58 protein-coding genes, 1 tRNA gene and 1 pseudogene (1 of these 60 only partly in view) are annotated in these 55,365 nt (G+C 73.3%); 32 read left to right on the top strand and 28 right to left on the bottom strand.

Annotation, left to right across the window (positions count from 1 at the left end):
* Window positions 1–12: 12 nt before the first annotated feature.
* Complete coding sequence (locus ACI79K_RS03190) at window positions 13–588, top strand: isochorismatase family protein (RefSeq protein WP_456598954.1); 576 nt, start codon at window positions 13–15, stop codon at window positions 586–588.
* 6 nt (window positions 589–594) lie between these two features.
* Here the strand turns inward: ACI79K_RS03190 and ACI79K_RS03185 are convergent, their stop codons facing one another.
* From ACI79K_RS03185 to ACI79K_RS03165, 5 genes are all read right to left on the bottom strand, one after another.
* Window positions 595–789: a hypothetical protein gene (locus ACI79K_RS03185; RefSeq protein WP_456587470.1), complete on the bottom strand. Its 195-nt coding sequence runs from the start codon at window positions 787–789 to the stop codon at window positions 595–597.
* Window positions 790–952: 163 nt separating this feature from the next.
* Window positions 953–2,218 (bottom strand): phosphoserine phosphatase SerB, encoded by a 1,266-nt coding sequence (serB, locus tag ACI79K_RS03180; RefSeq protein ID WP_456598953.1) that lies wholly within the window; start codon window positions 2,216–2,218, stop codon window positions 953–955.
* A gap of 216 nt (window positions 2,219–2,434) precedes the next feature.
* Complete coding sequence (ctaD, locus tag ACI79K_RS03175) at window positions 2,435–4,192, bottom strand: aa3-type cytochrome oxidase subunit I (RefSeq protein ID WP_456587468.1); 1,758 nt, start codon at window positions 4,190–4,192, stop codon at window positions 2,435–2,437.
* Between the two features lie 64 nt (window positions 4,193–4,256).
* Window positions 4,257–5,114: a putative RNA methyltransferase gene (locus ACI79K_RS03170; protein ID WP_456587467.1), complete on the bottom strand. Its 858-nt coding sequence runs from the start codon at window positions 5,112–5,114 to the stop codon at window positions 4,257–4,259.
* Window positions 5,111–5,620, bottom strand: a complete 510-nt coding sequence (locus tag ACI79K_RS03165) for a metallophosphoesterase family protein (protein WP_456598952.1) — start codon at window positions 5,618–5,620, stop codon at window positions 5,111–5,113. The genes ACI79K_RS03170 and ACI79K_RS03165 overlap by 4 nt, the downstream gene beginning before the upstream one ends.
* A 76-nt stretch (window positions 5,621–5,696) precedes the next feature.
* Here ACI79K_RS03165 and ACI79K_RS03160 point away from each other — a divergent pair, with 76 nt between their 5' ends.
* Window positions 5,697–7,295 (top strand): MFS transporter, encoded by a 1,599-nt coding sequence (locus ACI79K_RS03160; RefSeq protein WP_456596755.1) that lies wholly within the window; start codon window positions 5,697–5,699, stop codon window positions 7,293–7,295.
* A gap of 73 nt (window positions 7,296–7,368) precedes the next feature.
* On the opposite strand, the gene ACI79K_RS03155 is transcribed toward ACI79K_RS03160, so the two are convergent.
* Window positions 7,369–8,373: a cytochrome c oxidase assembly protein gene (locus tag ACI79K_RS03155; protein ID WP_456587464.1), complete on the bottom strand. Its 1,005-nt coding sequence runs from the start codon at window positions 8,371–8,373 to the stop codon at window positions 7,369–7,371.
* 101 nt (window positions 8,374–8,474) lie between these two features.
* A complete protein-coding gene (locus ACI79K_RS03150) occupies window positions 8,475–9,926 on the bottom strand; it encodes a M23 family metallopeptidase (RefSeq protein ID WP_456598951.1) in 1,452 nt (483 codons plus the stop codon).
* A gap of 277 nt (window positions 9,927–10,203) precedes the next feature.
* Here ACI79K_RS03150 and ACI79K_RS03145 point away from each other — a divergent pair, with 277 nt between their 5' ends.
* The 3 genes from ACI79K_RS03145 (at window position 10,204) to ACI79K_RS03135 (ending at window position 13,697) form a co-directional block, all read left to right on the top strand.
* Window positions 10,204–11,385, top strand: coding sequence for a zinc-dependent alcohol dehydrogenase (locus ACI79K_RS03145; RefSeq protein WP_456596758.1), 1,182 nt, complete (start codon window positions 10,204–10,206; stop codon window positions 11,383–11,385).
* Window positions 11,386–11,554: 169 nt separating this feature from the next.
* Entirely contained in the window at window positions 11,555–12,763 is a 1,209-nt protein-coding gene (locus ACI79K_RS03140; protein ID WP_456598950.1) for an MFS transporter, read from the top strand.
* Between the two features lie 40 nt (window positions 12,764–12,803).
* Window positions 12,804–13,697: an oxidoreductase gene (locus tag ACI79K_RS03135; protein ID WP_456587460.1), complete on the top strand. Its 894-nt coding sequence runs from the start codon at window positions 12,804–12,806 to the stop codon at window positions 13,695–13,697.
* Window positions 13,698–13,717: 20 nt separating this feature from the next.
* On the opposite strand, the gene ACI79K_RS03130 is transcribed toward ACI79K_RS03135, so the two are convergent.
* Window positions 13,718–15,055, bottom strand: coding sequence for a D-arabinono-1,4-lactone oxidase (locus ACI79K_RS03130; RefSeq protein ID WP_456598949.1), 1,338 nt, complete (start codon window positions 15,053–15,055; stop codon window positions 13,718–13,720).
* Window positions 15,056–15,160: 105 nt separating this feature from the next.
* Here ACI79K_RS03130 and ACI79K_RS03125 point away from each other — a divergent pair, with 105 nt between their 5' ends.
* Window positions 15,161–16,375 carry an alanine racemase gene (locus tag ACI79K_RS03125; protein WP_456598948.1) on the top strand — a complete coding sequence of 405 codons (1,215 nt, stop codon included), beginning with the start codon at window positions 15,161–15,163 and terminating at the stop codon, window positions 16,373–16,375.
* On the opposite strand, the gene ACI79K_RS03120 is transcribed toward ACI79K_RS03125, so the two are convergent.
* The 4 genes from ACI79K_RS03120 to ACI79K_RS03105 form a co-directional block, all read right to left on the bottom strand.
* Window positions 16,376–17,995: an ABC-F family ATP-binding cassette domain-containing protein gene (locus tag ACI79K_RS03120; protein ID WP_456598947.1), complete on the bottom strand. Its 1,620-nt coding sequence runs from the start codon at window positions 17,993–17,995 to the stop codon at window positions 16,376–16,378.
* A gap of 40 nt (window positions 17,996–18,035) precedes the next feature.
* The gene (locus tag ACI79K_RS03115; protein WP_456598946.1) at window positions 18,036–18,335 is read right to left on the bottom strand and encodes a three-helix bundle dimerization domain-containing protein; all 300 of its coding nucleotides are present in this window, start codon (window positions 18,333–18,335) and stop codon (window positions 18,036–18,038) included.
* Window positions 18,336–18,437: 102 nt separating this feature from the next.
* On the bottom strand, window positions 18,438–18,563 hold the full coding sequence (locus ACI79K_RS03110) for a hypothetical protein (RefSeq protein WP_456587455.1): 126 nt from the start codon (window positions 18,561–18,563) through the stop codon (window positions 18,438–18,440).
* 11 nt (window positions 18,564–18,574) lie between these two features.
* Window positions 18,575–19,171, bottom strand: coding sequence for a class I SAM-dependent methyltransferase (locus tag ACI79K_RS03105; RefSeq protein ID WP_456598945.1), 597 nt, complete (start codon window positions 19,169–19,171; stop codon window positions 18,575–18,577).
* 57 nt (window positions 19,172–19,228) lie between these two features.
* Here ACI79K_RS03105 and ACI79K_RS03100 point away from each other — a divergent pair, with 57 nt between their 5' ends.
* Together ACI79K_RS03100 and ACI79K_RS03095 are read left to right on the top strand one after the other, a co-directional pair.
* Entirely contained in the window at window positions 19,229–19,993 is a 765-nt protein-coding gene (locus ACI79K_RS03100) for a TrkA C-terminal domain-containing protein (protein WP_456587453.1), read from the top strand.
* A 38-nt stretch (window positions 19,994–20,031) separates the two neighbouring features.
* Complete coding sequence (locus ACI79K_RS03095) at window positions 20,032–21,093, top strand: winged helix DNA-binding domain-containing protein (protein WP_456598944.1); 1,062 nt, start codon at window positions 20,032–20,034, stop codon at window positions 21,091–21,093.
* Between the two features lie 21 nt (window positions 21,094–21,114).
* Here the strand turns inward: ACI79K_RS03095 and ACI79K_RS03090 are convergent, their stop codons facing one another.
* Entirely contained in the window at window positions 21,115–21,558 is a 444-nt protein-coding gene (locus tag ACI79K_RS03090) for a nitroreductase family deazaflavin-dependent oxidoreductase (protein ID WP_456587451.1), read from the bottom strand.
* A 53-nt stretch (window positions 21,559–21,611) separates the two neighbouring features.
* Here ACI79K_RS03090 and ACI79K_RS03085 point away from each other — a divergent pair, with 53 nt between their 5' ends.
* The 11 genes from ACI79K_RS03085 (at window position 21,612) to ACI79K_RS03035 (ending at window position 30,038) form a co-directional block, all read left to right on the top strand.
* Entirely contained in the window at window positions 21,612–21,728 is a 117-nt protein-coding gene (locus tag ACI79K_RS03085) for a neutral zinc metallopeptidase (RefSeq protein WP_456587450.1), read from the top strand.
* Window positions 21,729–21,731: 3 nt separating this feature from the next.
* Window positions 21,732–22,511 (top strand): enoyl-CoA hydratase/isomerase family protein, encoded by a 780-nt coding sequence (locus ACI79K_RS03080; RefSeq protein WP_456598943.1) that lies wholly within the window; start codon window positions 21,732–21,734, stop codon window positions 22,509–22,511.
* 293 nt (window positions 22,512–22,804) lie between these two features.
* A complete protein-coding gene (locus ACI79K_RS03075; protein ID WP_456598942.1) occupies window positions 22,805–23,656 on the top strand; it encodes a hypothetical protein in 852 nt (283 codons plus the stop codon).
* A gap of 1 nt (window position 23,657) precedes the next feature.
* Window positions 23,658–24,179, top strand: a complete 522-nt coding sequence (locus ACI79K_RS03070; protein WP_456598941.1) for a phage holin family protein — start codon at window positions 23,658–23,660, stop codon at window positions 24,177–24,179.
* 44 nt (window positions 24,180–24,223) lie between these two features.
* A complete protein-coding gene (locus ACI79K_RS03065) occupies window positions 24,224–24,988 on the top strand; it encodes a DUF3618 domain-containing protein (protein ID WP_456587446.1) in 765 nt (254 codons plus the stop codon).
* Window positions 24,989–25,196: 208 nt separating this feature from the next.
* Window positions 25,197–25,634: a response regulator transcription factor gene (locus tag ACI79K_RS03060; RefSeq protein WP_456587445.1), complete on the top strand. Its 438-nt coding sequence runs from the start codon at window positions 25,197–25,199 to the stop codon at window positions 25,632–25,634.
* Window positions 25,631–27,415, top strand: coding sequence for a sensor histidine kinase (locus ACI79K_RS03055; RefSeq protein ID WP_456598940.1), 1,785 nt, complete (start codon window positions 25,631–25,633; stop codon window positions 27,413–27,415). Before ACI79K_RS03060 ends, ACI79K_RS03055 begins: the two co-directional genes overlap by 4 nt.
* Window positions 27,416–27,632: 217 nt before the next feature.
* The gene (locus ACI79K_RS03050; protein ID WP_456596769.1) at window positions 27,633–28,250 is read left to right on the top strand and encodes a TasA family protein; all 618 of its coding nucleotides are present in this window, start codon (window positions 27,633–27,635) and stop codon (window positions 28,248–28,250) included.
* A 32-nt stretch (window positions 28,251–28,282) separates the two neighbouring features.
* Window positions 28,283–28,912 (top strand): signal peptidase I, encoded by a 630-nt coding sequence (locus tag ACI79K_RS03045; RefSeq protein WP_456598939.1) that lies wholly within the window; start codon window positions 28,283–28,285, stop codon window positions 28,910–28,912.
* Entirely contained in the window at window positions 28,909–29,385 is a 477-nt protein-coding gene (locus ACI79K_RS03040; RefSeq protein ID WP_456598938.1) for a hypothetical protein, read from the top strand. Before ACI79K_RS03045 ends, ACI79K_RS03040 begins: the two co-directional genes overlap by 4 nt.
* Entirely contained in the window at window positions 29,379–30,038 is a 660-nt protein-coding gene (locus ACI79K_RS03035; protein ID WP_456598937.1) for a response regulator, read from the top strand. Before ACI79K_RS03040 ends, ACI79K_RS03035 begins: the two co-directional genes overlap by 7 nt.
* An 85-nt stretch (window positions 30,039–30,123) precedes the next feature.
* Here ACI79K_RS03035 and ACI79K_RS03030 read toward each other — a convergent pair whose 3' ends face one another.
* A complete protein-coding gene (locus tag ACI79K_RS03030) occupies window positions 30,124–30,834 on the bottom strand; it encodes a response regulator (protein WP_456598936.1) in 711 nt (236 codons plus the stop codon).
* A gap of 246 nt (window positions 30,835–31,080) precedes the next feature.
* On the opposite strand from ACI79K_RS03030, the gene ACI79K_RS03025 reads away from it, so the two are divergent.
* Genes ACI79K_RS03025 through ACI79K_RS03005 form a run of 5 tightly spaced genes read left to right on the top strand, consistent with a single transcriptional unit; the run spans window position 31,081 to window position 35,611 of the window.
* Window positions 31,081–32,163, top strand: coding sequence for a response regulator (locus ACI79K_RS03025; protein WP_456587438.1), 1,083 nt, complete (start codon window positions 31,081–31,083; stop codon window positions 32,161–32,163).
* Window positions 32,156–33,145: an ATP-grasp domain-containing protein gene (locus tag ACI79K_RS03020; protein WP_456598935.1), complete on the top strand. Its 990-nt coding sequence runs from the start codon at window positions 32,156–32,158 to the stop codon at window positions 33,143–33,145. Before ACI79K_RS03025 ends, ACI79K_RS03020 begins: the two co-directional genes overlap by 8 nt.
* Window positions 33,142–33,891, top strand: coding sequence for a histidinol-phosphatase (locus ACI79K_RS03015; RefSeq protein WP_456587436.1), 750 nt, complete (start codon window positions 33,142–33,144; stop codon window positions 33,889–33,891). Before ACI79K_RS03020 ends, ACI79K_RS03015 begins: the two co-directional genes overlap by 4 nt.
* On the top strand, window positions 33,888–35,369 hold the full coding sequence (locus tag ACI79K_RS03010; protein WP_456587435.1) for a glycosyltransferase: 1,482 nt from the start codon (window positions 33,888–33,890) through the stop codon (window positions 35,367–35,369). The genes ACI79K_RS03015 and ACI79K_RS03010 overlap by 4 nt, the downstream gene beginning before the upstream one ends.
* A complete protein-coding gene (locus ACI79K_RS03005) occupies window positions 35,366–35,611 on the top strand; it encodes a hypothetical protein (RefSeq protein WP_456587434.1) in 246 nt (81 codons plus the stop codon). The genes ACI79K_RS03010 and ACI79K_RS03005 overlap by 4 nt, the downstream gene beginning before the upstream one ends.
* A 61-nt stretch (window positions 35,612–35,672) precedes the next feature.
* On the opposite strand, the gene ACI79K_RS03000 is transcribed toward ACI79K_RS03005, so the two are convergent.
* Genes ACI79K_RS03000 through ACI79K_RS02990 form a run of 3 tightly spaced genes read right to left on the bottom strand, consistent with a single transcriptional unit; the run spans window position 35,673 to window position 38,198 of the window.
* A complete protein-coding gene (locus ACI79K_RS03000) occupies window positions 35,673–36,851 on the bottom strand; it encodes an acyl-CoA dehydrogenase family protein (protein WP_456587433.1) in 1,179 nt (392 codons plus the stop codon).
* A 33-nt stretch (window positions 36,852–36,884) separates the two neighbouring features.
* The gene (locus ACI79K_RS02995; RefSeq protein WP_456598934.1) at window positions 36,885–37,409 is read right to left on the bottom strand and encodes an SAM-dependent methyltransferase; all 525 of its coding nucleotides are present in this window, start codon (window positions 37,407–37,409) and stop codon (window positions 36,885–36,887) included.
* A 6-nt stretch (window positions 37,410–37,415) separates the two neighbouring features.
* Window positions 37,416–38,198 (bottom strand): isocitrate lyase/PEP mutase family protein, encoded by a 783-nt coding sequence (locus ACI79K_RS02990; RefSeq protein WP_456598933.1) that lies wholly within the window; start codon window positions 38,196–38,198, stop codon window positions 37,416–37,418.
* Between the two features lie 139 nt (window positions 38,199–38,337).
* On the opposite strand from ACI79K_RS02990, the gene ACI79K_RS02985 reads away from it, so the two are divergent.
* Together ACI79K_RS02985 and bfr are read left to right on the top strand one after the other, a co-directional pair.
* Window positions 38,338–38,568 (top strand): (2Fe-2S)-binding protein, encoded by a 231-nt coding sequence (locus ACI79K_RS02985; RefSeq protein ID WP_442864507.1) that lies wholly within the window; start codon window positions 38,338–38,340, stop codon window positions 38,566–38,568.
* Between the two features lie 7 nt (window positions 38,569–38,575).
* Window positions 38,576–39,037: a bacterioferritin gene (gene bfr / locus ACI79K_RS02980; protein WP_456587430.1), complete on the top strand. Its 462-nt coding sequence runs from the start codon at window positions 38,576–38,578 to the stop codon at window positions 39,035–39,037.
* Between the two features lie 108 nt (window positions 39,038–39,145).
* Here the strand turns inward: bfr and ACI79K_RS02975 are convergent, their stop codons facing one another.
* Complete coding sequence (locus ACI79K_RS02975; protein ID WP_456598932.1) at window positions 39,146–40,105, bottom strand: ABC transporter substrate-binding protein; 960 nt, start codon at window positions 40,103–40,105, stop codon at window positions 39,146–39,148.
* 139 nt (window positions 40,106–40,244) lie between these two features.
* Here ACI79K_RS02975 and ACI79K_RS02970 point away from each other — a divergent pair, with 139 nt between their 5' ends.
* Window positions 40,245–41,183: a siderophore-interacting protein gene (locus ACI79K_RS02970; RefSeq protein ID WP_456598931.1), complete on the top strand. Its 939-nt coding sequence runs from the start codon at window positions 40,245–40,247 to the stop codon at window positions 41,181–41,183.
* A 247-nt stretch (window positions 41,184–41,430) separates the two neighbouring features.
* Window positions 41,431–41,724: a flagellar FlbD family protein gene (locus ACI79K_RS02965; protein WP_456598930.1), complete on the top strand. Its 294-nt coding sequence runs from the start codon at window positions 41,431–41,433 to the stop codon at window positions 41,722–41,724.
* 51 nt (window positions 41,725–41,775) lie between these two features.
* Here ACI79K_RS02965 and ACI79K_RS02960 read toward each other — a convergent pair whose 3' ends face one another.
* From ACI79K_RS02960 to ACI79K_RS02945, 4 genes are all read right to left on the bottom strand, one after another.
* On the bottom strand, window positions 41,776–42,639 hold the full coding sequence (locus ACI79K_RS02960) for an SGNH/GDSL hydrolase family protein (protein ID WP_456598929.1): 864 nt from the start codon (window positions 42,637–42,639) through the stop codon (window positions 41,776–41,778).
* Between the two features lie 531 nt (window positions 42,640–43,170).
* Window positions 43,171–43,917 (bottom strand): NADPH-dependent F420 reductase, encoded by a 747-nt coding sequence (locus ACI79K_RS02955; RefSeq protein ID WP_456598928.1) that lies wholly within the window; start codon window positions 43,915–43,917, stop codon window positions 43,171–43,173.
* Window positions 43,918–43,940: 23 nt separating this feature from the next.
* Window positions 43,941–45,437 (bottom strand): DHA2 family efflux MFS transporter permease subunit, encoded by a 1,497-nt coding sequence (locus tag ACI79K_RS02950; RefSeq protein WP_456598927.1) that lies wholly within the window; start codon window positions 45,435–45,437, stop codon window positions 43,941–43,943.
* A gap of 38 nt (window positions 45,438–45,475) precedes the next feature.
* Window positions 45,476–46,822: an NtaA/DmoA family FMN-dependent monooxygenase gene (locus ACI79K_RS02945; RefSeq protein WP_456598926.1), complete on the bottom strand. Its 1,347-nt coding sequence runs from the start codon at window positions 46,820–46,822 to the stop codon at window positions 45,476–45,478.
* A 95-nt stretch (window positions 46,823–46,917) separates the two neighbouring features.
* Here ACI79K_RS02945 and ACI79K_RS02940 point away from each other — a divergent pair, with 95 nt between their 5' ends.
* Window positions 46,918–47,517 carry a TetR/AcrR family transcriptional regulator gene (locus ACI79K_RS02940; protein WP_456598925.1) on the top strand — a complete coding sequence of 200 codons (600 nt, stop codon included), beginning with the start codon at window positions 46,918–46,920 and terminating at the stop codon, window positions 47,515–47,517.
* A 101-nt stretch (window positions 47,518–47,618) separates the two neighbouring features.
* Here the strand turns inward: ACI79K_RS02940 and ACI79K_RS02935 are convergent, their stop codons facing one another.
* Both ACI79K_RS02935 and ACI79K_RS02930 read right to left on the bottom strand, forming a co-directional pair.
* Window positions 47,619–48,551, bottom strand: coding sequence for an HIT family protein (locus tag ACI79K_RS02935; protein ID WP_456598924.1), 933 nt, complete (start codon window positions 48,549–48,551; stop codon window positions 47,619–47,621).
* An 8-nt stretch (window positions 48,552–48,559) separates the two neighbouring features.
* Window positions 48,560–49,048 carry a TIR domain-containing protein gene (locus tag ACI79K_RS02930; RefSeq protein ID WP_456598923.1) on the bottom strand — a complete coding sequence of 163 codons (489 nt, stop codon included), beginning with the start codon at window positions 49,046–49,048 and terminating at the stop codon, window positions 48,560–48,562.
* Between the two features lie 1,113 nt (window positions 49,049–50,161).
* On the opposite strand from ACI79K_RS02930, the gene ACI79K_RS02925 reads away from it, so the two are divergent.
* A complete protein-coding gene (locus tag ACI79K_RS02925; protein ID WP_456598922.1) occupies window positions 50,162–50,440 on the top strand; it encodes a helix-turn-helix domain-containing protein in 279 nt (92 codons plus the stop codon).
* A 35-nt stretch (window positions 50,441–50,475) separates the two neighbouring features.
* A pseudogene (locus tag ACI79K_RS02920) lies at window positions 50,476–51,501 on the top strand (tyrosine-type recombinase/integrase); the annotation flags it as partial.
* 199 nt (window positions 51,502–51,700) lie between these two features.
* Here ACI79K_RS02920 and ACI79K_RS02915 read toward each other — a convergent pair.
* The 4 genes from ACI79K_RS02915 to ACI79K_RS02900 form a co-directional block, all read right to left on the bottom strand.
* Window positions 51,701–51,773, bottom strand: a tRNA-Ala gene (locus ACI79K_RS02915).
* Between the two features lie 104 nt (window positions 51,774–51,877).
* The gene (locus tag ACI79K_RS02910) at window positions 51,878–52,291 is read right to left on the bottom strand and encodes a VOC family protein (RefSeq protein WP_456587419.1); all 414 of its coding nucleotides are present in this window, start codon (window positions 52,289–52,291) and stop codon (window positions 51,878–51,880) included.
* A gap of 10 nt (window positions 52,292–52,301) precedes the next feature.
* A complete protein-coding gene (locus ACI79K_RS02905; RefSeq protein ID WP_456598921.1) occupies window positions 52,302–52,736 on the bottom strand; it encodes a helix-turn-helix domain-containing protein in 435 nt (144 codons plus the stop codon).
* Window positions 52,737–52,765: 29 nt separating this feature from the next.
* Window positions 52,766–53,557: a M23 family metallopeptidase gene (locus tag ACI79K_RS02900; protein WP_456598920.1), complete on the bottom strand. Its 792-nt coding sequence runs from the start codon at window positions 53,555–53,557 to the stop codon at window positions 52,766–52,768.
* A 442-nt stretch (window positions 53,558–53,999) separates the two neighbouring features.
* Between ACI79K_RS02900 and ACI79K_RS02895 the strand changes: the two genes are divergently transcribed.
* Window positions 54,000–55,365, top strand: partial view of a mannitol dehydrogenase family protein gene (locus ACI79K_RS02895; protein ID WP_456598919.1) — the 5' portion only. The gene runs 236 nt beyond the window's last position; the window shows 1,366 of its 1,602 coding nt (coding positions 1–1,366); the start codon lies at window positions 54,000–54,002; its stop codon lies off the right edge, out of view.

Here is a 55,365-nt window from a genome sequence, read left to right as displayed (position 1 = left end):
GAGGAGCAGCCCATGACCCGCGCGCTGATCGTGGTCGACGTGCAGAACGACTTCTGCGAGGGCGGCAGCCTCGCGGTGGCCGGTGGCGCCGCCGTGGCGGCCGGCGTCACCGAGCACCTGCGGACGGCGGGCGCCGGGTACGCCCACGTCGTCGCCACCCGCGACCACCACATCGACCCCGGCGACCACTTCGCCGAGCACCCGGACTTCCTCGAGAGCTGGCCGCCGCACTGCGTGGTCGGTACCGACGGTGTCGAGCTGCACCCGGCGCTGGACCGCCAGCCGCTCGAAGCGGTCTTCGACAAGGGCGAGTACGCCGCCGCCTACTCCGGCTTCGAGGGCGCGGCCCACGGCGTCGGGCTGGCCGACTGGCTGCGCGAGCGAGGGGTCGACGCCGTCGACGTCGTCGGCATCGCCACCGACCACTGCGTCCGCGCCACCGCCCTCGACGCCGTGGCGGCCGGGTTCGCCACCCGCGTGCTGCTGCCGCTCACCGCCGGGGTCTCCGAGGCGACGACCGACGCTGCGCTGGACCAGCTGCGCACGGCCGGCGTCGAGCTGGCCGGAGAGCTCGGACCCAACGCGTGAGCGAGGTCAGGCGCCCTCACCGTCCGTGCTGACCGCGACCACCTCGTCGGGCGCGTAGACCTCCACGCCCACCCCGTCGCGCCGGACGTGCACCTGTCCCATCGCGTCCCGGGAGATCACCACAGTGCCGATCGGCTGGTCCGGCGCGTCCTCCGGTTCCCGGATGCGCACCAGGGACCCGACGGGAAGCTGCTCGTCCACCGGGTCATGATGCCGGGCGCCCCGACGCTCGGCCGGGCTGACGCCCGCGTCGTCCCGCAGTACGGCGTCCTGGCTCGCCGTACCGCGTCCTGGCTCACCGTATGGGGTCCTGGCTCACGACCGACGCTGAGCCAGGACCCCTGATGATCAGGTCACCTGATCATCAGGGCGCCGCGTCGAGGACCTCGTCGCGGGTGAAGCCGAGCACCTGCAGCACCGCGTCGAGGTAGGGCTGGTTGAGCGCCGTGTGCGCCTGCTCGCGCACGAAGGGCTTCGCGTTGAAGGCGATGCCCAGGCCCGCGGTGTTGAGCATGTCCAGGTCGTTCGCGCCGTCGCCGACCGCGACCGTCTGGTCCAGCGGGATGCCGTACTCCTCGGCGAAGCGCATCAGGGCCCGGGCCTTCCCCGGCCGGTCGACGATGTCCCCGACCAGCCCACCGGTGAGGCGGCCGTCGCGGACCTCCAGGGTGTTGGCGGCGGCGAAGTCGAGCCCGAGGCTCTCCGCCAACGGGTCGGTGATCTGCGTGAACCCGCCGCTGACGATGCCGCAGCGGAAGCCGAGACGCTGGAGCGTGCGGATGAGGGTGCGCGCGCCGGGTGTGAGCACCAGGTGCTCGCGCACCTCGTCGAGCACCTCCTCGGGCAGGCCGGCCAGCACGGCGACCCGCGCCCGCAGCGACTCGGCGAAGTCCAGCTCGCCGTTCATGGCCGCGGCGGTGATGCGGGCGACCTCCGCCGCCCGCCCGGCGCGCGCCGCCAGCTCGTCGATCACCTCGCCGCGCACCAGGGTCGAGTCGACGTCCAGCACGATCAGCCGCTTGCTGCGCCGGGCGATCCCGACCTGCTCGACGGCGATGTCGGCACCTGTCGACGCCGCCACCGAGGCGAGCGCGGTGCGCAGCGCCGTGGCCTCCGCCCCGGAGACGGTGAGCTCGAAGCTGGTGACCGGGTGGTCGGAGAGCCGGCGGATCGCGTCGATGTTCCCGCCGATGCCCGCGACGGCCCGCGCGGCGCCGGCCACGGCCTCGGGTGGCACCGGCCGCCCGAGCACGATGACGTGGTGCGGGCGCCCCTGCACGAGGGGCGCGTCGGGCCCGCTGGCCGACTCCACCGCCACGTGCACGCCCACGGCGGTCTCGACCTCACCCGCCACCCGCCGGAGGTGGCCGAGCAGCTCCGCCTCGCCCACCTCCGGTCGCCGATCGCCGGCGAGGGCACCGACCACGACGCCGAGCACCAGGTGGCCGTGCACGACGACCTGCTCGACGTCGAGGACCTCCACCTCCGGGCGCCCGTCCCCGTCCGAGGCCAGTGCGGCGAAGAGGTGGGCGGTCACCCCCGGCCGGTCCGCCCCGGTGACCGTGAGCAGCGCCCGCGCCGCGGTGGGGTCGGGCTCGGGCAGCTGGCGGGGCGTCGGGTCGAGCGGCACGCGGTCATCGTGCCGCACGTCCGCCCGGGGACCGCCCGGACCCCTGACCCGCCGGTCGCCGCGATGCGGGGCGGCCCGCCGCCCGGGTCTTCCACCCGTGGACGACGGACGCCCCGCCGGCCAGTGGCCGGCGGGGCGTCCGTGACGTTCTGGAACGGCCACCCTTCAGGGACCCGCGCCGAGCCTGCGAGGCGCGGGGGGAAGGGTGGTCCTTCATCAGGTCGGGTCGGGGTCCTTCGGGCCCTGGCGCGCACCGCCGGTACCACCCAGCTCGCTGACACCGGCGTAGGGCTCGTGCCGCTTGCCGACGTGGGCCTCGGCCTGCAGCCGCTCGACGAGGTGCGGGTAGTGGGCCTCGAACGCGGGCCGCTCCGAGCGGATCCGGGGGATCTCGACGAAGTTGTGCCGCGGCGGCGGGGAGGAGGTGGCCCACTCCAGGCTGTTGCCATGGCCCCACGGGTCGTCGCGCAGCGCGAGCTCGCCGTACTTCCAGGACTTGACCACGTTGTAGATGAACGGGAGCACCGAGGCGCCGAGGATGAAGGAGCCGATCGTCGAGACCGTGTTGAGCACGGTGAACGCGTCGGTCTCCAGGTAGTCCACGTACCGGCGCGGCATGCCCTCGTTGCCCAGCCAGTGCTGCACCAGGAACGTGGCGTGGAAGCCGATGAAGGTCAGCCAGAACTGCAGCTTGCCCAGCCGCTCGTCCATCATCCGGCCGCACATCTTCGGGAACCAGAAGTAGATGCCGGCGTAGGCCGCGAACACCACGGTGCCGAAGACCACGTAGTGGAAGTGGGCGACGACGAAGTAGCTGTCGTTGACGTGCCAGTCCAGCGGCGGGCTGGCCAGCAGCACACCGGTCAGACCACCGAGGAGGAAGGTGATCATGAAGCCGATCGAGAACAGCATCGGCGTCTCGAAGGTCATCTGACCCCGCCACATGGTGCCGATCCAGTTGAAGAACTTGATGCCGGTCGGCACGGCGATGAGGTAGGTCAGGAACGCGAAGAACGGCAGGAGCACCGCACCGGTCGCGTACATGTGGTGCGCCCACACCGCCAGCGACAGCGCGCCGATCGCGATGGTCGCGAAGACCATGCCCTTGTAGCCGAACAACGGCTTGCGGGCGAACACCGGGATGACCTCGGTGACGATGCCGAAGAACGGCAGCGCGATGATGTAGACCTCGGGGTGGCCGAAGAACCAGAACAGGTGCTGCCACAGCATCGGGCCACCGTTCTCGTCCGAGTAGATCAGCGCACCGAGGTTGCGGTCGGCCAGCATGCCCATGATCGCGGCGGTGAGGATCGGGAACGCCAGCAGGATGAGCAGGCTGGTGACCAGCGTGTTCCAGGTGAAGATCGGCATCCGGAACAGCGTCATGCCCGGGGCCCGCAGGCAGACGATCGTGGCGATGAAGTTGACGCCACCGAGGATCGTGCCCAGGCCGCTGACCGCCAAGCCGGCGAACCACATGTTCGCGCCCGCGCCCGGGGAGTTCACGACGTTCGACAGCGGTGCGTAGGCGTACCAGCCGAAGTCCGCCGCCCCACCGGGGGTGAGGAAGCCCCCCACCACGATCAGGCTGCCGAACAGGAACAGCCAGTAGGAGAAGGCGTTCATGCGCGGGAACGCGACGTCCGGCGCACCGATCTGCAGCGGCATGATCAGGTTCGCGAACGCGAAGAACAGCGGCGTCGCGAACATCAGCAGCATGATTGTGCCGTGCATCGTGACCAGCTGGTTGTACTGCTCGGGGGACAGGAACTGCAGCCCCGGCCGCCCCAGCTCACCACGCATCAGCAGCGCCATCAGGCCACCCAGCACGAAGAACGTGAACGAGGTGGCCATGTACATCAGGCCGATGGTCTTGTGGTCGGTGGTCCGCAGCAGGTTCGAGAGCCGCGAGCCCTTTTCGACCACGTGAGCCGGGCTGGGCCGGCTCACGATGGGCGCCGGTGCAATCGTCACGGCTGGCAGCTTAGACCGTGCGATACGGCGCCTCAGGTCGGGCGGGCAGGGCGCGCCGCGAGGATCATCCGGGCCGCCGGTAGGTGGCGACGTCGACCGAGATCGTGACCGGCACGGCGGCCGGCAAGCGCGCCAGCGAGGCCGCGAGAGCGGCGGCCGTGAGGTGCCGGGCGTGCGGCCCCATGCCCACCAGCGTCGCCACCGCGGGATGGTCCAGCACCAAGGTCTGGCGGTGGCGGTGCGCGTCCTCGCGCGCCAGGTGCGGCTCCAGCGTCGCGCTGAGCCGCTCGGCCTTTCCGGGGTCGACCCGGAGCAGGCCCAGCGGCCCGACGAGCTCGGCGAGGTGGTCGCGGCCGGGCGTCACCACGACCAGCCGCCCCTCCGCGCGCAGCACCCGGGCGATCTCGGGCCCGTTGCGCGGGGCGAAGACGACCAGCACCCGGTCCACCGCCGCGTCGCGCACCGGCAGCCGGGCCCAGGTGTCCCCGACCACGGCGACCGCGCGCGGATGGGCCTTCGCGGCACGGCGGGCGGCGTAGCGCGAGGCGTCGAGCACCACGCCGGTGGCGGACGGGAGGGCGTCGAGCAGGCGGGCCAGGTGGTGCCCGGTGCCACCGCCCAGGTCGAGCAGCGTCGCGGGCTCCCCCGGCCGGCGGACGGCTGCGGCCAGGGCCGCGGTCACGCCGTCGTAGTGGCCGGCGGAGAGGAACGCCACCCGGTCGGCCACCATCTCGGCCGAGTCGCCGGTCGGGGGACGGCGCCCCGGCGGCAGCAGCGTGAGGTGCCCCTGGCGCGCGCGGTCCACGCGGTGCCCTTCGGCGCAGCGCAGGCCCGAGCCGTCCGGCTCCGCGGTGAACGGCGCGGCGCACACGGGGCAGGCGAGCAGGGCGACCGCGCGGGGGTCGAGCGGTGCGGCGCTCACCGCCGCGGGGGCACCGCGTGGAAGATCACGTCCCGCAGCCGCCCGGCGTCGGCCACCGCGGTGACGAACGTCCCGTGCGGCTGGCGACGCCGGTCCGTGGGCGACCCCGGGTTCACCAGCCGCAGCCCGGTGGGCGCCGTGGTGTCCCAGGGGATGTGGCTGTGCCCGAACACCAGGACGTCGACGTCGGGGAAGCGCGCCGCGCACCGCGCCTCGCGCCCGGTGGCCTGCCCCGTCTCGTGCACGACGGCGAACCGGATGCCCTCGATCTCGGCGCGGGCGACCTCCGGCAGCCGCTCGCGCAGCGCCCCGTGGTCGTTGTTGCCGTGGACGGCGACCAAGCGGTGCGCCCGCCGATCCAGCTCGTCGAGGAGGGCGACGTCCACCCAGTCACCGGCGTGCACCACCACGTCGGCGGAGTCGATCGCCGACCACAGGCCGAGAGGTAGCTCACGCGCGCGCTTGGGGACGTGCGTATCTGCGGTGAACACCAGCGAAACAGGCACGACGACATCGTTGCAGGCCGCTACCTTCTCTCCCGGCCGGCGATCCGGCCCGTTCCGCACGACCCGAGGACTTCCCGTGACCGAACCCCTGCCCTCCCCTGCCGCGACCGGCGCGACGACCTCCGCCGATGAGCCCTACGAGAAGCGGTGGCTGGCGCTCGGCGTCATCGCCATGACCGTCCTGCTGGTCATCCTCGACGCCACGATCGTCAACATCGCGCTGCCCGCGGTCACCGCCGACCTGGGCATCAGCGCGGCCAGCCAGCAGTGGATCGTGACCGCCTACACCCTGACCTTCGGCGGCTTCCTCCTGCTCGGCGGCCGCATCGCCGACTTCTGGGGCCGCAAGCGCACCTACCTGGTGGGCGCGGCGGGCTTCGCCGTCGCCTCGGCGCTCGGCGGCGTCGCGCAGAACGAGACGATGCTCTTCGGCGCCCGCGCCCTGCAGGGCGTCTTCGGCGCACTGCTGGCCCCGGCGTCCCTCGCGCTGCTCACCGTCCTGTTCACCGACCCGAAGGAGCGCGCCAAGGCCTTCGGCGTCTACGGCGCGATCGCCGGCGGCGGCTCGGCCATCGGCCTGCTGCTCGGCGGTGTCCTCACCGAGTACGCCGACTGGCGCTGGTGCTTCTGGGTGAACCTGCCGGTGGCGATCCTCGCCATCGTGCTGGCCATCCCGATCGTCCCGGAGAGCAAGGCTCCCGGCGACACCAGCTACGACATCCCCGGCGCCGTCCTGGTCACCCTCGGCCTGGCGTCGATCGTCTACGGCTTCACCCGCGTGGCCGAGGCCTCGCAGGCCTTCGCGGCCCAGGCTGCCGCCGCCAACGCCGAGGCTGCGGCGCAGGGCATCCCGACGCTGGTGACGCCGGAGAGCGGCTGGACCGACGGTCTCGCGTGGCTGTTCATCGCCGGCGGCCTGGTGCTGATCGCCCTGTTCGTCCTGCTGGAGCTGCGGACGCGCAACCCGCTGCTGCCGATGCGCATCGTGCTCGACCGCAACCGGGGCGGCGCCTACCTGACCTCGACGCTCGTGGGAGCCGGGCTGCTGGGGGCGTTCTTCTTCCTGAGCCTCTACTTCCAGCAGGTGCTCGGGTACGAGCCGGTCATGGCGGGCCTGGCGTCGCTGCCGACCACCCTCGGCGTCTTCATCTCGGCGGGGCTGGCCAGCGTGCTGGTCCCCCGGGTGGGGCCGAAGCCGCTCATGGTCCTCGGTGGCGTGCTCGCCGCAGGCGGTCTCGCCACCCTGTCCTTCGTCGGTCTGGACACCGGGTTCTGGCAGCTGCCGTTCCCCGGCCAGCTGCTGCTCGGGCTCGGCCTGGGCTTCACGTTCGTGCCGCTGTCGAACCTGGCGCTGGTGGGCGCCGGCGTCCACGACGCCGGGGCGGCCAGCGCGATGCTGAACGCCACGCAGCAGGTGGGCGCCTCCATCGGCACCGCCGTGCTCGCCTCGCTGTCCGTGGCCGCCATCAGCACCTACACCGCCGACGTGCTCGCCTCGGGTGCGGACCCGCGAGACCCGTCGGTGGGCCTCTCGGCGCAGGTGGAGGGCTACACCACGGCCTTCGCGTGGGCCGCCGGGCTGCTGCTGCTGGGCGCCGTCGTCTCGGCGTTGCTCATCAAGGCGACCAAGGAGGACCTGCCGGCCGAGGGCGATGCCGTCGTCCACGTCGGCTGAGAAGGAACTCGTCCCGGCCCCTCGCAGCGGCCCGCGCCCCTCCGGGCGCGGGCCGCTGCGCGCCGGGGACCGGTCAGGCCCGGTGCTCGGCGAGCGCCTTGAGCCGGGCGTTGTACGCCGCGAGCTCCGCGTCGCCGTCACGGTCGGCCGCGCGGTCGAGCGTGCGGGCCCGGCGGTCGTCCGAGCGGGCCCAGGAGAAGAAGACGACGGCGAGCACCAGGACGGTGGGCAGCTCCCCGAAGGCCCAGACGATGCCGCCGGCCACCGCCTGGTCGGTGAGCGGGTCCACGCCCCACCCCGCCGGCGGGTCGGCGAACGTGTCGACGACGAGCGAGCCGGCCATCATGATCGCCACGCCGAAGAAGGCGTGGAACGGCACGGGCAGGAACAGCTCGAGCATCCGCCCCGGGTGGCTGAGCGTCCGCGGCCACGGGTCCTGCGCGACGATCGGGCCGAAGAAGAGCAGCCCCGTGACGACGAAGTGGGCGAGCATGAACTGGTGGCCCACCGGGCTCGACATCAGCCAGTCGAACAGCGGGGTGAAGTAGACGCCGTAGAGGCTGGCGATGAACAGCGGCACGCTGAACAGCGGGTGGGCCACGACGCGGGCGAACCGGCTGTGCAGCGCCTCCAGGAGCAGTGCCCGCGGGGCGCCGGCCGGCCCGCGGCCGCGCGGGAGGGTGCGCAGCGCCAGCGTCACGGGGGCGGCGAGCAGCAGGAGCAGCGGCGTGATGAGCGACAGCACCATGTGCTGGGTCATGTGGACGCTGAAGATCACCATGCTGTAGCCGTTGAGCCAGGTGCCGGTGACGGCGAACAGCGACGCGGTGCCGGCGATCCAGGCGAGGGTCCGCCACCACGGCCAGCTGACCCCGGACCGGCGCAGGCGGACGACAGCGGCCAGGTAGACGACCAGCCCGATGACGCTGAGCACCGGGAGCACCGACCAGGCGTCCAGGTGCGGGAGGAACATCCGCCCCCAGGTCGGCGGGTCCTCCGGGACCCACATGCCCGAGTGGTGCCCGTGCTCCACCGCGATCTCCTCCTGCCGGCCGGTCGTGCGACCCCACTGTCCCACCGCGCGCCGCGCTCCCCCGAGGGGAGCACGGAGATCCTCCCCACGCGACGACGCCCCCCGCCGGGAGTTCCGGCAGGGGGCGTCGTCGGGAGTGACGCGGGTCAGATCTGGACGCCGCGCTCCCGGAGCCAGGGCAGCGGGTCGATCGGCTCGCCGCCGATGCCGCCGACGTGCACCTCGAAGTGCAGGTGCGGGCCGGTGGACTGACCGCGGTTGCCGAGCAGCGCGATGGTGTCGCCGGCGCGGACCACCTGGCCGGGGGTCACCAGGATCTCGTCCATGTGGCCGTAGACGGTGACGTCACCGTTGCCGTGCTGGATGTACACCACCAGCCCGTAGCCGCCGGCCGGGCCGGCCTCGAGCACGACGCCGTCCATCACGGCGTACTCGGGCGTGCGCATGGGTGCGGCCAGGTCGATGCCCGCGTGCAGCGTGCCCCAGCGCGCGCCGAACCCGCTGGTCAACCGGCCACCCTCGACCGGGAGCACCGCCGCGGGGCGGGCGGCCTCGGCGGCGGCGCGGTCGGCCTCCTCCTGGGCGATCCGGTCGGCCTCCGCCTGGGCGTTCGCGGCGGCGGTGCGCTCGGTCTCGCGGGCGCTGCGGCTGGCGACCACCTCGCGCAGCCGGGAGGTGTCGTCCTCGTCGACGCGCGGCGCCGCGGCGGAACCGTCGATGCCCAGCTGCTCGGCCACGCTCACCGACTGGCTGACCGTCTCCGTCGCGACCTCCGTCGGGCCGGCGACCGAGGCGCCACTGAGGCCGAGGGCGCCGACGAGGACCGCGGCGAGGTAGAGCGCCGGGCGGCGCCGCACCGCGGGCGGGCGGCGGTCCAGCCAGCGACGCCCGCCGGTGGCGACGGCCGCGAGGACCTCGGCCGCGTCGGCACCCGGGGTGCCGACGACCCGGACGACCGGCTCCGCGGGCACCGGTGCCAGGGCGGACCGCTCCGGCTGCGCCGGGGCGTCCTTCACGACGACGACGGCGTCGGGTGCGACCACCGGGGCGTCGGTGAGCGCGGCGACGTCGGTGACCGGCGCCAGTGCCGCGAGGTCGACGGCGGACCGCTTGTAGGGGGTCGGGCGGCGCCGCACCGGCGTCTCGGCGGCCGCCGTCGCGGCGATCGCCTGCACGCCCTGGGCCTCCGCCGTGGTGGACCCGTCCGCGACCGGCGTCGAGGCCCGGTCGACCGTTCCCGCCTGCGGCCCGGACGCACCCGGGGCCGGGGTCTCCGGGCCGCGCGCCTTCGCGGTCTTGCGGGCGGCGGCAGCAGCGCGCGCCGCCGTGGTCGCCTTCCGGGTCGCCGCTGCGGCGGTGGCCGCGGTCGCGCCGGCGACCTTGACGGTGGCGGCTCTGGCCCGCCGGCGGGCGGTGGGATCGGTCGTCCGGCCGGCCCCCGCCTTGCGCGCCTTCCCCTGGCGCTGCGGCGGAACCGTGGACGCGGCCTTCTCCTCGATCGTCCCGCTGGTGGAGCGGGCCGGGGCGAGCGTGGCGTCGACCGTTCCGGCCGGCACCGCACCCCCCTCGGGGAGGCGGTCGTGGTGGAGCGAACTCATGCACCTGACTTCCGTCGGCGGACATTGCACAGCGACTCCCGGGGAGAGGAGCGGGGCCCATGTAAACACGGCGTGATGGGTTCGTGATCTGACGACCGGGGTACTGACCTGCAGTTCTGTGAACCGGATCACCGCGATGCGGCGCGCCTTCTCGCCGTTGCGTGAGGGCATCTTTACGGAACGTAAGGGGCGCGCCGTGGATGGTTGAGAGTGGCGCGATCCGGCTCACGTACGGGCAGGAGCCCGTTTTCCGCAGCCCGATCGAGGGAGAAGTCGTATGCGCGCAGTGACCTGGCACGGCCGAGGAGACGTCCGGGTGGAGACCGTCCCCGACCCCACGATCCAGGAGCAGACCGACGTCATCGTCGAGATCACCTCCAGCGGTATCTGCGGGTCCGATCTGCACCTCATCGAGGTCATGGCGCCGTTCATGTCGGTGGGTGACGTGATGGGCCACGAGCCCATGGGGGTCGTCCGCGAGGTCGGACGCGAGGTGACCGCGGTGAAGCCCGGCGACCGCGTCGTGGTGCCGTTCAACATCTCGTGCGGCACCTGCTGGATGTGCTCCGAAGGCCTCCACTCCCAGTGCGAGACCACGCAGAACCGCGAGCAGGGCATGGGTGCCTCCCTGTTCGGCTACACCAAGCTCTACGGGCAGGTCCCCGGCGGGCAGGCCGAGTACCTGCGGGTGCCCTTCGGCAACACGCTGCCGATCAAGGTGCCCGATGCCCCGCTGGACGACCGGTTCGTCTACCTCTCCGACGTCCTGCCCACCGCCTGGCAGGCCGTGCAGTACGCCGGCATCCCACAGGGCGGCAGCGTGCTGGTGCTGGGCCTCGGCCCGATCGGCGACATGGCCACGCGCATCGCCAAGCACCTCGGCGCGGGACAGGTCATCGCCTCCGACGTCGTGCCCGAGCGCCTGGCCCGGGCCCGGCGCAACGGCATCACCGTCATCGACTCCACGGAGCAGGCCGAGGTCGTCGCCCGCGTCCGCGACCTGACCGACGGCCGCGGACCGGACTCGGTGATCGACGCCGTCGGCATGGAGGCGCACGGCTCGCCGCTGGCGACGATGGCGCAGAAGGCCAGCGCCCTGGTCCCCGACGCGATCATGGAGAAGGTCATGACCGTGGCCGGCATCGACCGGCTGGCGGCCCTGAACACCGCGATCGAGGCGGTCCGCCGTGGCGGCACCATCTCGCTGTCGGGTGTCTACGGCGGCGCCACCGACCCGCTCCCGCTCATGCGCATGTTCGACAAGCAGATCCAGCTGCGCATGGGGCAGGCCAACGTGTGGCGCTGGGTGCCCGACATCCTGCCGCTGCTCCTGGAGGGCGACCCGCTGGGCGTGGACGAGTTCGCCACCCACCGGGTGCCGCTCGAGCAGGCGCCGGAGGCCTACGCGAACTTCCGGCAGAAGAAGGACGGCGCCGTGAAGGTGCTGCTCCAGCCCTGACCGCAGTCGGGCGGGCGCACTCGCGCCCGCCCGCTGTGAGCAGTCCCACCGCCCCGGTCCGGCATCAACCTCAGCGATCCCGCGCTGCACCACGCAAGCACCCCGCTGATCGGCAGACCGGGATCACCCGGCCCGCCGGCTCCCCACCGTGTCCCCCGGAGTTCTTCGCGTGCCTCGTGGACTGCTCGCCCTCGCCATCGGCGCCTTCGGCATCGGCACCACCGAGTTCGTCGTGATGGGCATGCTGCCCGAGATCGCCGCCGGCCTCGACGTCTCGGTGTCCGCGGTCGGCCTGCTCATCTCGGCCTACGCGGTCGGCGTCGTCGTCGGCGCACCGACGCTCACCGCGCTCGGGCTGCGGTTCACCCCGCGGCAGACCCTCGTCGCGCTGATGGTCGTGTTCGTGGTCGGCAACACCCTGTCCGCGGTGGCACCGAGCTACGGACTGCTCGTCGCCGCCCGGGTGTTCACCGCGCTGGCGCACGGCTCCTTCTTCGGGGTCGGGGCGGTCGCCGCCCGCCGGCTGGTCCCGCCCGACCGCGCCACCCGGGCCATCTCGCTGATGATCACCGGCCTCACGCTGGCCAACGTGGTCGGCGTCCCCCTGGGCACGTTCGTCGCCCAGCACGCCGGCTGGCGGATCGTCCTGGCGGCGATCGCGCTGATCGGCGTCGCGACGATCGCCGGCCTGCTGGCGTGGATGCCCGCCGACGCCGGCGAGCCCACCGATCTGCGCGCGGAGCTGCACGCGTTCCGGCGTCGACAGGTCTGGCTCGTCCTCGCGCTCACCATGATCGGCTTCTCGGCGCTGTTCGCCGTCTACAGCTACGTCAGCCCGATCCTCACCGAGCTCGGCGGCATCCCGACGCAGTGGGTGACGCCGGTTCTCGCGCTCTTCGGCGTCGGGACGACGGTCGGCACGCTCGCCGGCGGACGGCTGGGCGACCGCTACGGCTTCTCCTTCGTCGCGGTCGGGCTGGTGGCGATGGCCGGCATCCTGGTCGCGTTCTCCTTCCTCGCCCGGTCCACCGTGGCCGCCGTCGCGCTGCTGGTGCTGTTCGGAACCCTGTCCTTCGCACTGGGGCCGGTCGTCCAGAACGCCGTCATCGACGCCGCGCAGGTGCCCGGTGGCAGCCTGGTGTCGGCGGCCAACCAGGGCGCGTTCAACATCGCCAACGCGATCGGCGCCGCCCTCGGCGCGCTCGTCATCGCGCAGGGGCTCGGGCTCACCGCGCCGATGTGGGTGGGGGCAGGGCTGGCCCTGGTCGGCGCGGGGATCGCGCTGGCCATCCGCGCCGACGCCCGGCGCCACCCGGCCACGGTGCTCCCCGCGACGCCCGTCGGCGCGGAGGCCGCCGAACCGGCCGTCGCGACGTGAGCGGCGCGCATACCCCCGCCGCGACGGGTAGGGAGCCCGCATGACCATCGGCACCGCAGAGCAGTCCGGCACCTACCGCCTCGGCGACCGGGAGGTGCGCCGCCTCGGCTACGGCGCCATGCAGCTGACCGGCCCCCACGTCATGGGCCCACCGGCCGACCGGGACGCCGCCATCGCCGTCCTGCGGCGCGCCGTCGAGCTCGGCGTCGACCACATCGACACGAGCGACTACTACGGCCCCACCGTCGTCAACGAGCTCATCCGCGAGGCGCTGCACCCCTACCCCGACGAGCTGGTCATCGTCACCAAGGTCGGCGCCCGCCGCGACGCCGACGGCGGCTGGCCGGAGGCCCTGGACCCCGACGACCTCCGCCGGGCGGTGCAGGAGAACATCGACCACCTCGGCGTCGAGGCGCTCGACGTGGTGAACCTCCGCATGCCCGGCTTCGCCGAGCCGGTGCAGCGCTCCCTCGCCGAGCCCTTCGAGGCGCTGGCGGCCATGCAGCAGGAGGGCCTGATCCGGCACCTCGGCGTGAGCAACGTGACGCCGCAGATGTTCGCCGAGGCCCGGGCCATCGCCCCCGTCGTGTGCGTGCAGAACCACTACAACCTGGTGCACCGCGCCGACGACCCGCTGATCGATGCCCTCGCCCGCGAGGGCATCGCCTACACGCCCTTCTTCCCCCTGGGCGGGTTCAGCCCGCTGCAGTCCGCAGCCCTCGAGACGGTCGCCCGCAGGCTGGAGACGACGCCCATGCAGGTGGCGCTCGCCTGGCTGCTCGCCCGCTCCCCCAACCTGCTGCTCATCCCCGGCACCTCGTCGGTGGCCCACCTCGAGGAGAACCTGCAGGCGGCCGCCCGGGTGCTCGGCCCGGAGGAGCTCGCCGAGCTCGACCGGATCGGCGGCACCGGCGACCCCGACCCGGCCGACTGACCGGTGGCCGGTGGTGCGCCTCAGCCGCGAGCCACCGGCCCCAGCACCCGGTCCAGGTACCCGTTCGACAGCACGCCCGCCGGGTCCACCCGGTCGCGCACCGCGACGAACTCGGCGAACCGGGGGTAGCGCCGGCTCAGCGTCGCCGCGTCCAGGCCGTGCAGCTTGCCCCAGTGCGGCCGGCCGCCCACCTCACCGGCGATCCGCTCGAGCGCGGCGAACCAGCAGCCCGGCTCGCTGCCCGCGGGGACGTGCGCGGCGATGTAGGCCGTGTCGCGGCCGGACGCCGTCGACAGGGGGACGTCGTCGGCCGCGGCCAGCCGCACCTCGACGGGGAAGGCCGCGCGCCAGTCGCCGGCCTCGTGCACCCGCCGCAGCTCGGCCAGCACCGCCGGTGCGTCGGCCCGGGGGACGGCGTACTCCATCTCCAGGAAACGCACCCGCCGGCGGCTGACGAAGACGCGGTGGGAGTGGTCGGTCCACGCGCGCGGGCCCAGGGCCCGCGCCGACACCCGCGCCAGCGAGGGCACCAGCGACGGCACCCGGCGACCCGCCGCCACCACCCCGGCGAACGCCGCGTTGGCGATCACCTCGTCGTCCCAGACCGCCCGCCAGCGCGGGAGCGGCGCCAGGCCGTCGGCCAGCGGGACGCGGGTGTGGCGCTTCACCAGTGTCGCGTCGGTGTGCGGGAACCAGTAGAACTCGACGTGGTCGGTGGCGGTCATCAGCTCGTCGAAGCCCTCCAGGGCAGCGGTGAGGGTGCCCGGTCCCTCCACCGCCCGGAGCGCGAACGCCGGCTCCGCCTGCAGCGTCACCGCCGTCACCACCCCCAGCGCGCCCAGGCCCACGCGGGCAGCGGAGAACACCTCCGGGTTCTGCTGCGCGTCGCAGACGAGCACCTCGCCGGAGGGCAGCACGAGCTCGAGCGCGCGGACCTGCGTGGCGAGCCCGCCGAACCGGGCCCCGGTGCCGTGCGTCCCGGTGGCCAGGGCGCCCGCGACCGTCTGCCGGTCGATGTCGCCGAGGTTGGTGAGCGCCCACCCCCGGCGCAGCAGCTCGACGCCCAGCCGGTGCAGCGTCGTCCCGGCGCCCACGGTGACCAGGCCGTCCGCGGTGACGGCGCGGACGCCGGTCAGCCGGTCGCACACGAGCTGGACGTCCTCGGGCAGCCCGATGCCGGAGAAGGAGTGGCCGCTGCCGATCGGACGGACACGTCGGCCGGCGGCGGCCGCCGTCGTCAGCAGCTGCGCGACCTCGTCCGCGGAGCCCGGGTGCACCGCGGTCACCTGGGCACGCTGGTTGCCCGCCCAGTTGCGCCAGCGGGTGCGGTCATGCGGCCGGTCCAGCGGCTCGCTCACCTGGTCTCCCTCCGTCGAGCGGGGACTCTGGCGGGTGCGGCACCGGCCGGTCAACCGCTCCGGGGCTCTTGCCCCGGCCGACCGCGCGGGGCACGCTGCGGCGTCATGACCGCGGACCCACCCGCCGCACGGCACGCGGCCCTCGACCGCGCCACCGCGGGGCTCGACCCGCCGTTCGCCGTGCTGGACCTCGCCGCGCTGGACGCGAACGCGGCGGACCTGGTCGCCCGCGCCGCCGGCAAGCCGATCCGCGTGGCCAGCAAGTCCGTGCGCTGCCGCGGCGTGCTGCGCCGGGTGCTGGCCCGGCCGGGATTCTCCGGCGTTCTCGCCTACACGCTGCGCGAGGCGCTCTGGCTGGCCGGTGGCGAGGAGCCGGTCAGCACCGACGTCGTCGTCGGCTACCCGTCGGTCGACGCCGTCGCGCTCCGGCAGCTCGCCGGGGACGAGCAGGCGGCCGGCCGGGTGACGCTGATGGTCGACTCCGTCGAGCACCTGGAGCTCATCGACGCGGTGGCCCCGCCAGGAGGGCCGGTGCTGCGGGTCTGCCTCGACGTCGACGCCTCGCTGCGCGCCGCCGGTGGCCGGGTGCACGTGGGCGTCCGGCGGTCACCGGTGCACACCCCCCAGGACGCCGTCGCCCTGGCGCGGGCGGTGCTCGCCCGGCGCGGCGTCGAGCTGGTGGGCCTCATGGCGTACGAGGCGCAGATCGCCGGCCTGCAGGACGCGCCCGCCGGCCGGCCCCTGCGTGGGCTCGCGGTACGCGGGCTGCAGGCGCTCTCCGCCCGGGAGCTCGCCGCCCGGCGCGCCGCGGTCGTGGCCGCCGTCTCCCCGGTCGCGCCCCTGCGGTTCGTCAACGGCGGCGGCACCGGGAGCCTGGAGCGGACCGCCGCCGAACCGGCCGTGACCGAGGTGGCTGCGGGCTCGGGCCTCTACTCCCCCACCCTGTTCGACGGCTACCGCGCATTCACGGGGCACCCGGCCGCCTTCTTCGCCGTCCCCGTGACGCGCGTCCCGGCGCCCGGTGTGGTGACCGTGGCCGGTGGCGGCTGGATCGCCTCGGGGCCGCCGGGGGCCGACCGGCTGCCGGTGCCGACCTTCCCGGCCGGGCTGCGCCGGTTGCCCGGCGAGGGGGCCGGCGAGGTGCAGACGCCGCTGCGCGGACCGGGCACCGCGGGTCTGCGCATCGGTGACCGGGTGTGGTTCCGCCACGCCAAGGCCGGAGAGGTCTGCGAGCACGTCGGCGCCCTGCACGCGGTCGCGGGCGACACCGTCGTCGACGCGCTGCCCACCTACCGCGGCGAGGGCAAGGCCTTCGGCTGATCAGCGGGCGCGGGCGACCCTCGTCTCGTCGAAGACCGGCTCGGCGGACTCGTAGACCCGGCCGTCGGCACCGAAGACCAGGAAGCGGTCGAAGGAGCGGGCGAACCAGCGGTCGTGGGTGACGGCGAGCACCGTCCCGTCGAAGGCCGCGAGCGCCTCCTCCAACGCCTCCGCGGAGAGCACGTCGAGGTTGTCCGTCGGCTCGTCGAGCAGCAGCAGGGTCGCACCGGACAGCTCCAGCACGAGGACCTGGAAGCGCGCCTGCTGACCGCCCGACATGGTGCGGAAGGGCCGGTCGGCGGCGTCGGTGAGCCCGTAGCGCCGCAGCACGGCCATCGCCCGACCGCGGTCGACGCCCGGCCGGCCCGGCTCGCCGTGCCAGAGCAGGTCGACCGGGGTGCGGTCCTGCCACTCCGGGTGCGCGTGGGTCTGGGCGAAGAAGCCGGGGACGACGCGCGCCCCGAGCCGCCACTCCCCGGTGTGCGCGACCTCCTGGCCGGCGAGCAGCCGCAGGAAGTGCGACTTGCCCGCACCGTTGGCACCGAGGACGCCGACCCGGTCGCCGTACCAGACCTCGAGGTCGAACGGCTGCATCAGGCCGGTCAGCTCCAGCTGCTCGGCGACGATCGCCCGCACCCCGGTCCGGCCACCGCGCAGGCGCATGGCCACCTTCTGCTCCGGCGGGCGGTCCGGCGGCGGCCCGGCCGCCTCGAACTTCGCCAGCCGGGTCTGCATCGCGTGGTACCGGTTGGCCATGTCGGGTGAGTTGGCGGCCTGCTGCTGGAGCGTGCGCACCAGGTCGATCAGCCGCTGGTGCTCCTCGTCCCACCGCCGCCGCACCTCGGCCAGCCGCTCGTGGCGGGCGGTGCGCGCCTCCGGGTAGGAGGCGAAGCCACCACCGTGCACCCAGGCCGTCCCGCCCTCGACGGTCACCACCCGGTCGGCGACGCGGGCCAGCAGCTCCCGGTCGTGGCTGACGAAGAGCACGGTCTTGCGGGTCTCGAGCAGGCGTTGCTCCAGCCACCGCTTGCCCGGGACGTCGAGGTAGTTGTCCGGCTCGTCGAGCAGCAGCACCTGGTCGGGCCCGCGCAGCAGCGCCTCCAGCGCCAGCCGCTTCTGCTCCCCGCCCGACAGCGAGGTCAGTTCGCGGTACTTGCAGCGTTCGTAGGGCACACCCAGCGCCGCGACGGTCACCGTGTCCCAGGTGACCTCGGCGTCGTAGCCGCCGGCATCGCCCCACTGCGCCAGCGCGTCGGCGTAGGCCATCTGCGACCGCTCGTCGTCGGTCTCCATGAGCGTCAGCTCGGCGGCCTCCACCGCGTCCCAGGCCGCCCGCACCGCGGGGGGCGACAGATCCACGAGGAACCGCTGGACGGTCGTGCCGTCCCGCACTGCCCCGATGAACTGGCGCATCACCCCGAGTCCGCCGGTGCGGGCGACCGAGCCCGCCTCCGGCGTCAGGTCCCCGGCGATGATCCGCAGCAGCGTCGTCTTCCCCGCACCGTTCTCCCCCACGAGCGCCGCGCGCGCACCCTCGCCGACGCGGAAGGAGACGTCGTCCAGCAGCACCCGCCCGTCGGAGAGGGTGTGCCGGATCCCGGTCACGTCGACGTAGCCCACGCCGTCATCCTGCCCCGCCGGGCAACCGGGTTCCCGGGGGTCAGCCGATGTGCCGGTCCAGGCGGTAGCGCGCCAGCCGCTCGACCAGCTCGGGCAGCGCGCCCACCGGTGACCCGCCGAGCTCGCGGCGGCAGTCCCGGACGATCCGCACGACCACCCGTCGCCCGACCCGGCCGGAGAACTCCCCGCTGAGCCGGCTGACCGCCGCGCTGACGGCCTCGTCGCCCGGGAGGGCGCCGGCGTCCCGGGGGAACGCTTCACCGCTGGTGGGCAGCCCTCCCGCACCGGCGGGTTCGTCGGCGGCGGGGCCGGAGGAGCTCGGCGGGACGACCTGGGTCATCGGCGGTCCTTCGTTCCGGGGCGGTGCCGGGCCGGAGCGGACGCGGCGGTTCCATACGGTTCCGTTCCGCGGTGGCCGGCACCAGGGTCCAAGGACCCGTGGTCAGCCCACCACGATCGAGAGCACCGTCGCACCGGCGGCGAGCAGCATCGCCAGGACCACCAGCGCGGCGACCAGTCGCCGGCGCCGCTCCGCGTCACGCCCGCCGGCGCCACCCATCCCCATCACACCGGCCGACGCTACCGGCCGTCGGGAGACCGAACCGGTCGCCGTCCCCACAGCAGGGTGTCGAGAGCGGTGCCGTGCGGGGTGGCCCGGCGGACCTGCTCCAGCCGGTCGACGTCGAGGAGGCGCGCGACCGGCGCGAGGCGGTCGATGCTGTGCAGGATCGCCGGCTCCTGCGGCCCGCCGACACCCGCGGTGAGGTTCTCCACGTCGTGCCCGAGGAGCAGTAGCCGGCCACCGGGCCGCAGCCAGCCGACGGCCCGGGTGAGCAGCGCGGTCATCTCCTCCTCGGGCAGGTGGAGGTAGGCGACCAGCACCAGGTCCAGCGATCCCGGCGGCGCCGACCAGGTCAGCACGTCGGCGGTGACCCAGCGGACCCGCTCGGCGCCGGGGCTTCCCCGGCCGCGGGCGAGGCCGACGGCGGAGAAGTCGACCGCGGTCACCGCCCACCCCCGGGCGGCCAGCCAGAGGGCGTGCCGCGCCTCCCCGGCGGCGAGGTCGACCGCGGGACCGGGTGGTAGGTCACCGAGCAGCTCCGCCACGAGCGAGTTCGGCTCGGCCGGCCACTGGGCGTGCTCGGCGTAGCGCCGGTCCCAGTCCTCCGCCCGCACGCCGGCAGTCTCGCAGCCGGAGTCGCTGCCCGCGCCCGGACGGGGTAGTGGTGGTGCGTGGCCGCCGTCGTCTCCCTGGTCGTCATCGTCACGCTGGGCCTGCTCGTCACCCGGGTCGCCACGGTCGCGCTGACCATGACCGGCATGTCGTTGCAGCACGCCCGCTTCCAGGCCCGCTCCGCCTTCACCGGGACGGGCTTCACGACGTCGGAGGCCGAGGCCGTGGTCTCCCACCCGGTGCGCCGGCGGATCGTGATGGTGCTGATGCTGGTCAGCGGCGCCGGCGCCGTGTCGGTGCTGGGCACGCTGATCCTCACGTACGCGGGCGTGGACTCCACCGTGGGCGGGGTGCGCCGGACGGTCGCCATCGTCGGCTCGATGACCGCGCTGCTGTGGCTCTCGCGCAACGAGCGCGTCGACCGCGTGCTGCGGCGGGTGATCGAGCGGGTGCTGCGGCGGGTCGCCGACCTCGACCTCCGCGACTACGCCGCGCTGCTGCACCTGCGGGGCCAGTGGCGGGTCGTCTCGCTGCCGGTCAAGGACGACGACTGGATCTCCTCCCGGCCGCTGGGCCGGCTCCGCCTGCCCGAGGAAGGGGTCGCCGTGCTCGGCGTCGAGCGGGACGACGGCACGTGGATGGGCGCGCCCAGGGAGGACCTCCGGCTGCGCACGGGCGACGTCGTGGTGCTCTACGGGCGGCAGGCGATCCTCGACGACATCACCGACCGGCTGCACGGCGACGAGGGCGACCAGGCCAGCGAGCGGTCCCGCGCCTGGCACGCCGCGACGCCTCCGGTCGAGGTCGTCGAGCGCCGGCGCTGAGCCCGGGAGCCGTCGCACCCCTCTGTGAGGCTGTGCCCATGACGACCCCGCACGACGTGGCCCTGCTGCGGCTGGTCGCGCAGCGGCTCGCCGGGCCGCCGGCGGAGGACGCCGCCGCGGCCGTCCGCCGGCTGGTGGCGGTGCAGGGGCAGGACTTCCCGGGCGCGGTGACGTCGGTGGCCCTGCGCACCCGCAGCCGGAGCCGGGACGACGTGCTGCGGGCGCTCGACAGCGGGGCCGTCGTCCGGTCCTGGCCGATGCGCGGCACGCTGCACCTGGTGCCCGGAGAGGACCTGCCATGGCTGCTCGAGCTGCTGGGCCCCCGGGCGCTGGCCGGGCTGGCCGGCCGGCGGGCGGCCCTGGGCCTGACCGATGCCGATGCCGAGCGCGCCCGGGACCTCGCTCGGGCGGCCCTCTCGGGTGGCCGGCGGCTCTCCCGCCGCGCCCTGCTGGGGGTGCTGGACGAGGGCGGCGTGCCCACCACCGGCCAGCGCGGCTACCACCTGCTGTGGTTCCTCGCCCAGACCGGCACTCTCTGCCTGGGGCCGACCGAGGACGGCGAGCAGGCGTTCGTGCTGCTGGACGAGTGGGTGCGCGCACCGCGTCGGCCCGCCCGCGACGAGGCGCTCGCGGAGCTGGTGCTGCGGTACTTCCTCGGCCACGGCCCGGCCACGGTGCACGACCTGGTCCGCTGGGCGGGGACGACGGTGCGTGACGTCCGCACCGGGCTCGACGCGGTCCGCGACCGGCTGGCGCGCATCGAGGTGGACGGGACCGAGCACTTCCTCGACCCGGACACCCTCGACCGCTGCGCGGCGCACCGGGAGGCCGCCCGGGCACCGCTGCTGCTGCCCGGCTTCGACGAGTTCGTGCTCGGCTACGCCGACCGCGGCGCCGTCCTGGACCCGGCCGACGCCCAGCGCATCGTGCCCGGGCGCAACGGCGTCTTCCGCCCGACCGTGGTCGTCGACGGCCGGATCGCCGGCACCTGGCGGCTCACCGGCCGGGGCACCGCGCGCACCGTCGAGGCCGAGCCGTTCACCGCCTGGGACGCCGACGTCCAGGCAGCCATCACCCGGCTCGCGGACGCCTGGCCCTGACGGGCGCCGCCCCGCTGCTCCTCAGCGGCGCTCGACGAGGAACACGGGGATCTGCCGGTCGGTCTTCTGCTGGTACTCGGCGTAGGGCGGGTAGGCCGCCACGGCCCGCTCCCACCACTCGTCCCGCTCCGCACCGGAGATCTCCCGGGCGACGCCGTCCCACGGCTCGGGGCCGTCCTGCACGGTGACCTGGTCGGGGTGCGCCCGCAGGTTGGCGACCCACGCGGGATCGGTCGGCGCCCCGCCCTGCGAGCCCACCATCGCGTACACCCCGTCGTGCTCCACGCGCATGAGCGGCTGCTTGCGCACCTTGCCGCTCTTCGCGCCGCGGGTGCTGAAGATGACCACCGGCAGCCCGGTGTCCAGGAGCGTGTTCGCCTCCCGCCCCCCGGTCGCCTCGTAGCGCTCGACCTGCTCGCGCACCCACTGCTGCGGACTTGGTTCGTACTCACCCTCCAGCGGCATGCTCCCGAATCTAGGGGCGCCGCGGCGCGGCTGCCCGCCGACCCGGGTCGCGGGTGCCCGGGCCCCGATGGCACCGTGTCGTCGGCCAGCGGCAGCGCTGGTTCCGCACCGGGTACGAGACCGGTGACCCCAGCCGCTGCGACACCTTCGCCACCGACGACCTGGGCTGAGGAATGACCGACCACCTCCGCGTGACCCGGGACGGCTCCGTCGCCGTCCTCACCATCGACCGGCCGCAGAAGCGCAACGCGATGACCGTGGGGATGTGGGCGGCGCTGCCCGCCGTGCTGGCCCCGCTCGCCGACGACCCCGGGGTCCGGGTGCTGCTGGTCACCGGCGCGGGCCCCAGCTTCTGCGCGGGCGCCGACATCTCCGATCTGCTCGGTGGCGACGACCCCGCGGACCCGATGGCCGACGTCCGGCGGCACAACCTCGCCGCGCAGGCGGCGCTGCGCACCTTCCCCAAACCCACCGTCGCGGTCGTGCGCGGGCACTGCATCGGGGGCGGGGTGGAGCTCGCCACCTGCTGCGATCTCCGCTTCGCCGACCCGACGGCGGTCTTCGGGGTCACCCCCGCCAAGGTCGGCATCGTCTACACGCCCTCCTCCACCAAGGCCCTGGTGGACCTGGTGGGGCCGGCGACGACGAAGTACCTGCTGTACAGCGGCGAGCTGATCGACGCCCCCACCGCCCTGCGCACCGGGCTGGTCGACCGGCTCGTCGACGCCGAGGACCTGGCTGCCGAGGCGCACCGGTTCGCCGGGGTGCTGGCGTCCCGCTCCGCGCTCACCCAGCGCGCCACCAAGGAGACCGTGGCCGCGCTGGCCGAGGGCGGGGACGGCGAGGCGCTCGCCGCGGCGCGGTACCGCGAGACGATCGCCGCCGGGGAGCTGGCCGAGGGCGTACGGGCCTTCGCCGAGCGACGGGCGCCGCAGTTCCCCTGGCGTCGCTGATCGGCGGTTTCGCCCACCCCGCACCAGGGGTACCCCACCCGTTGCGCGGAACGGCGCTCTTCACGAGCGGCAGGCGGATGGCGTAGCGACGACGCTGCCCACCACCTGCCACCCCCGATCCCGCCCCGAGACGCACGGATGCGCCGGGTGGACTTCGGTCAGCTCTTCCCGCCCCACCAGGGCGCCGAGCCGACGTCGTCGCGGCACCCCGGGCCCGTGCAGCGCCCGGATGTGTGCCGCAACGGCGTCGGGGTAGCGCTCCCACCGACCAGCAAGCATGCCGAGGAGGACCGATGACTCACTCCATCGATGCCCCGTTCCCGCCACCGGTTCCGCCGACGAGCGGCGCGACGACGGGCACCACGACGGGCACCACGACCGAGAGCTCGTCGACCAAGGACGCAGCCAAGCACGAGGCGCAGAACACCAAGAACGTCGCCAAGCACGAGGCCCAGCAGACCAAGGACGTCGCCAAGGACGAGGCCCGCAACGTCGGGCAGACCGCGGCCCAGGCCGGCAGCCAGGTCGCCTCGACCGCCGCCGACCAGGCCATGAACGTGGCGAACGAGACCCAGCGCCAGGCCATGGACCTCATCGAGCAGGGGCGCACCCAGCTCAAGGAACAGGCCATCAGCCAGCAGCAGAAGGCCGCGACCGGCCTGTCGTCCCTCGCGCAGGAGCTGCGGGGCCTCGCCGACGGCACGAGCGACGGCGCCCCCGGCCCGGCGCGTGACCTGCTGCACCAGGCCTCCGGCGTCGTCGAGGGCTTCGCCGACAAGCTGCAGAACCGCGAGCCGGCGCAGCTCCTCGACGAGGTGCGCAGCTTCGCCCGCCGCAAGCCGGGCCTGTTCCTGCTCGGCGCCGCGGCCGCCGGGATCGTCGCCGGTCGGGTGACCAGCGGGGCCAAGACCGCGCACAGCGACTCCGGGTCGGGCAACGGTCACCGCAGCACGCCGACGAACTACGTCGACCCTGCGCCGACGTACTCGGACTACTCCAGCGCCACCACCGGCGCGGGGACCGGCACCGGCGCCCCGCTCCCGCCGCCGCCGTACGGCACGGTGCCGCCCGCCGGCAGCATGGTGCCCCCGGCGACGCCCGCTGGCTGGGACGACCCGTCCCGCCGGCCCGGTGAGGTGCGCTGACATGAGCACCCCCTACTCCGGGGCCACCCCGGCCGGGTCGCAGGGCTATGCGGAGCCGACGCCGCAGAACTACGCGGCGGACTACTCCCAGGGCCAGCAGCACAGCGGCGCCATGGGCACCCCCACCACCGACTCCGGTCACCCCGACGTCGAAGGCGTCTCGGTCGGCGCGCTCATCGGGGAGGTCACCAAGGACCTCTCCAGCCTGATGCGCCAGGAGCTCGAGCTGGCCAAGGTCGAGCTGAAGAGCGAGGCCAAGAAGGCCGGGCAGGGTGCCGGCATGTTCGGCGCCGCCGGCTTCGCCGGCTACATGGTGCTGATGTTCCTGTCCTTCGCCCTGTGGTGGGCGTTGGAGAACGTGATGGACGCCGGGCTGGCCGCCCTCATCGTGGCCGTCCTCTGGGGCGCCGTCGGGGCCGTCGCGTACGTGATGGGCCGCAAGAAGTTCGAGCAGGTCCACCCGAAGCCCGAACGGACCGTGGACACCCTGCAGCAGGTGCCCGGTGCCCTCAAGCCCAACTGACCACCAGACCGCTGAGGTCTCTTGAACGGCAGGAGCCGATACCAATGACCAGCAGTGACCCGGACGTCATCCGGCGGCAGATCGAGGACACCCGGCGCGAGCTCAGCTACGACGTCGACGCCCTCAACGAGAAGGTCAACCCGTCCCGCGTCATGGACCGGCGGGTGACCGCGGCCAAGGGCCGCATGACCACCCTCAAGGAGAAGGTCATGGGTTCCGCCCAGGACACCACCTCGGCGGCCCAGCACCGGGCCTCCGACGCGGCGGGCTCCGTGCAGGGCGCGGCGCACAACGCGGCGGGCTCGGTCCAGGGCGCGGCCTCGAACGCGGCCGACAGCGTGCAGAACGCGGCCTCGTCCGCGGTCGGCGCCGTCCAGCAGGCACCGGACACGATTTCGCGCCAGGCACAGGGCAACCCGCTCGCCGCCGGGCTCATCGCCTTCGGTACCGGCTGGCTGATCTCCAGCCTGCTCCCTGCCTCGCAGAAGGAGCAGCAGCTGGCCCAGCAGGCCGAGTCCACGCTGCGCGAGAACAAGGACGCGCTGCTCCAGCCGGCGAAGGATGCCGCGCAGGAGATGGGCGAGCAGCTCAAGCCGGCCGCCCAGCACGCGATGGAGGAGGTCAAGTCGACCGCCCAGGACGCGGCCGGGACCGTCAAGCAGGAGGGCCAGTCGGCAGCCCAGGACGTGCAGGGCCAGGCCCAGCAGTCCAAGCAGTCGGTGCAGGGCCAGGCCGAGCAGTCCAAGCAGTCGGTGCAGGGCCAGGCCCAGCAGTCCAAGCAGTCGGTGCAGAGCCAGTCCGGCTCCTGACACCCCGCGGGCCCACCGGCCCGCTCCGTTCGCCTGCGCCCCGCCGGGTCCTCCCGGCGGGGCGCAGTGCTGTCCGGACCGCCACCCCAAGGGGTGAGCCGCCGGTGCCCGCGCTGCAGGCCTTCCGTCGGGGCGCCGTTCCTCCTCAGGACGACGCCACCGGTCCCACCGCACCCGCGGGGCGGGACCACGACCGACGGGAGCTCCCGTGGACCCGGCCCTGCACTCCCCCGGCGGCGGCCCCGCCGGGCCGGCCCCGGGCGGCACCGTCCGGGTGCTCGTGGCCGACGACGAGGACGACATCCGCGGCCTGGTGTGCCTGGCCGTGCGCAAGGCCGGCTGCCAGGTGGTCGTCTCGGCGCCCGACGGCGCGGTCGCCCTCGCCGCAGCACGGGCCGAGCTGCCCGACCTGGCCGTCCTGGACGTCTCCATGCCGGGCGTGACCGGTCTGGAGATCTGCGCGGCGCTGCGCGCCGACCCCGCCACCGCCGGCACCCGGATCCTGCTGCTGTCCGCCGGCGCCTCCCCGGACGAGGTGGCCCGTGGCCTGGCCGCCGGGGCGGACGCGTACCTGGCGAAGCCGTTCAGCGTGGCCGGTCTCGTGCACCAGGTGCGGGCGCTGACCACGCGGGAGCCGGTGGCATGACCCTCGCCGTCCTCGACCGGCCACGGGACAACCCCCCGCCGTGGACCCGCCGGCTCACCCAGGCGTCCGCCTGGCAGGCCGCCGTCCGCGGGCCGCTGCCGTGCACCGTCCTGCTCGCCGCGGTCGCCCTGCTGCTGCTGACCGGTGACGTCCCGGTCGTCCACCAGGCCCTCGTGCACACCGGCCTCGCCGTCGCCGTCGCAGCCACGGGCGTCGCCTGGTTCTCCCGGTCGCGTTCCCTGCCCGGCTCGTTCGCCGTACCGGTCGCGCAGCTGGCCGCCGCGGGCCTCCTGTACGCCGGCACCGCGTCGGCCACGACCCTCGTCCTCCTGCTCGGCCCGCTCTGGGCGCTCGCCACGCACGCCGACCGCCGGGGAGTGCTGCTCGCGGTGGCCGGGACCACGGCCGTGCTGGCCGGGCCCTCGCTCGTGGGTCCGCTCGGCGGCGCCGACGACCTGCCCGGCGCGCTGTTGGTCGGCCCGCTGGCGGTCGCCGTCGGCAGCCTCGCGGTCAACGAGAGCACCCGCCGCGCGGCCGCCCAGGCGCGGCACATCGCACGGCTGCAGCAGGAGCAGGCGGCGCTGCTGACGCAGGTGCGCAGCCGCGCGGACGAACTCGACACCGCCTCGCGCATCCTCGCCGCCCGTGCCCAGACGATGACCAGCGTGATCGACGCGGTCACCGAGCAGTCGATCATCGGCACGGACCGCGACGGCACCATCCGCGTGTGGAATCCCGGCGCCGAGAAGATGCTCGGCGTGCCGCGCCCCGACGTGGTCCGTACCCGGTCGATCCTCGACTTCCACCTGCCGGAGGAGCTCGACGCCGCAGCGGCGGACGGCGGCTGCGGCACCGGACTCGAGGCCCTGGTGCGCGTCGCCCGGGAGCACGGCAGCGACGTCCGCGACTGGACCTACGTCGCCGCCGACGGCAGCCACCGCACCGTGTCGGTCGCCATCACCCCGCGCTCGGACGACCGCGGGGTGCACGCCGGCTGGAACTTCGTCGGCACCGACATGACCGAGGCGCGCGCCACCGAGCGGATGAAGGACCAGTTCGTCAGCCTGATCAGCCACGAGCTCCGCACGCCGCTGAGCTCGATCCTCGGCTACCTCGAGCTCGTCATGGACGACGAGGACTCACCCCTCACCGACGAGCAGCGGCAGTACCTGTCCACCGTGGAGCGCAACGCCCAGCGGCTGCTGCGACTGGTCGGGGACCTGCTCTTCACCGCGCAGGTGGAGAGCGGCCGGTTCACCCTGCAGCCCGCCGACGTCGACCTGGCCGGCGTTGTCCGGGCCGCCGAGGAGACGGCCCGGGTCGCCGCCGGCAACGCCGGCGTGCGGATCGTCGTCGACGTCCCCGGGGAGGGGATGGTGGTCTCCGGTGACGCCGTCCGGCTCGGGCAGGCGTGCGACAACCTGGTCTCCAACGCCGTGAAGTTCACGCCAGCCGGCGGTGAGGTGCGGCTCGTCCTCCGGTCGATGTGGCGCTCTGCCGACGGCGAGGTCCGTGCACATCCGGCGCCCGGCGCGGAGCCGGTCGCGCAGCTGTCGGTCAGCGACACCGGCATGGGGATCCCCGCCGGTGAGCAGGGCCAGCTGTTCACCCGGTTCTTCCGCTCCTCGACCGCCCAGCGCAACGCCGTTCCCGGGGTGGGGCTGGGGCTCACGATCACCAAGGCCATCACCACCGCGCACGGCGGCACGCTGGACCTGGTGAGCACCGAGGGCGTCGGCACCACCTTCACCATGACCCTGCCGGCGACTCCCGCGGGCTGACGGAGCCTGCCCCACCGCGCCCCCCGTTCCTGCCCGGGACGGGGGGCGCGGTGCGTACGGCCTGCCCCGTCCGCGGCCGCCGAGGGGCAGGCAGGAGTGCCCGTCGCTTCTTGCGGCTTCCTTGCGGATCGCTGGCGGGTGGCCTGCGGTTCGCCGTCCAGAGTCCTGGTTGTCGCCGGAACGCCGGCGGTCACACGGACACAGGAGAAGCAGGGACATGAGCACCAAGACCGCCACCACCGCCACCGGCTCCACCGCCCGCAAGGTCGTCGGCTCGCTCGGCGTGATCGGCGCGGCCGCCGCCGTGGCCGGCCTGGGGACGTTCGGCAGCTTCACCGACTCCACCTCGGTCGACACGACCATCAGCTCGGGCAGCGTCTCCATCGATCTCGCCAAGCCCGTCACCATCCCGGTGACCACCGCCGGCTTCGTCCCCGGCGACACGCTCACCCGCCCGGTGACGCTGGTCAACGACGGGGACACCGGCCTGGCCGCGGTCAACCTGAGCGCCACCGCCGCCGCGTCGAGCGTCCTCACCAGCGACGCCACCCGGGGGCTGCAGCTGTCCCTGCGGTCCTGCGCCGTGGCCTGGACCGAGGGGGGCACCCCCGCGGCGCGGACCTACACCTGCGCCAGCGGCGAGAAGATCCTCGGCTCGGGTGCCGTGCTCGCCCCCATCGACCTCGGCGCGGTGAACTCGCTGAACGTCGGCGGCTCGGACTTCCTCGCCTTCTCCATCGGCCTGCCGACCGCCGCCGACAACACGTTCCAGGGCAAGACCGCCGCCCTGACGCTGACCTTCACCGGCACGCAGCGCACCGGCACCGCCCGCTGAGCCCCGTCCGACGACCTCCCGGAGATCACGCCATGACCACCGTCCTCCCCGTCCGCGCCGCGGGGGCAGCTCCCCAGCTGCCCGCGAGCGAGGACGAGCGCTCCACGGCCGGCCACCCGGCCGCCCGGGCCCGCCGCATCGTGGGCCGCACAGCCCCGTGGCTGGTCCGCGGAGTCATGGGGGTCGCCGTCCTGGCCTTCGCCGTCCTGGCCGTCGGACCGCACGTGCTCGGCTACCGCACGATGACCATGCTGACCGCGAGCATGGCGCCGGAGATCGAGCCGGGCGACATCACCATCGCCACCCCGATCGACGTCACGGACCTCACCGAGGGCATGGTGATCACGTACCACATGCCGGTGGGCGACCACAGCCTCGTCACCCACCGCGTCGTCTCGGTCGACCGGGCCGCCGACGGCGGCGTCATCGTGCAGACCAAGGGCGACGCCAACGAGGCGATCGACCCGTGGACGGCCGGTCTCACCGGCGACACCGTCTACCAGGTGCGCGCCGTGATCCCGGAGTTCGGTCACGTGGTCCAGCTGCTGCGCACCCCGGTGATCAGCCAGGTGCTGCTCTACGGGGCTCCCGCGCTGCTCGCCGGCTGGCTGCTCCTGGCCATCTGGCGCCCCACCCCCGCGATCGAGGAGGACCGGGCATGAACGCCGTCCGCCGCACCCTGGCCGTCACCGGCCTCGCCCTCGCCCTCGCCGTGGGAGCCGCGGTCCCCGCCTCGGCCACCTATGCCGACAGCGCCACCGTCTCGACGACGGTCTCGACCACCACCGTGACCGCGCCGGCCACCGTCACCATCGACGACCGGTGCACCCGCACCGTCAGCGGAGGCTCCTGGACCTGGTACGGGATGTGGGTCCCCACCTACAGCCACTGGTACGAGGCCACGATCAGCTGGCCAGCGAGCACGACGCCCAGCGGGGTCGTCGGCTACCGCGTCATGGCCCACCTGAACAACGGCCAGTCGCTCGTCATGGCCGAGACGAGCGCGACGAACCGGACCGTGAGCGCCCGGGTGGACCGCGCCTACCTGGACTACCAGCCCCGTATCTCGGTCATCACCCTCACCAGCTACGGCTGGACCGCGGAGACGCCCCGCTCGGCGGTGCTGACGTGCTGACCGCCCTCGTCGTCCACGCCGACGCCGCCGTCCGCGACCAGGTCGCGGACCTGCTCTGCCTCGGTGGCTGGCACGTGCAGCACGCCGCCGGCCCCGAGGACGCCGTCCGGCACGCCCTGGTCACCGACGTCGACCTGGTCGTGACCGACCTGGCGATGCCGGGCGGCTCGGGTGCCGCGATGCTCCGCCGGATCCGGCGCAACGGGTCCCGCGCCCGCTTCGTGGTCGTCACCGCGGACCCGACCGCCGAGGACCGCGCGGAGGCGGCCACCGCCGGCGCACTGGTCACCCTCGCCCAGCCGGTGACGGCGCGGTCGCTCCTGGACTTCCTCCGCGGCCGGACCACGGTCGCGGCGCAGGCCGGGGACACGGGCGGTCCCAGCGATGCCGAGCTGGTGGACGCCGAGCTGATGACCCGGCTCCAGGGCATGTACGCCGATGCGCTGCCCACCCGGCTGTCGGCCATCGACCTGCACACCCGCGCCGGTGACGCCACCGCGGTCGCGTTCGCCGCGCACACCCTGGCCGGCACGAGCGGCCAGCTGGGCCACCCGGAGGTCGCCTCCCTCTGCCGGGAGATCGCCGCCGACGCCCGCCGTGGCGTGCTCGCCCACTCCCGGGTCGCCCGGCTCCAGGAGCTCGCCGGCGTCTAGTCCGGCCCGGCCAGGCATAGGAAGCTCTACCGGTGGTTCGCGCCCCCGATACGGGTGGATAGCTTCCTATGCCTCGAGACGACGGCTATGCGGCGACGAGGCGGTAGCCGACGCCGCGGACGGTCTTGATCTCCGGCGAGTTCAGGCCGGCGGCCACGAGCTTTCGGCGCAGGTTCGACATGTGCGCCTCCACCAGGCGCAGGTTGCCCTCCCAGTCGGTGTGCCAGACCTCGCGCAGCAGCGTCTCCCGCTGCAGCACCCGGCCCGGGCGCGACGCCAGCGCGGCGAGCAGGTCGAACTCGGTGCGGGTCAGGTCGACGACGTCGCCGTCGACCCGGACCTCCCGGCTGTCCTCGTCGACCTCCAGCTCGGCGAGCCGGCGCACCGACTCCCCCGCGGGGGCTGGCTCGGCGGCCGGCTGCGGCGCGGTCCGCGGGAAGCGGAGCATCGCCTGCACACGCGCCACGAGCTCACGCGGGGAGAACGGCTTGGCCATGTACCCGTCGGCGCCGACGGCCAGCCCGATGAGCAGGTCGACCTCCTCGGCGCGGGCGGTCAGCATGAGGACGTAGCAGGGCGTCTCGGCACGGATCTGCCGGCACACCTCGGTGCCGTCGGCGTCCGGGAGCCCGAGATCGAGGACGATGAGGTCCGGCGGCTCCCGCCGCACCTCCGCGATGGCCTCGGCACCGGTGCCCACGGCGCGCACGGCGAACCCGGCCCGCTCGAGCACCGTGGTCACCAGCTCGCGGATCTCCTGGGTGTCCTCGACCACGAGCACGGACTGATCCGCCACGACGCCTCCTCCTCACTGCTCGCTGAGGGTGCGGAGGGTGGTCCTCCGGTCACCTGACCGGGTGATCGGCACGGCGGCGGCGCGGCTTGAGCGGTGCACCGGTCGCCCGGTCGGGCGGGCCCACCCGGAGGGGTGAGACACGGGGCGCCCGGCTCATGCGACCAGCGGAAACGGCCGTCAACTCCCGCGGGGACACCCGTCCCCCTCCCGGGCAGCCGGGGGAATCCACCGACGGGAGCCGGAACCGTGGACGGTGCTCTGCACGTCCTGGTCGTCGACGACGACCCCGACACCGCACTCTTCGTGCGCACGGTGCTGCAGCGGGGCGGCATGACCGTGACCACGTGCGCCGACCCGCTCGAGGCCCTGGCGCTGGCGTCGCGCGTCGAGTTCGACGCCGCTATCACCGACATCGAGATGCCGGGCATGACCGGGCTGGAGTTCCTCGACCGCCTGCGTCAGCTGCGCGCCGACCTGCCGGTCACCGTGATGACCGCGCACGCGTCGGTCGACTACGCCGTGGACGCGCTGCGCCGCCAGGCCGACGAGTTCCTCGTCAAGCCGGTGCCCAAGGACACCCTGGCCGCCACGATCCGCCGGCTGGCGGAGGCCGCGCAGGCCAAGCGGGCCGCCGCTCCGCAGCGCCAGACCGTCCTGGCCGTCGGCGCTCACCCCGACGACGTGGAGATCGGGGTCGGCGGCACGCTCGCCGCGCACCGCTCCGCCGGTGACCAGGTGGTGATCCTGACCCTCTCCCGCGGCGCACGCGGCGGCGAGGCGGGCGACCGGCAGGACGAGTCGCTGGCCGCGGCCGAGCTGATCGGCGCCCGGCTGTTCCTCGAGGACCTCGAGGACACCCGGATCAGCCCGATGGACCCGACCATGTCGATCATCGAGCGGGTCGTGCAGGAGGTCCGTCCGACCATCGTCTACACCCACTCGGCCAACGACCGGCACCAGGACCACCGGGCCGTGCACCAGGCCGCGAGCGTCGCGACCCGCACCGTGCCGACCGTCGCCTGCTTCCAGAGCCCCTCGGCCACCATCGACTTCCGGCCGTCCCGCTTCGTCTCCATCGACGGGTTCACCCGCACCAAGCTCGACCTGCTCGCCAGCTTCCGCTCGCAGGCCGGCATCCGCAGCTACCTGCAGGACGACTTCGTCCTGGCGACCGCCCGTTACTGGTCGCGCTACGGCAGCGGCGGCCAGTACTGCGAACCGCTGGAGATCGTCCGGGACGCCGGGGGCGTCGTGGGCGCCACCAGCGACTCGGCCTTCCAGCAGTCCTCCCCCGCCACCTCGACCACCCCGGAGCGCTTCGGTGTCTGACTCTTCCCCCACCCGCGTCCTGGTGACCGGCGCCGGCGGACCGGCCGGCATCGCCGTGCTCCGCTCACTGGCCCGCCGCGACGACGTCGAACTGCTGGCTGCGGACATGGATCGCTACGCCAGCGGCCTGTACCTGGTGGACGCCGGTGCGCGGCACCTGGTCCGCCCCGGCCTCAGCGAGGAGTTCGTCGACTCCCTCGTCGCCCTGTGCGAGCGGGAGCGCGTGGACGTGCTGTTCTCCACCGTCGACGTCGAGCTGCCGCGGCTGGCCGCCGAGCGCAAGCGCCTGGACGCCGTCGGCACCACGCTGGCCGCACCGAGCCTCGAGACCCTCGAGGTCTGCCTGGACAAGTACGCCCTCGCGCAGCGCTGCACCGAGGTCCTGCCGACCCCCCGCACCGCGCTGCTCGGCGAGACCGACCCGGGCAGCTGGAACTACCCAGTGATCGTCAAGCCGCGGCGGGGGGCCGGCTCCCGCGGCGTGCACCTGGTCGAGGACGCCGCCGCGCTGACCGCCCTCGGCAGCGACGAGGACACCCTCGTGCAGGCCCACCTGTCCGGCGACGAGTACTCCGTCGACACGCTCGCCGACGCCGACGGGCACGTGGTCGCCGCCGTGCCGCGGTCCCGGCTGCGGGTCGACTCCGGGGTCTCGGTCGCCGGCGCCACGGTGGCCGACCCGGAGCTGGTGGAGACCGCCCGCCGGGTGGCCCGCGCCATCGGGCTGGTCGGGGTGGCCAACGTGCAGCTGCGCCGCGACGCCGAGGGCCGCCCGGCCCTGCTGGAGGTCAACCCGCGCTTCCCCGGCGCGATGCCGCTGACCGTCGCGGCCGGCGTCGACATGCCCTCCCTCGCCCTGGACCTGGCGCTGGGCCGCCCGCTACCGGACGAGGTGCCCTTCCGGGAGCTCGCGGTGGTGCGCTACCTCGAGGACGTCTTCCTCGCCCCGTCCGACGTCGTCGCCGAGGAGGCCGCCCGATGACCGCCGCCCTGGGTGAGCTCGACCTGCTGCTCACCGACCACCACGTGCACTCCACCTGGTCCGACGACGCCGTGAGCGCGCCGATGGAGAACCTCGTCGCCGCCCGCGACACGGGGCTGGCCAGCATCCGCATGGTCGACCACGTCCGGACGACGACGACCTGGGTACCGGGCTTCCTCGCCGAGGTGGCCGCCCTCCCCCGGATCGAGGGGCTGGAGGTGCTCACCGGCGTCGAGGCGAAGATCCTGGACGCCTCCGGCCGCCTCGACGTGCCCGAGGACCTCGTGGTCGGGCCGGGCGGGGTGGACCGCATCCTCATCGCCGACCACCAGTTCCCCGGGCCGGACGGCCCGTGGAGCCCGCGCCGCACCCTGGAGGAGATCGCGGGCGGGCTGTCCACCCAAGACGCGCTGTCGATCCTCGTCGACGCGACCGTGCGGGCGATGGAGCGCGCCGGGCGGGGCCAGCTGGCCCACCTGTTCTCGCTGCTGCCCAAGGTCGGCATGCACGAGAGCGAGCTGCTCGACGAGCACGTCGCCGCGATCGCCGACGCCGCCCTCCGGACCGGCACGACGGTCGAGGTCAACGAGAAGTGGCGCTGCCCCGGGCCCCGCGTCGTGCTGGCCCTCGCGGCCGCCGGCGTGACCCTCGTCGGCTCCACCGACAGCCACGAGGCCGCCACCGTGGGCCGCTACTCCTGGGTGGCCGACGCGGCGTCGGCGACCCGGCTGGTGGGTGCCCGGTGACCCTCCTCGCCGTCGGCACCGACGTGGCCGGCATCGGCGAGACCGTGCTGACCTGGTTCCTGCTGGCCCTGGTGGCCACCGGCGCGATCCCGGTCGTCGCCGGGCTGGCGCAGTTCCTCGTGATCCCGTTCCACGCGGTCCGCAACCACTACCGCGAGACGGGCCCGTACCTGCCCAACGTCGCGGTCCTCGTCCCGGCGTGGAACGAGGCCGCCGTCCTCACCAGCTCGATCGAGCGGCTGATGGGGCTGGACTACCCGCCGGACCGGCTGCGCGTCTACGTCGTGGACGACGCCAGCACCGACGACACCCCCGCCGTGCTGGCCGCCTGCGCCGAGCGCTTCCCCGGCCGGGTCGTGCACCTGCGCCGCGAGAAGGGCGGCGAGGGCAAGGCGCACACCCTCAACCACGGGCTGCGCGAGGTCCTCGCCGACGACTGGATGGAGGCGCTCCTGATCATGGACGCCGACGTCATCTACGAGCCGGCGTCGCTGCGCAAGATGACCCGCCACCTGGCCGATCCCACGGTCGGCGCGGTGACCGCCTACATCCGCGAGGGCAGCGGCGACCCGGAGGGGATCACCCGGTTCATCGGGTTCGACTACCTGGCCGCGCAGGCCGCCTCCCGCCGGGCGCAGAACGTCGCCGGTGCGATGGCCTGCCTCGCCGGTGGCGCGCAGCTGCACTCGCGGGAGAACCTCGTGGCGATCGGCGGGCAGATCGACACCTCCTCGCTGGCCGAGGACACGGTCACGACCTTCCGCACCCAGCTCGCCGGGCGCCGGGTCGTCTTCGAGCCGCACGCCCGCGTGCTGGCCGAGGAGCCGGCCGGCGTGGACGCGCTGTGGAAGCAGCGGCTGCGCTGGGCCCGCGGCAACGTGCAGATCACCTCGATGTACCGGCACCTGTGGTTCCGCAGGTCGGTGCACCCGGGGCTGGGCGGCTTCTTCTTCGGCGTCTTCTGGTTCGCGATCCTGCTGCTGCCGGTGGCGATGCTGCTGACCTCGATCGGCCTGATCGGGCTCTACCTGCTCGACAGCGAGCTGGCCTCGGAGGTGTTCGGGGCGGCGGTGTTCGTGCCGATCGCGACCTTCGTCTTCATGATCACGCTGACCATGTCGGTCGATCCGCGCACCGGTCTCAAGGTCTGGCGGGAGGCACTGCTGTTCCCGGGCGCCATCTCCTTCGTCGTCCTGCTGTCGGCCGCGTTCCCCGGGGTGATCCCCATGTCCGACGGCGTGGAGACGTTCTGGACGCTGTTCGTCTACAGCTGGCTGGTGCTCTGCATCCCGCTGGCCTACGGGGTCCGGAAGCTCGAGGGCACCCGCTGGGGCCGGCCGCTCGTGCCGCTGGCGCTCTACCTGGTCGGCTTCGGGCCGCTGATGTGCGCGATCACCGTGGACGCCTACGTCAAGGAGTTCCGCGGGGCGGCCATGACCTGGGACAAGACCGAGAAGACCGGGAGGGTCACGGTATGAGCAACCTCCACCAGCTGGTCGGAGCCGGGCAGCCGTTCCGGGTGAGCCCCCCGGTGGTGCTCACCGAGGAGGTGCTCGCCCGCTGCGGCGGCCGCACCCCGGTGTGGGCCGATCCGGTGGCCCTGGCCGACGAGACCGAGGCCGACCGGGTGCGCGAACGCCGGCTGTGGATGGGGCTCGCCGTCGCGGTCTCCGTCGTGGTCCTGCTGTACCTGGTGCGCACCGCCGTCCTCGGCGCCTGAGATCTGCGGCCCGGCCGTCCCCCTGACCCCGGGGCGGCCGGGTCGCAGCGCTCGGCCGGGCTCAGACGAAGGCGCTGATCCCGGTCAGCGCCCGCCCGACGATGAGCTGGTTGATCTCCCGGGTCCCCTCGTAGGAGTAGAGGGCCTCCGCGTCGTTGAAGAACCGGACGACGTCGCGCTCGAGCAGGATGCCGTTGCCCCCGAGCAGCTCCCGGGCCCAGCCGACCGTCTCCCGCGCCCGGCTGGTCACGTAGCTCTTGGCCAGCGCGGCGTGGTCGTCGCGGAACACGCCCTCCTCCTGCAGCTGCGCCACCCGGACCGCCATGCCGAGGCTCGCGGTGACGTTTCCGGCCATGCGGGCCAGCAGGTCCTGGATGAGCTGGAACCCGGCGATCGGGCGGCCGAACTGCTCCCGCTCCTTGGCGTAGGCCAGCGCGGCCTCGAAGGCACCCATCTGGCAGCCGACGGCGCTCCAGGCGACCCCGCCGCGGGTCAGCTTCAGCACCCGGTTGACGTCCTTGAAGGTGTTGCCGCCCTCGAGCTTGTTCTCGGCCGGGATCCGGCACCCCTCGAACGTGATGTCGGCGTTCTGCACCGTGCGCAGCGCGTACTTGCCCTCCATCTTGGTCGCGGTGAACCCGGGGGTGCCCTTCTCCACGACGAACGTCTTCACCGAGTCGTCGGCGACGTCGCGGGCGAACACGACGACGAGGTCGGCGAAGGTGCCGTTGCCGATCCACCGCTTGGCGCCGTCGATCACCCACTCGTCGCCGTCCTGCCGGGCCGTGGTCTCCAGGCCGAGCGCGACGTCGGAGCCACCGTGCGGCTCGGTGAGCGCGAAGCAGCCGATCTTCTCCAGGGCCAGCATGCCCGGCAGCCAGCGGCGCTTCTGCTCCTCGGAGCCGAGGTTGACGATCGACCCCATCGCCAGGCCGTTGTGCACCCCGAGGAAGGTGGCCATCGACGGGTCGACGCGGGCGATCTCCAGGGCGATGAAGCCGGTGAACAGCCGCGAGGCGCGCGGTGACCCCTCGGTGTCGTAGCTGCGGCCGACCAGCCCCGCCTCGGCGAAGCGCGGGATCAGCTCCATCGGGAAGGTGGCCGCCTCCCAGGAGTCGTTCACCAGCGGCCGGACCTCCTCCTGCAGGAAGGTGCGGATGCCGGCGAGCTCTTCCCGCTCCTCCGCCGACAGCAGCGACTCGTAGGCGTACAGGTCACCGGGTACCAGGTCGTCGGTCATGCGGATGTCCTCTCGTCGGTGGCGTCCCGCCTCCTACCCGTCCTGCCCCGACCGCAACTCGACGGCCGCCGACGGGACCGGCGCCGTGGCGGCCCGGTGGACGGCGTGCTCGACCATGCCGCGCTCCCCGGCGGACCGGAGCACCGCCGTCCGGATCCGGTCGTCGGCGCCGGGGGCCATGACCGAGAAGGCGACGACGACCCGCCCGCCGGGTGCCAGCACCCGCCGGACGACGTCCCACTCCGGTGCCGGCGGGGTCCAGAAGGCGCGGACGTCGAACGACACGACGGCGTCGAACCAGCGCTCCGGCAGCTCGGCCCCGACCAGCGGCGCGGTCTGCAGGGTCACCCGCCCGTCCTCGACCGCGACGCGGTTCCGCCGGGTCGCCGCGGCCACCATGGTCGCCGAGCGGTCGACGGCGGTCACGTGGCCGACCCCCGGCCGTCGGGCGAGCAGGTCGGCCAGCACGCCGTGGCCGCACCCCACTTCGAGCACCCGCTCCCCGGGTGCGGGGTCCACCAGCCCGGCCGCCCAGGACAGCCGCTCGGACGCCGCCACGGGAGCTCAGCTCAGCATCCGGGTGCCGGGCGGGAGCACCCCGCCCGCGAGCAGCGCCGCCGTCGCGTCCTGCAGCGCCGTGAGGGCCACCCGCTGCGCGTTCGGGCCGGTGGAGACCCGCGCGACGCCCAGCCGCTCCAGCTCGGCGACCGGCGGCGTGGCACCCGGCACGGCGAGCACGCTGAGCCGGCCGCGCCCCAGCGCCCCGGCCAGCGCGGCGATCTCGTCCGCCGCCACCACGCCCGGCACGAAGACCGCGGCGGCCCCGGCCGCCAGGTAGGCCCGGCCCCGGTCGGCCGCCTCCGCCAGCAGCGCCGCCCGGTCGGCCCCGGCCGGCGCGAGCAGGACGACGTCGGTCCGCGCGTTGAGCACGAAGTCGACGCCCGCGGCGCGGCCGGCGGCGACCACCTCCCCCACCGCGGCCACGGCCTCGTCCAGGGGGCGCTGCCCATCCTCGAGGTTGCCGCCCACCGCGCCGGCCGCGATCGCGCGCCGGGTGGTCTCCCCCGGGTCGCCGTAGCCGGACTCCATGTCCATGGACACCGGGAGATCCACGGCCGCGGTGATCCGCCGCACCACGTCCAAATGCAGGTCCAGCGGGATGCGCTCGCCGTCCTCGAACCCCAGGGACGCGGCGATGGAGTGGCTGGCGGTGGCCAGGGCGCCGGTCCCGGCCGTCGCGGCGACGACCCTGGCCGAGGTCACGTCCCAGACGTTGGCCAGGACGAGGATCCGGGGCCCGGTCTGGAGCCGCAGGAGCGCGCGGGCGCGGGACGCCAGGTCGGGCATGACGGCAACCTAGGGGTCACCCGCTGTTCTTGACCAGCGGCCTGGCGCGCAGCGGTTAGGAGAGGCTAACCTCCACACGACGCCCTGGTGTCCGCACCGGGGCCCGCCCGCCCGCCGTCTCCCGTTAGGCGACCGCTGCATGTACGTGTGCCACTGCAACGTGGTGACCGACCGCGACATCCTCGAGGCGATCGCCAACGGCGCGACCTGCATCGCCGACGTCGCCCGGGCCACCGGTGCGGGACGGACCTGCGGCAACTGCGTCGACTCGCTCCGCGACCTCGTGTGTCAGCATTGCCCGGTGCGAGCCGAGCGCACCACCGAGCGCCCGGCCGAGCGAGAGCTGGGAGTATCCGGTGCAGCCCGTTAGCCCCCGCGTGGTCGAACTGCTGAACGACGCGCTGACCTTCGAACTCACGGTCACCAACACGTACTTCCTCAACGCGCGCATGCTCGACGCCTGGGGTCTGCCCAAGCTGGGCAAGGTCTTCTACGACCTCTCCATCGACGAGATGCGCGACGCCGACGCCCTCATCCAGCGCGTCCTGCTCTTCGACGGCCACCCCAACCTGCAGCGCCTCGGCGCCATCCGGGTCGGCGAGAGCGCCGAGGAGATGCTGGTGCTGGCCCTCGACAGCGAGAAGGCCGCCGTCGCCCAGTTCAACGCCTCCGCGAAGGAGTGCCACGACCTCGGTGACCACGGCACCGCGTCGGTGTTCGAGGAGATGGTCCTGGACGAGGAGAAGCACGCCGACTGGTTCGAGGCGCAGATCGCGGCCATCGAGCGGGTGGGTGCGCCGCAGTACCTGGCCGCGCAGCTCGTCACCGAGACCCCCTGACGAAGGACCCCTCTGCCCCCCACGCCTCGCAGGCTCGGCGCGGGACCCTGCAGAGGGGCCGAACACCGAGGGCCGCCTCCCGATCACCGGGGAGCGGCCCTCGGTGCGTCAGCCGGCGAGCAGCTCGCGCAGCTCCTCCAGCTGGAGGGTCGCCGCGCGCAGCCCGATGCCGGTGTAGAAGACGTCGTCCTCGACCTGGTGGGCCTGCCCGTTCTGCACCGCGCTGAGCCGGGGCCACAGCGGACCGCCGACGACCGCCGCCTCGCCGGACTCGTCGGCGCCGCCGTAGGACGAGTACAGGACGACGTCGGCGTCGGCCTGCGTGATCTGCTCGGCGCTCAGCTCGGCGAACGTGGGGTTGTCGCCCTCCGGCAGGTCGACGTGGTCGAGGCCGATGTCGGCCAGCACCGTGCCGATGAACGAGTCCGGCCGGTAGGCGCGGATCGTGCCACCGACGAACCGGATCGGGCTGACCGTCGTCCCGGCCGCGTCACCGATGTCCTCGCCGAGCTGCGCGGCCTGCTCCTCGTAGTCCGCCAGCAGCTGCTCGGCCTCCTCCTCCTTGCCCAGCGCCTCCGCGTCCAGGAGGAGGTTCTCCTTCCACGTGTCGCCGAGGTCCGCGGCGAAGACCGTGGGTGCGATCTGCCTCAGCTGGTCGTAGATGTCCTCGTGGCGCACCTGGTTGGAGAGGATGAGGTCGGGCTCCAGGGCGGCGATCGCCTCCAGGTCGGGCTCGGCGATCGTGCCGACGACCTCCACCCCCTCGGCGTCCTCGGCCAGGTAGCTGAGGAAGTCGGTGTCCACGGCCGTGGTGACCGCGCCGACCGGTGTCACGCCGAGCGACAGCACCGAGTCGAGCTCGCCGGTGTCGAGGACGACGACCCGCTCGGGCTCCTCGGGGATCTCGGTGCTGCCCATGGCGTGCTCGACGGTGCGCGGGAACGCGGCGTCGCCGGCCGCGGCCTGCCCGGTCGAGCCGGCCTCGGGCTCGGAGTCGTTCCCGCAGGCGGCGAGGGTCAGGGCCGCCGCCACGGTGAGGGCGGTGGCCCGCAGGACTCGAGTCGTCATCGTTCTCCTTCGAACTGCCGCGCACGCCCGGGTGGACGCGCGTCTGGATCGACCGGCGCTCGTGTGCAAGACTGCCGGAAGCCAGGTGAGGCTAGCCTAAGTCGAAAGACGCCCCTACCTGCCCAGCCCGGGAGACGCCGTGACCGTCGAGACCGCGCAGATCCCCGCCTACCGCACCTTCCCGGTGCGCGTGGCGCGGGTGCAGCGGCTGAGCCCGAGCTTCCTCCGGGTCACCTTCACCGGGCCGGAGATGGCCGCGCTCGCGTCCAACGGCTTCGACCAGCGGATCAAGGTCATGCTGCCGCTGCCCGGCCGGGGCATCCTCGACTGCCCGGCCGGTGACGACTGGTACGGCGCCTGGCGGGCGTTGCCGCCGGAGCGGCAGATGCCGATCCGCACGTACACGATCCGGGCGCTGCGCAGCGAGAGCGGCGAGGTCGACGTCGACTTCGTGCTGCACGGTGCCACCGGCCCGGCGTCGGCCTGGGCCGAGCAGGCCACCGCCGGCGACGAGGTCGTCCTGGTCGCGCCGAACGCCCGGTTCCCCGGCGAGACCGGCGGCTTCGAGTGGCACCCGCCGGCCGACGCCTCCTGCCTGCTGATCGCCGGCGACGAGACCGCGGTGCCGGCCATCTGCGCGATCGTGGAGAGCCTGCCCGCGGGCCGGCGCGCCAAGGTCCTGCTGGAGGTGCCGACGGCCGGTGACGCCCTGAACGTCGTCGCGCCGGCCGGCGTGGAGATCACCTGGCTCCCCCGCTGGCCCGCCGACGGCGCCCCCGCCGCGCCGCGGGGGCAGCTGCTCACCGGAGCCGTCCTGGACGCGGTGCGCGAGCTGGGCGACCTGCTCTCCCCCGCCCCGGCTCCCGAGCTGGCCGACGTCGACGTCGACGCCGGGATCCTGTGGGAGGTCCCGGCCGAGGACACCGCGGCGCCGGGCTCCTCCGGCGTCTACGCCTGGCTCGCCGGAGAGGCCGGGGTGGTGAAGGGGCTGCGGCGGCACCTCGTCCAGGAGGTCGGTGTCGACCGCCGGTCGGTGGCCTTCATGGGGTACTGGCGCGAGGGCCGCGGCTCCGACTGAGCTCTCCGGTCCGACACCGTGTCACCGGCCGGTGTCCAGCTCTGCCTCGTGTTCGTCATGGTGCTGTTCACCCTCGGCGGGCTCGGTCTGCTCTTCGGCTTCTGACCGGTTGCGGCATCACCCGTTGGGACGTACCACGCGGCCCGCGCTCCAGGAGCGCCCCCGGTGTGCCGATGGTCTCGGTGCCGGACCGACTTCCGGGCCGGCCCACCGGTCCCCGGGCCGACGGGTGCGAAAGGACCACCTCGTGATCGCTGTGACCTGCCACAACGGTGAGCACTTCGCCGTCGACCCCGACCACATCGAGCGGATCGAGCACCACGCCGACACTGTGGTGCACCTGGTCGACGGCACCCACTACGTGGTGACGACGGAGTTCGACGAGGTGCTGCGCAGCATCGCCGAGCACCGGGCCGGCACGCTGGTCGCCCGGGCGCGGCTGACCAACGGCTACGCCGCCATGCCGACGGCCGCGCGGCTCGCCCGCCGGCACGGCACCGGCCGGGCGCCCGAGCCGGAGCTGGGCGCCCTCCCGAGCTGACGCCGGCGGCCCGGCCGGGACCGCTCCCGCCCGGGCCGCCGGACGCCGGGCTCAGCGGCGGTCGAGCCGCAGTACCTCCATGGTGCGCGCGGCCATCGCCGCCTCGCCCCGCGCGTTCGGGTGCACGATGACCGCGTTGGTCCCCTGCAGCACCGGCTCGACCCAGCGGACGCCGATCGGCTGGCAGGCGTCGTGCCCGTCGGAGACCCGGCTCAGGTCGACGTAGGTGACGCCGGACATCGATGCCGCACGCTTCACCGCGTCGTTGAGGGTGGCCTGGAGCTCGCGCAGGTAGGGGATGTCACCCTCGGCGAGGGCCATCCGGTCGAAGCAGCTGCCGCTGGCCGGCACGATCCAGGGGTAGCCGAGGATGGCGACCCGGGCGCCCGGCGCCGCCTGCCGGACGGCACGCAGCGTCTCCACGAGCGCCGGGAACGTCGTGGTGCGCACGGTGTCGGCGAACGAGCTGCCGTACCGGTCCTTGCACGGGCTGCCCTTGCCGAGCGTGGACAAGCCAGCCGTGCTGCAGGCGATGATCGAGTTGATGAAGACCCCGCTGTCGTTGCCGCCGATGGTCATGGTGACCAGCTCGGTGTCCCGGCTCAGCGCCTCGAGCTGCGGGGCGACCCCCGGGTACTGCCCCGCGAAGAAGTCGCCGGTGTCCGCGCCGCCGCAGGTGACGTCGGTGAGCCGGGCACCGATCGCGCCGGCGATGACGTGCGGGTAGTTGCGAGTCGAGCGCAGGCACAGCGGTGGCGCGGTGAGGTCCGGCGGCAGCACGCCGGAGGCCGCGCTGTAGGAGTCGCCGAGGGCGACGTACCTCAGCGGGGCCGGCGCGGCCTGCGCCGTGGGCGCGACGAGGACGCCGGCGAGAACCGCGACGGCGGCGAGGATGCAGGTAGCGAGACGGCGCACGTCTCCTCCAGATCGGGTGGGAGGGGTGTGTGCGCGGAACAACGCGCGACCTCACCAGGGGTTACGCGCGTCACACATCTCCGCGCGCCCGCCGCCCCACACGCAGCAGGCCGCCCCTCCCGGTGGGAGGAGCGGCCTGCTCGATCGGGTGGAGCTGAGGGGACTCGAACCCCTGACCCCCACACTGCCAGGCCGACGTGACGGCGTTCGCTGAAGTTCGCGGATGTCCGGAAAGGCCCGCTGACCAGCGGCTTCGTCACTCTGCCGGACGACGGCGAACGACCGCGAACCAAGATCGATCTGGGCCAACTGCAACCAGAACTGCAACCACGCGTCCCACGCTGGTAGCAGAACTAGTTAGCTTTGGCTGCAGTCCGTAGATGCTCGGAACGTCCGCTCATGCAGGTCCTCCGGGATGGCGCCGCCGTACTGGGTGACCGTCGGGATCAGGGGCCACACCGGCGAAGAAGACGACCTTGCCGGCCATCCGTCCTGCCATCACGTGGGCTCCGTTCTCGGGTCGTGCGGGGGTCAGGGGTAGACCAGCCGGTTGACGCGGAGGAGGAAGTCGTTCCCCCGGCCGGTCGGGTCGTCGGCCATGAGCTCAGAGATCACGGCCATGGCCAGGTCGCGCCGCTTCGGCGCGCGGCCGGGAACGGCTGCCGCCAGGGCGGCGGCCAGCTCGTCGCGCGTGAGGTCGGTGCAGTAGGCCGGCGTGCCGGGCTGCTGGCGCCAGGAGTCGGCCAGGCTGCCGGCGTCGGAGCCCTCGAAGCCGGTGTCCTCGACCAGCGCCATGCCCACGACCCGGTCCGCCTCCGCGTCCGCGGCCACGGGGATCGCGATCCGACCGGGGGTGCCGGCAGCCGCGTGCTTGGTGGCGAACGAGCCGGAGAGGATCGCGTTCCACGCCTTGACGACGGGGCGGCCGAGCTGTTCGGCGACCCACAGGCTCTCGACCTGTCCCTCGTCGAGGGCGGTGATGTGGCCGTCGCGGAAGGGGTAGTAGTTCGAGGTGTCCAGCAGGACGGCGCCGGCCGGCAGTTGGTCCACCAGCGGCCGGATGTCCGGGATCCGGATGAGCGGGATGGACACGATCAGTGCCTCGACGTCGGAGACGACGTCGTGGGCGTGGACGGTCCGCCCGCCCGAGGCGGTCACCTCGGCCGGGATGGTCTCCGGGCCACGCGAGTTGGCCACTTTCACGTTGTGCCCGGCCGCGCTGAGTCGCTGGGTCAGGGTGGCGCCGATGTTGCCGACGCCGAGGATGCCGATACGCATGCTGCTGCTCCTTCGGTTGGTGGTCAGGTCTGGTCGGTGGCGGGCGCGGTCGCTGTGGACGGCACCGGTGCCCGGCGGACGAACAAGGTCCCCACGACGGCGCCGAGGGCGATGACCGTTGCGGTTGCGAAGGCGGCCTGCCCGGCGGACTCGGCCTGGGCGAGGGTGAGCGCGCCGGCGTCGGCGGCGTCGGCACCGATGGTGTAGGCCGAGATGAGCACGGCCCCGCCCGCGGCGCCGGCCAGTTGCTGGATGGTGGTGAAGGCTGCGGTGCCGTGCGGGTAGAGGTCGGCGCGGAGGCCGGCCAGGGCCGTCGTCGTCATGGGTGCCCACATGAGGGCCTGCGATGCGGACATGATCAGGTAGGCGGCCAGGGCGGTCCCGACCGCGGTGTCCTGGTCCACGGTGCTGAGGAACCACAGGGACGCCGTCCAGACGATCGCGCCGGGGATCGCGAGGGGGCGTGGGCCGACGCGGTCGTACACCCGCCCGCCCAGTGCTGAGACCAGCGAGATGGCCGCTCCGCCCGGCACGAGGAACAGGCCGAGCGCGAGCGTGCTCAGGCCGAGGACGCTGGTCAGGATCAGGGGCAGCACGATCAGGCTGCCGAAGCCGATCATGGCGAGCACGAGCATCACCAGCAGGGACAGCGTGAACGACCGGGACCGGAAGACCCGCATGTCCAGCAGGGCGTTGCCGGACCGCTGCAGGGCGATCTGGCGCAGGACGAAGGCCGCGACGCCGGCCACCCCCACCGCGATCGGGATGTAGGGGGCGACGGGCGCGTGCCCGGACACCGACTCACCGATCGACGCCAGTCCGTAGATCAGCGCCCCGAACCCGACCGCGGACAGCGCCAGGGAGAGCACGTCGAGGGTCACCGGCTCGGGCGTGGTGATGTTCTTGAGCTTGAGCGCCCCGAGCACCAGGGCGAGGACGGCGATCGGCAGCATGAGGATGAACAGCCAGCGCCAGCTGAAGACGGACAGCACGACGCCGGACAGCGCGGGGCCGACCGCTGGCGCGACGGCGGGCACGGCCGTGACGATCGCCATCACGGCGCCGCGGCGGGCGACGGGGACCAGCCGCATGGCGGTGGTCATCAGCAGCGGCAGGAAGACGGCGGTCCCGACGGCCTGGATGATCCGGCCGGTGAACAAGACGCCGAAGCCCGGGGCGAGGGCGGCGACCGCCGTCCCGACGGTGAACTGCGACATCGCGACCAGGAAGATCGTGCGTAGGTGGAAGCGACGCATCACGAAGCCGGTGGCGGGGATGAGCACCGCCAGCGTCAGCAGGTAGCCGGTGGTGAGCCACTGACCGGTGGTCGGGGTGATGCCGAGGTCGGTGATCAGGGTGGGGAGCGCGACGCCCAGCATCATCTCGTTGAGCAGGACGGTGAACGTCGAGGCCATGAGCAGGCCGATGATCAGGGCGCTGCCGGGGGCGAGCCGGTCACTGGAGGAGGTCAGCGGTAGGGGCGGCGCGAGGGCAGGTGCCGGAGGGTCTTGGATGGCCATGTCTGTGCTCTCTGTCTTCTGGAAGTTGTGAGGAGGTATCAGCTCGACGTGTGCGCCGCTCCGGCGAGGCGCGGGTCGAGTCCGTACTGGCCGGGCGCGCCGAGGTGGCCGCGCAGGGTGGCCGTTTCGTAGTCCCGGTGGAACACACCGCGCTGCTGCAGCAGCGGCACGACCTGATCGACGAAGGCGTCGATGCCGTCGGCGTAGACGTCGATGGCCAGCGAGAAGCCGTCGCAGGCTCCGGCCTCGAACCACTCCTGCATGTGGTCGGCGACGTCGGCGGCCGTGCCGGGCACGACCGGGTGGTAGTCGATGACGCCGTGGGCCAGGACGTCCCGAAGCGACCAGCCTTCCCGCGCTACCTGCAGGGCGTGGGGTGAGCGCGGGTCTCCGGGGCTGGGCCGCGCCGCGGCCAACTGGGCGGCAGTCAGCGGGTCGTCGAGCTGGTCGGGCGTCAGGCGCAGCCCGAGCATGGCGCCGAGGTAGCCCACCTTCTGGTCGAGGTCGACGACTTCGTCCAGGCGGCGCCGCCGGTCCAGGGCGGCCCGCCGGGACGGCGCGATGCTCGGCATGAAGCCGGCGAACAGCTTGACCTCGTCGGGGTCGCGGCCGACGCTCTCGGCGGCCGCCCGCAGCGCCGTCCGGTGCGCCCGGCCCTCCTCGATGCTGAACGGGTTGGCGTACACGCCGCTGGCGTACCGGGCGGCCACCTCCAGCCCGTTGCCGCCTCCGCCGGCCTGGAAGACCACGGGCTGCCCCTGCTCCGACGGCGGGATGGGCAGCGGACCCCGGGAGGCGACGTGGCGGCCCTGCAGGTTGACCGGCTGGATCTGGCTCGTGTCGGCGAAGCGCTTGCCGTCGACGTCGCGCACCCAGGCGTCGTGCCCCCAGCTCCCCCACAGCGCCTGGACGATCTGGACGACCTCGTGGGCGCGCTCGTACTTCTCGGCACGGGACGGCAGCGTGATGCCGTAGTTGGCGGCCGCTGCCGGGAGCGAGGTGGGGACGGCGTTCCAGCCGGCCCGGCCGTGGCTGGCCACGTCGAGGGCCTTGAACTGGCGGGCGATCGTGTACGGCTCGTTCAGCGTCGTGGACGCCGTCGCCACCAGGCCGATGCGCTGGGTGGCCCGGGCCATCGAGGTGAGCACCACCAGCGGGTCGATGGCGTGGTTCGGGACCGCGCGCTCGATGTCGTTCTCCAGCGCCGGGGTGTCCGCCAGGAAGACCAGCTGGATCTTCCCGCGCTCGGCCGCCTGGGCGTGCCGCGCGAAGACGTCCATGTCGGTGTAGCTCGACGGGTCCACCCCGGGCATGCGCCAGGATCCGGGCTGGGAGCCGTAGCCGTTGGCGATCTGGATGGCCAGGAGCATCTGCGGGGTGGGCACGACGAGTCCTTCGCGATAAGGTGGAGAGCGTCTCCGGTTGACTCATCCGAAGATACGGAGACACTCTCCGCTTTGTCAACGAGGGGTGGTCGGACGTGTCCGAGACAACAGCGGCCCGCGAGCGCAGGCCACGGACGGACGCTCAGCGGAACCGGACGCACATCCTCGACGTCGCCGAGCAGTACTTCGCCGAACACGGCATCACCGGGTCCCTGGATGCCATCGCCAAGCGGGCCGGCGTCGGTCCGGGCACTCTCTACCGGCACTTTCCCAACAGGGAGGCGTTGCTGGACGCACTGCTCGAAGCACGCGCCGACGAGCTGGTGTCCCGTCGCGAGGCCATACGCGCCGGGGTGCGCGACTCGACCGACGCCCTCTCTCAGTGGCTGGACGCTCTGGGCACCTGGGCCACCGCCTTCGACGGGCTCCCCGAGCCCCTGCGGGCCGCGCTGACCGAGGAGACGTCCCCGCTGGCACTCACCTGCCAGGGCTATGTCACCACGACCGACGAGTTCCTCGCCGCCGCCCAGCGCGACGGCGGCGCCCGCCCCGAAGTGCGCGGCAGGGACCTATTCCTGGGCGTTCTCGCCACGAGCTGGGTGGGCGGTGCCGCCATGGCCGACGAGTCCTCGACCGCGGCGCTCAACGCCCTCATGAGGTCCGGCTGGGAAGTGCCCCGGCCCTCCTCCACCTAGCGGATCGCCCCGTAGTGGGGCAGTCCCCGGCGCGACAACGCACGACGCTGGGGTGCGGGCACACCGACTGGCCTAATCACGACGAACTTCTCTGCCGAGCGCTACGGCTGCTGGCTGGGCACATCTCCGGGCACGCCCGGGTCCGCGGGCCTCTCCACCGGGCCCGCTAAAAGAGCGATGACCAAGAGCGCGCCGCCGACGACCGCAAGCGGGCCATAGAAGAGCCAGACGGACCAATTGCGAAAATTATTCGGCCACCACCAGCGAGGGGAGCGAGCCTGGGTCGCTAAGCCCTTCATCGACAGCGGAACAATCGAGTTGTCGTCGGCAACCGAGTCGTAGACATTTCTGGCCCGACGCTCTGCGTTGAGGTATCTGGCGTCGAGGGCTCCAAACGCTATAAGAGTCAGAATGCCGAGCGCGATAAATGGCCAACTCTCGCGCACTAGAGCTACTCCAAATGCTGCGCCAGCGAGCGTGACCGACCAACCCTTCGCTGCGGCCGACGAGCCCGCCATCCGCCCAATGGCTCCCGAGATCAGGTCAAGATGCTTTCGTCGGTCTTCTCGGTCTTGATCGCTGGCGATGTCGTATCCGACAGGCTTGGACGTCGCCACAGCGGCTTCAAGGCTGAAGCGCATCCCATCCAAGTCTGCTGTCGACCACGTGGGGTTCGGCGACGGCCAGAAGTCCTCCACGGCGTCGCTCGCCCATCGAGGCACGACGTGTACGTGCAGATGGTTGACCGTCTGAGTGGCCGCCCGTCCGTTCGACTGGATCACGTTGAGACCCTCGGGCCGCATAGCGTCGCGCGCCGCGCCAGCGACGCGCAGGACCTCCGAGGCGAGATTTCGGGCTGTTCCCTGAGTCAGAGCCCATATGTCGGCGGCGTGATCGTTTGGTACCACCAAGACGTGCCCCCTCGTTGCCGGTTCGTCCGGCAGGAACACAGTGACACCGTGTCCCCGGGAGACGATGCGAGCCGGTGCGTCCCCCGCGATGATGTCGCAGAAGGCGCACTCCGGTTCACGCATGGAACTCATCAGGCGCGCTTGACGGCGCCCGCCACCCAAGACTCGAAATTGTCCCGAATGGTGGCGTACACAGCCTTGCTGTCGGCGCCGCTAGGGTTGTGGAGGGTGACGTGACGACTGAGCGCCTTGCCATCAGCGTCGAAAACCTTGTCGAAGGGGTTATCGCCGTAGGATCCCTTGTTGCCGTTCAGGTCCAGCATCCCGTGCACACGGATGCCGACGAGACGCTTCTTGTCCTGCCACGCCTTCTCGATCTCATACCTGACCCACTTGCGAGAGGCCGTCTCGCCGCCGACCAGCACGACGACGGCGTCCTTGCCCGCCATCTCCTTCGCGATCCAATTCTTGACCGCCTGATCGCCGCCCGCCTTAATCGTTTCCCAACGCTGGGCGCTGACCTCCTCGCGATCCTCCTCGATGGCGCCGATGTTCCGGATGCGCTGACACCGGGTCACGTCACCGTCGTAGTGGAAGCTCAGAAAGACCTTCTTGGCCATGTAGCACGCTCCTGCCGTTGATGCCCAGCTAACCTTTCCCGGATGCTCCCATGTACCGCCGACAGTCTGGGCAAAGCGCCCCGACCGCTCATCGGCATCGAGGGCGTCTGGTAGGCCGATCGGAGTTGTGACCCAGGGCTGCCACCAGCGTGCAACCAGTGCTGTCACGCGAGAAGGCGCACGGACAGGCGCAGTCGATCTTATCCTCGGCCAAGCGGCGTCAGACCTTCTTCGGGGCACCTCGGCCCGCCTCTGAGCTCCCTCCCACCGACAAGATCACGACCTGACACACCTCATGCATTCAGGGCTCTCGTTGCGTCGTGACGGATCGGGGTGACGTCGGCCGGGACGTTGATCCGGAGGGTGACCGGCATGGGCAGACGTCGGAATGCACCGGGGCGCCGAACGACGAGGCAGCAGCCACGGCAGCCGGAAATGCCGCCGTCCTGCGACCTCGGTGCTGATACGGCGGGACCTTCGAGCCTGTATCCCAGCATCGGCGGCGCGCCGCGTCCACGTGCGGGTGGTGCGGTGGGCCGATCGCCGTCAAAGAGACGGGGCGCCTGCCGAAGTGGTGCTCGGCGTCCTGCCGGCAACGAGCGTGGGAGCAGTCCCGAGCGGCCTCCTCGGGGCTCTCGGCAGTTCAGGTCGTCGAGCGACGAGTCGAGACGCCCGTGCCGCTCCCCCCGACCCGCCACGATTGGTCCCGCCTGCTCGGTGAGCTCGTCGTCCAACTCGACACCGGCCGCATCTACAACCGTGACCTCGACGAGCTGTCCGTCGCCCTTGCGGCCGTTGACGCCGCGGTGAACCGCCGGATGTATATCCGCAGCCGTACTGCTCCCCGCCCGCGCTGACCAGGAGGCAAGGGGTGACGTCCGCGCAGCCCCGGGGTGACGTCGACGGATCCGAACGTCACCCCGCTTCCTCACACCGGACGGCGCGGTTCAGCACCTTCCCGGGCGGCCCACCGCTGTTCGGATCGTCGCGTCCAGCCGTCACCAATCGACCGAGGAAAGCGCCTTCTCGGGGTGAGGCGCGACCCGCCCGCCGGTCGCCGTCACCGCCCACCGGGAGAACAGCGTGCGTATCGACCGTGAACCACCGGCTGACGTGAGCAGCGACCGTCTGCTCCTGACTACCGAGGAGGCGGCCGACGTCCTCCGGGTCGGACGCACCACGGTCTACGCCCTGATCAAGGAGGGCGAGTTGCGGCCGGTGCACATAGGCCGCAGCTGCCGGATCTCCCGTGCCGAGCTCGAGCGCTACGTCAGCCGGCTCGACTCTCCCCCACCGGCCGTCCCGGAACGCCCAGGGCGCCGCCGGCCCAGCGTTGTGGACCAGCCGGCGCTGTTCGCCCCGAGCACTGGCCGCCCGTCAGTGGGCTCCTGAACACTGCCCACCACCGACGACGACGGGGACGAGCCATGGCAGGGCGCTCAGCGAACGGTGAGTCGACGATCTACCAGGACGCCGACGGGCGCTGGCACGGATACGTCTCCGTCGGCTTCACCCTCACCGGCAAGCCCGACCGCCGGCACGTCAGCAGCAAGAGCCGCGGCGTTGTGGTCGCGAAGGTCCGAGAACTCGAGCGCAAGCGCGACTCCGGAACGGTCGGCGAGACGTCGACCCCGACAGTCGCCTGGTGGCTCGAGCACTGGCTGACCACCATCGCGCCGCGCCCGGTGCGACAGCGGACGCTGGAGAGGTACGAGTCCGCCGTCCGCAGGCACCTGATCCCCGGCATCGGACGCCACCGCCTCGACCGGTTGCGGCCGGAGCACCTCGACCAGCTCTACACCGCCCTGCTCGACGCCGGCTACTCCCCCGCCAGCGTGGTGCGCCAGCACCGCATCCTGTCTCGCGCGCTCACCGTCGCCCTGCAACGTGGCTACGTCGCCCGCAACGTGGCCAGCCTGGTCGACCCGCCCGCCCAGAAGCAGAGCGACGTCGCTACAGCCCTGGACCTCGGCGAGGCCCGCGCCGTCCTCGAAGCCGCGGCTCATGTGCGCAACTCCGCCCGCTGGACCGTCGCCCTCGCGCTCGGCCTGCGGCAGTCCGAGGCGCTCGCGCTGCAGTGGAAGGACATCGACCCGCTAGCCGGCACCCTCACCGTGCGGCGCAGCATCCACCGGGTCCGCGGCGGCGGGCTGGTCTACGAGGAGCCCAAGACCCGCCGCAGCCAGCGCACACTGGCGCTGCCACTGCCCCTGCTCGACGCACTCCGGGAGCACGAGGCGGCCCAGCTCGGCGAGCGGATGCTGGCCGGCTCGGAGTGGCACGACGAAGACCTGGTTTTCGCCCAGGTCAACGGCCGGCCGATCGACAAGAAGACCGACTACGACGACTGGACGCGGCTACTGCAGCAGGCCGGGGTCCGGCACGTCCGGCTGCACGACGGTCGGCACACCGCAGCCACCCTGCTGCTGAGCGAGAACGTGCACCCGCGGGTGGTCATGGAGCTGCTCGGCCACAGCCAGATGCGCACGACGATGGACATCTACAGCCACGTCATGCCGGCGCTCGCGCGCGAGGCAGCCGACCGGAGGGCGCCCTGCTGCTGCCAGGTAAGGGCGGGCGAACTGCAACCACAACTGCAACCAGAGACGACTCAGGCCGCTCCCCCGAAGGGGAACGGCCTGGTCATCGGGGTGGAGCTGAGGGGACTCGAACCCCTGACCCCCACACTGCCAGTGTGGTGCGCTACCAGCTGCGCCACAGCCCCGATCCCGGCCCGGCGACTTCCTCCGGGCCGGGAACGACTGTACAGGGCCGGGCGGCGGGGCCGACGGAGGGGGTCGGCGCGGTGTACCGCGTGGCGGGCCGCGTTCAGCCCTGCGTCATCTGGGCGACGCGGATGTGGTTGCCGAACGGGTCACGGAGGCCGAAGTCGATGCCGTACGGCTGCTCGACCGGGTCCTCGGTGATCTCGACGCCGCGCTCCTTCAGCTCGGCGTGGGTCTTCCACGCGTCGTCGCAGGCGAAGAAGAGGTGACCACCGGCCGCCCCCTTGCTCACCAGCTCGCGCACCTGCGCGGCCGTCTCCTCGCTCATCGCCGGGGGCCCGGGCTTCTCCAGCAGCACCGCCCGCCCGGGATCGCCGGGCAGCGCGACGGTGAGGAAACGCATGGGCCCGAAGTGCATGTCGGTCTGCACCTCGAACCCGAGCTTCCCGACGTAGAAGTCGAGGGCGGCGTCCTGGTCGGGGACGTAGATCTGGGTGATGGAGATGGTCGTCAGCATGGGCTGGACGCTAGGGAGCCGTCGCCGGCGACCGCTTCTCCGAAAATGCTCGATCCGTCGCCGGCCGGGCCCACGCCATCGCGAAGCAGGTGGGCACCGGCGGGAGCGGCCCGCGCCGGCGATGGGCGCTCGGCGACTCCCCCACGATGTCGCGGAAGACGCGGCTGAAGGTGCCCAGGCTCGAGAACCCGACGTCCATGCAGATCTCGGTCACGCTGCGGTCGGTGGCGCGCAGCAGGAACATCGCCCGCTCCACCCGTCGCCGCTGCAGGTAGCGGTGCGGGGTCTCCCCGAACGCCGCCCGGAAGGTGCGGATGAAGTGGGCCGGTGAGACGTGGGCCAGGCGGGCCAGCGTCGGGACGTCCAGCGGCTCGGCGTAGTCGCGGTCCATGGCGTCCCGCGCGCGCAGCAGCCGCCGGTTGGTGTCCTCGACGGCGTCGGCCACGCCGCGATCAGACCACGGCCGCCCGTGGTTCAGACGTGGACGCCGCGCGCGGCCAGCCACGCGATCGGATCCACCCGCTTGCCCTCCAGGCCACCCTTGTGCACCTCGAAGTGCAGGTGCGGCCCCGTCGACTGCCCGCGGTTGCCCAGCAGCGCGATGGTCTCCCCCGCCTCCACGTACTGGCCCGGCTCCACGAGGATCTTGTCCATGTGGCCGTAGACGGTGACGTCGCCGTTCTCGTGGAGGATGTAGACCGCCAGGCCGAAGCCGCTGGCCGATCCTGCGCGCAGCACCACGCCGTCGACGGCGGCGTACTCGGGGGTGCGCATGGGGGCCGCGAGGTCGATGCCGTAGTGGAAGGTCCCCCACCGGCTGCCGTAGCCGCTGGTCAGCCGGGCGCCGGCGACCGGCAGGACAGCCTTGGGTCGCGCGGCCTCCGCAGCGGCGGCCGCTGCGGCCGCTGCGGCCTCCTCGGCCGCCTGCCGCTCGGCGCGCGAGGCGGCGACCTCCTCGAGACGCGCCTGCGCCTCGGCGACGGTGATCGAGGCCTGCGGCAGCACCTCGACACGCTCCTCGGCCGTCAGCAGCGAGGTCTGGGCGGCGAGCACGGAGGTGGCTTCGGCCGCGGGGGCGCCCTGCAGGCTCACCCCGGCCGCGACGACGCCGCCGAGGAGGAGCGACCCCAGCAGCAGCGCCGGGCTGCGCCGGGCCTGCGCGCGGGGTGCGCGCCGGCGGCCACGGCCGCCGGCCGCTCTATCGGCTCGAGGCCGCACCGCCGCCAGCAGCTCCGTGCGGGCCTCCGGGCCGATACCAGCGTCCATGCACCCTGTCCGTCTCGCGTTCCTGGATGTGCGCGCCCCCGATCGGGCACCTCCATCGAAACACTCCGTGACGCATCCGTGACCAGGCGTTCGGCGCGTCGTCCGCGACACGCCGCGACGAGCCGCACCACACGCCCCGGGCGCCACAGCAGCCCCGTTTTCGAGTGACAACCGTGTGATTCGACCCCGGGCGCGAGGACGGATCAGTGATCGGCGATCATGGACGCCCACGGCACACTGCCAGCAGTTTGCGCCGCGCCGGAAACGGGCATTGCCTCCTTCTGGCGTGAAGCATCCGCGCCGCCCCGGTGCGCACCGCTCCCGCTACGCGGCGCCCGGCCTTGCGCGGCACCGAGTTTCACCCGTGTACTGCTGATCCACCCGCCCCCGGAACCGGGGCGGGTCGCATCCGCCGCGCTACGGACCGAGAAGGAGGGACGCGATGTCACAGGCCGAGCTCCTGCACCTGCAGACGACCGCCGGGACGGCGGCGGCCGGGCATCCAGCGCCCGCCCTCGTGCCCGATCCCGGCGCCCCGAACGTGGTGGCGGCAGCCGACATCCACCCGCTGACCGACGCCACCCTGCCGCTCCACGAGGCCCAGCTCAGCGTGCCGACCTACGACCGGTCGGCGCTCACCCCGGCGGTCGTCCACTTCAGCGTCGGCGGCTTCCACCGCGCCCACCAGCTGCTCTACTTCGACGAGCTCGCCGAGCGACGGATCAGCGACGACTGGGGCGTCGTCGGTGTCGGGCTGCACAGCCGCACGATGAAGGACGCCCTGGCCCCGCAGGACCACCTCTACACGGTCGTCGAGCGCAGCCCCGACGGCGAGCGCGCCCGCGTCGTCGGCGTCATGGTCGGCTACCACTTCGCACCCGACGACCCCGTCGCCGTGCTGGACCTGCTCACCGACGAGCGCACGCGCATGGTGTCGCTCACCATCACCGACAGCGGCTACCGGCTCGACCCCCGGACCGGGCTCTTCGACGCCGACGATCCCGACATCCGGTGGGACGTGCGTCGGCCCACCTCCCCCCGCACGGTCTTCGGCTACCTCGTGGAGGCGCTCGACCGCCGCCGGCGGGCCGGTCTCGAGCCGTTCTCCGTGGTCTCCTGCGACAACATGCACCGCAACGGCGACGCCGCCCGGGCGGCCGTGGTCGGGTTCGCCCAGTTGCGCGACGAGGTGCTGGCCCGCTGGATCGCCGACCGCGTGGCCTTCCCCAGCAGCATGGTCGACCGGATCACACCGCACACCAGCCCCGAGGAACGGGCCGCGGTGGCGCAGCGCTACGGCGTGGACGACCGGTGGCCGGTCATCACCGAGCCGTTCTCGCAGTGGGTGATCGAGGACAACTTCTCCGCCGGCCGGCCTCCGCTGGACGCCGTCGGCGTGCGGTTCGTCCCCGACGTGGGCCGCTACGAGCTGATGAAGACCCGGCTGCTCAACGCCAGCCACTGCGCCCTGGGCTACCTGGGCTCGCTCGCCGGGCACGCGAGCCTGGACGAGGTGATGGCCGACCCGGTGTTCGCCGGCTACGTGACCCGGCTCATGGACGACGAGGTCACTCCCCTGCTGCCGCCGCCCGACGGCATCGACCTCGCCGAGTACAAGCGCACGCTGCTCCAGCGCTTCGCCAACCCGGCGATCGCCGACGGCCTCCCCCGGCTGTGCCGCCGCGGCTCGACCAAGATGCCGCACCACCTGCTGCCGTCCCTGCGCCAGGCGCTCGCGGAAGGGCGGCCGCACGGCCTGCTCACCCTCGCCGTCGCCGGCTGGTTCCGGTTCCTGCGGGGCACCGACG

This window comes from Blastococcus sp. SYSU DS0616 (genome assembly GCF_054051015.1).
Note: the sequence above shows the minus strand (reverse complement) of the source record. Positions and strands in the feature narration are given on the sequence as shown.

Excerpts from the sequence above, each read along its gene's own strand:
- ACI79K_RS03190 (WP_456598954.1), top strand. The coding sequence starts at position 13 with ATGACCCGCGCGCTGATCGTGGTCGACGTGCAGAACGACTTCTGCGAG.
- ACI79K_RS03150 (WP_456598951.1), bottom strand. The coding sequence starts at position 9,926 with ATGAGTTCGCTCCACCACGACCGCCTCCCCGAGGGGGGTGCGGTGCCG.
- ACI79K_RS03145 (WP_456596758.1), top strand. The coding sequence starts at position 10,204 with ATGCGCGCAGTGACCTGGCACGGCCGAGGAGACGTCCGGGTGGAGACC.
- ACI79K_RS03135 (WP_456587460.1), top strand. The coding sequence starts at position 12,804 with ATGACCATCGGCACCGCAGAGCAGTCCGGCACCTACCGCCTCGGCGAC.
- ACI79K_RS03125 (WP_456598948.1), top strand. The coding sequence starts at position 15,161 with ATGACCGCGGACCCACCCGCCGCACGGCACGCGGCCCTCGACCGCGCC.
- ACI79K_RS03115 (WP_456598946.1), bottom strand. The coding sequence starts at position 18,335 with ATGACCCAGGTCGTCCCGCCGAGCTCCTCCGGCCCCGCCGCCGACGAA.
- ACI79K_RS03095 (WP_456598944.1), top strand. The coding sequence starts at position 20,032 with ATGACGACCCCGCACGACGTGGCCCTGCTGCGGCTGGTCGCGCAGCGG.
- ACI79K_RS03090 (WP_456587451.1), bottom strand. The coding sequence starts at position 21,558 with ATGCCGCTGGAGGGTGAGTACGAACCAAGTCCGCAGCAGTGGGTGCGC.
- ACI79K_RS03080 (WP_456598943.1), top strand. The coding sequence starts at position 21,732 with ATGACCGACCACCTCCGCGTGACCCGGGACGGCTCCGTCGCCGTCCTC.
- ACI79K_RS03075 (WP_456598942.1), top strand. The coding sequence starts at position 22,805 with ATGACTCACTCCATCGATGCCCCGTTCCCGCCACCGGTTCCGCCGACG.
- ACI79K_RS03070 (WP_456598941.1), top strand. The coding sequence starts at position 23,658 with ATGAGCACCCCCTACTCCGGGGCCACCCCGGCCGGGTCGCAGGGCTAT.
- ACI79K_RS03065 (WP_456587446.1), top strand. The coding sequence starts at position 24,224 with ATGACCAGCAGTGACCCGGACGTCATCCGGCGGCAGATCGAGGACACC.
- ACI79K_RS03055 (WP_456598940.1), top strand. The coding sequence starts at position 25,631 with ATGACCCTCGCCGTCCTCGACCGGCCACGGGACAACCCCCCGCCGTGG.
- ACI79K_RS03050 (WP_456596769.1), top strand. The coding sequence starts at position 27,633 with ATGAGCACCAAGACCGCCACCACCGCCACCGGCTCCACCGCCCGCAAG.
- ACI79K_RS03045 (WP_456598939.1), top strand. The coding sequence starts at position 28,283 with ATGACCACCGTCCTCCCCGTCCGCGCCGCGGGGGCAGCTCCCCAGCTG.
- ACI79K_RS03040 (WP_456598938.1), top strand. The coding sequence starts at position 28,909 with ATGAACGCCGTCCGCCGCACCCTGGCCGTCACCGGCCTCGCCCTCGCC.
- ACI79K_RS03015 (WP_456587436.1), top strand. The coding sequence starts at position 33,142 with ATGACCGCCGCCCTGGGTGAGCTCGACCTGCTGCTCACCGACCACCAC.
- ACI79K_RS03005 (WP_456587434.1), top strand. The coding sequence starts at position 35,366 with ATGAGCAACCTCCACCAGCTGGTCGGAGCCGGGCAGCCGTTCCGGGTG.
- ACI79K_RS03000 (WP_456587433.1), bottom strand. The coding sequence starts at position 36,851 with ATGACCGACGACCTGGTACCCGGTGACCTGTACGCCTACGAGTCGCTG.
- ACI79K_RS02990 (WP_456598933.1), bottom strand. The coding sequence starts at position 38,198 with ATGCCCGACCTGGCGTCCCGCGCCCGCGCGCTCCTGCGGCTCCAGACC.
- ACI79K_RS02985 (WP_442864507.1), top strand. The coding sequence starts at position 38,338 with ATGTACGTGTGCCACTGCAACGTGGTGACCGACCGCGACATCCTCGAG.
- ACI79K_RS02975 (WP_456598932.1), bottom strand. The coding sequence starts at position 40,105 with ATGACGACTCGAGTCCTGCGGGCCACCGCCCTCACCGTGGCGGCGGCC.
- ACI79K_RS02955 (WP_456598928.1), bottom strand. The coding sequence starts at position 43,917 with ATGCGTATCGGCATCCTCGGCGTCGGCAACATCGGCGCCACCCTGACC.
- ACI79K_RS02950 (WP_456598927.1), bottom strand. The coding sequence starts at position 45,437 with ATGGCCATCCAAGACCCTCCGGCACCTGCCCTCGCGCCGCCCCTACCG.
- ACI79K_RS02935 (WP_456598924.1), bottom strand. The coding sequence starts at position 48,551 with ATGCGTGAACCGGAGTGCGCCTTCTGCGACATCATCGCGGGGGACGCA.
- ACI79K_RS02930 (WP_456598923.1), bottom strand. The coding sequence starts at position 49,048 with ATGGCCAAGAAGGTCTTTCTGAGCTTCCACTACGACGGTGACGTGACC.
- ACI79K_RS02910 (WP_456587419.1), bottom strand. The coding sequence starts at position 52,291 with ATGCTGACGACCATCTCCATCACCCAGATCTACGTCCCCGACCAGGAC.
- ACI79K_RS02900 (WP_456598920.1), bottom strand. The coding sequence starts at position 53,557 with ATGGACGCTGGTATCGGCCCGGAGGCCCGCACGGAGCTGCTGGCGGCG.